Origin of the sequence: Amycolatopsis sp., assembly GCF_035276945.1 — a bacterium.
In the GTDB taxonomy this organism is placed as follows: Bacteria; Actinomycetota; Actinomycetes; order Mycobacteriales; family Pseudonocardiaceae; genus Amycolatopsis_E.
This window is the reverse complement of sequence record NZ_DATELF010000152.1, coordinates 56312-111362: the sequence shown is the minus strand read 5'-3', so window position 1 is coordinate 111362 and position 55051 is coordinate 56312. Positions and strand designations below refer to the sequence as shown.

General features: G+C 69.8%; 57 protein-coding genes and 5 pseudogenes (2 of these 62 cut by a window edge). 41 read left to right on the top strand and 21 right to left on the bottom strand.

What is annotated here, in order from left to right; translation table 11 throughout:
• Window positions 1-9: the final stretch of a tRNA (N6-isopentenyl adenosine(37)-C2)-methylthiotransferase MiaB gene (miaB, locus tag VJT49_RS26980; RefSeq protein ID WP_324167722.1), read on the top strand. It extends 1473 nt beyond the left edge of the window; the window shows 9 of its 1482 coding nt (coding positions 1474-1482); its start codon lies beyond the left edge, outside the window; its stop codon occupies window positions 7-9.
• Window positions 6-473: a hypothetical protein gene (locus tag VJT49_RS26975; protein WP_324167721.1), complete on the top strand. Its 468-nt coding sequence runs from the start codon at window positions 6-8 to the stop codon at window positions 471-473. The genes miaB and VJT49_RS26975 overlap by 4 nt, the downstream gene beginning before the upstream one ends.
• Here VJT49_RS26975 and VJT49_RS26970 read toward each other — a convergent pair.
• A complete protein-coding gene (locus tag VJT49_RS26970) occupies window positions 462-1523 on the bottom strand; it encodes a pentapeptide repeat-containing protein (protein ID WP_414636097.1) in 1062 nt (353 codons plus the stop codon). The genes VJT49_RS26975 and VJT49_RS26970 overlap by 12 nt on opposite strands.
• Window positions 1524-1645: 122 nt before the next feature.
• Between VJT49_RS26970 and VJT49_RS26965 the strand changes: the two genes are divergently transcribed.
• The 3 genes and pseudogenes from VJT49_RS26965 to VJT49_RS35470 all read left to right on the top strand — a co-directional run.
• A complete protein-coding gene (locus VJT49_RS26965; protein WP_324167720.1) occupies window positions 1646-3196 on the top strand; it encodes a Na+/H+ antiporter in 1551 nt (516 codons plus the stop codon).
• A 61-nt stretch (window positions 3197-3257) separates the two neighbouring features.
• Window positions 3258-5150, top strand: coding sequence for an ArnT family glycosyltransferase (locus tag VJT49_RS26960; protein WP_324167719.1), 1893 nt, complete (start codon window positions 3258-3260; stop codon window positions 5148-5150).
• Between the two features lie 78 nt (window positions 5151-5228).
• Window positions 5229-5399: pseudogene (locus VJT49_RS35470) on the top strand (TetR/AcrR family transcriptional regulator); the annotation flags it as partial.
• A 216-nt stretch (window positions 5400-5615) separates the two neighbouring features.
• Here the strand turns inward: VJT49_RS35470 and VJT49_RS35465 are convergent.
• A pseudogene (locus VJT49_RS35465) lies at window positions 5616-5789 on the bottom strand (hypothetical protein); the annotation flags it as partial.
• A gap of 173 nt (window positions 5790-5962) precedes the next feature.
• Here VJT49_RS35465 and VJT49_RS26950 point away from each other — a divergent pair.
• Complete coding sequence (locus VJT49_RS26950) at window positions 5963-6130, top strand: hypothetical protein (protein ID WP_324167717.1); 168 nt, start codon at window positions 5963-5965, stop codon at window positions 6128-6130.
• A 184-nt stretch (window positions 6131-6314) separates the two neighbouring features.
• Here VJT49_RS26950 and VJT49_RS26945 read toward each other — a convergent pair whose 3' ends face one another.
• Entirely contained in the window at window positions 6315-6635 is a 321-nt protein-coding gene (locus VJT49_RS26945) for a hypothetical protein (RefSeq protein ID WP_324167716.1), read from the bottom strand.
• A gap of 148 nt (window positions 6636-6783) precedes the next feature.
• On the bottom strand, window positions 6784-8094 hold the full coding sequence (locus VJT49_RS26940) for a DUF349 domain-containing protein (protein ID WP_324167715.1): 1311 nt from the start codon (window positions 8092-8094) through the stop codon (window positions 6784-6786).
• 277 nt (window positions 8095-8371) lie between these two features.
• Here VJT49_RS26940 and VJT49_RS26935 point away from each other — a divergent pair, with 277 nt between their 5' ends.
• The 3 genes from VJT49_RS26935 to dapF are packed head-to-tail and all read left to right on the top strand — an operon-like array spanning window position 8372 to window position 10797.
• Window positions 8372-9055 carry a class III extradiol dioxygenase subunit B-like domain-containing protein gene (locus VJT49_RS26935; protein ID WP_324167714.1) on the top strand — a complete coding sequence of 228 codons (684 nt, stop codon included), beginning with the start codon at window positions 8372-8374 and terminating at the stop codon, window positions 9053-9055.
• Window positions 9052-9969 (top strand): tRNA (adenosine(37)-N6)-dimethylallyltransferase MiaA, encoded by a 918-nt coding sequence (miaA, locus tag VJT49_RS26930; protein WP_324167713.1) that lies wholly within the window; start codon window positions 9052-9054, stop codon window positions 9967-9969. The genes VJT49_RS26935 and miaA overlap by 4 nt, the downstream gene beginning before the upstream one ends.
• A 9-nt stretch (window positions 9970-9978) precedes the next feature.
• Entirely contained in the window at window positions 9979-10797 is an 819-nt protein-coding gene (dapF, locus tag VJT49_RS26925) for a diaminopimelate epimerase (RefSeq protein ID WP_324167712.1), read from the top strand.
• Between the two features lie 79 nt (window positions 10798-10876).
• Here the strand turns inward: dapF and VJT49_RS26920 are convergent, their stop codons facing one another.
• Window positions 10877-11290 carry a hypothetical protein gene (locus VJT49_RS26920; RefSeq protein WP_324167711.1) on the bottom strand — a complete coding sequence of 138 codons (414 nt, stop codon included), beginning with the start codon at window positions 11288-11290 and terminating at the stop codon, window positions 10877-10879.
• Between the two features lie 193 nt (window positions 11291-11483).
• Between VJT49_RS26920 and VJT49_RS35460 the strand changes: the two are divergent.
• Window positions 11484-11982 (top strand): annotated as a pseudogene (locus VJT49_RS35460) (ArsR family transcriptional regulator).
• Window positions 11983-12029: 47 nt separating this feature from the next.
• Window positions 12030-13460, top strand: coding sequence for a GTPase HflX (gene hflX, locus VJT49_RS26910; protein ID WP_324167709.1), 1431 nt, complete (start codon window positions 12030-12032; stop codon window positions 13458-13460).
• A gap of 157 nt (window positions 13461-13617) precedes the next feature.
• On the opposite strand, the gene lexA is transcribed toward hflX, so the two are convergent.
• Window positions 13618-14343, bottom strand: a complete 726-nt coding sequence (gene lexA / locus VJT49_RS26905; protein WP_324167708.1) for a transcriptional repressor LexA — start codon at window positions 14341-14343, stop codon at window positions 13618-13620.
• Window positions 14344-14700: 357 nt separating this feature from the next.
• Between lexA and VJT49_RS26900 the strand changes: the two genes are divergently transcribed.
• From VJT49_RS26900 to VJT49_RS26880, 5 genes are all read left to right on the top strand, one after another.
• A complete protein-coding gene (locus VJT49_RS26900) occupies window positions 14701-15168 on the top strand; it encodes a LysM peptidoglycan-binding domain-containing protein (protein WP_324167707.1) in 468 nt (155 codons plus the stop codon).
• Window positions 15169-15422: 254 nt separating this feature from the next.
• On the top strand, window positions 15423-15896 hold the full coding sequence (gene nrdR, locus VJT49_RS26895; RefSeq protein ID WP_324167706.1) for a transcriptional regulator NrdR: 474 nt from the start codon (window positions 15423-15425) through the stop codon (window positions 15894-15896).
• A gap of 27 nt (window positions 15897-15923) precedes the next feature.
• Window positions 15924-18716 (top strand): vitamin B12-dependent ribonucleotide reductase, encoded by a 2793-nt coding sequence (locus VJT49_RS26890; protein ID WP_324167705.1) that lies wholly within the window; start codon window positions 15924-15926, stop codon window positions 18714-18716.
• Between the two features lie 224 nt (window positions 18717-18940).
• Window positions 18941-19135, top strand: a complete 195-nt coding sequence (locus VJT49_RS26885) for a hypothetical protein (RefSeq protein WP_324167704.1) — start codon at window positions 18941-18943, stop codon at window positions 19133-19135.
• Window positions 19136-19218: 83 nt separating this feature from the next.
• The gene (locus VJT49_RS26880) at window positions 19219-19428 is read left to right on the top strand and encodes a hypothetical protein (RefSeq protein ID WP_324167703.1); all 210 of its coding nucleotides are present in this window, start codon (window positions 19219-19221) and stop codon (window positions 19426-19428) included.
• 214 nt (window positions 19429-19642) lie between these two features.
• Here the strand turns inward: VJT49_RS26880 and VJT49_RS26875 are convergent, their stop codons facing one another.
• On the bottom strand, window positions 19643-19894 hold the full coding sequence (locus VJT49_RS26875) for a hypothetical protein (RefSeq protein WP_324167702.1): 252 nt from the start codon (window positions 19892-19894) through the stop codon (window positions 19643-19645).
• A 6-nt stretch (window positions 19895-19900) separates the two neighbouring features.
• Here VJT49_RS26875 and VJT49_RS26870 point away from each other — a divergent pair, with 6 nt between their 5' ends.
• Both VJT49_RS26870 and VJT49_RS26865 read left to right on the top strand, forming a co-directional pair.
• Complete coding sequence (locus VJT49_RS26870; protein WP_324167701.1) at window positions 19901-20035, top strand: hypothetical protein; 135 nt, start codon at window positions 19901-19903, stop codon at window positions 20033-20035.
• A complete protein-coding gene (locus VJT49_RS26865; protein WP_324167700.1) occupies window positions 20032-20457 on the top strand; it encodes a hypothetical protein in 426 nt (141 codons plus the stop codon). The genes VJT49_RS26870 and VJT49_RS26865 overlap by 4 nt, the downstream gene beginning before the upstream one ends.
• A gap of 361 nt (window positions 20458-20818) precedes the next feature.
• Here the strand turns inward: VJT49_RS26865 and VJT49_RS26860 are convergent, their stop codons facing one another.
• On the bottom strand, window positions 20819-21172 hold the full coding sequence (locus tag VJT49_RS26860; RefSeq protein ID WP_324167699.1) for a MerR family transcriptional regulator: 354 nt from the start codon (window positions 21170-21172) through the stop codon (window positions 20819-20821).
• A gap of 95 nt (window positions 21173-21267) precedes the next feature.
• Between VJT49_RS26860 and VJT49_RS26855 the strand changes: the two genes are divergently transcribed.
• From VJT49_RS26855 to VJT49_RS26845, 3 genes are all read left to right on the top strand, one after another.
• Window positions 21268-21687, top strand: a complete 420-nt coding sequence (locus tag VJT49_RS26855) for a hypothetical protein (protein ID WP_324167698.1) — start codon at window positions 21268-21270, stop codon at window positions 21685-21687.
• 3 nt (window positions 21688-21690) lie between these two features.
• On the top strand, window positions 21691-22053 hold the full coding sequence (locus VJT49_RS26850) for an amidohydrolase family protein (protein WP_324167785.1): 363 nt from the start codon (window positions 21691-21693) through the stop codon (window positions 22051-22053).
• 141 nt (window positions 22054-22194) lie between these two features.
• Window positions 22195-22950: an SDR family oxidoreductase gene (locus VJT49_RS26845; protein ID WP_324167697.1), complete on the top strand. Its 756-nt coding sequence runs from the start codon at window positions 22195-22197 to the stop codon at window positions 22948-22950.
• On the opposite strand, the gene VJT49_RS26840 is transcribed toward VJT49_RS26845, so the two are convergent.
• Entirely contained in the window at window positions 22939-24951 is a 2013-nt protein-coding gene (locus VJT49_RS26840; RefSeq protein WP_324167696.1) for a prolyl oligopeptidase family serine peptidase, read from the bottom strand. The genes VJT49_RS26845 and VJT49_RS26840 overlap by 12 nt on opposite strands.
• A 695-nt stretch (window positions 24952-25646) precedes the next feature.
• Here VJT49_RS26840 and VJT49_RS26835 point away from each other — a divergent pair.
• Complete coding sequence (locus VJT49_RS26835; protein WP_324167695.1) at window positions 25647-26075, top strand: CBS domain-containing protein; 429 nt, start codon at window positions 25647-25649, stop codon at window positions 26073-26075.
• Here VJT49_RS26835 and VJT49_RS26830 read toward each other — a convergent pair.
• The 4 genes from VJT49_RS26830 to VJT49_RS26815 form a co-directional block, all read right to left on the bottom strand.
• Window positions 26057-26182, bottom strand: coding sequence for a hypothetical protein (locus VJT49_RS26830; protein WP_324167694.1), 126 nt, complete (start codon window positions 26180-26182; stop codon window positions 26057-26059). The two genes, VJT49_RS26835 and VJT49_RS26830, sit on opposite strands and share 19 nt — an antisense overlap.
• A 119-nt stretch (window positions 26183-26301) precedes the next feature.
• Window positions 26302-26976 carry a response regulator transcription factor gene (locus VJT49_RS26825; RefSeq protein ID WP_324167693.1) on the bottom strand — a complete coding sequence of 225 codons (675 nt, stop codon included), beginning with the start codon at window positions 26974-26976 and terminating at the stop codon, window positions 26302-26304.
• Entirely contained in the window at window positions 26946-28061 is a 1116-nt protein-coding gene (locus VJT49_RS26820; RefSeq protein ID WP_324167692.1) for a sensor histidine kinase, read from the bottom strand. Before VJT49_RS26820 ends, VJT49_RS26825 begins: the two co-directional genes overlap by 31 nt.
• Window positions 28062-28065: 4 nt before the next feature.
• On the bottom strand, window positions 28066-28575 hold the full coding sequence (locus VJT49_RS26815; protein WP_324167691.1) for a hypothetical protein: 510 nt from the start codon (window positions 28573-28575) through the stop codon (window positions 28066-28068).
• A 328-nt stretch (window positions 28576-28903) separates the two neighbouring features.
• Between VJT49_RS26815 and VJT49_RS26810 the strand changes: the two genes are divergently transcribed.
• Window positions 28904-29968, top strand: coding sequence for a DUF4192 domain-containing protein (locus VJT49_RS26810; protein WP_324167690.1), 1065 nt, complete (start codon window positions 28904-28906; stop codon window positions 29966-29968).
• 6 nt (window positions 29969-29974) lie between these two features.
• Here the strand turns inward: VJT49_RS26810 and galE are convergent, their stop codons facing one another.
• The 3 genes from galE to VJT49_RS26795 all read right to left on the bottom strand — a co-directional run bounded on the left by galE (window position 29975) and on the right by VJT49_RS26795 (window position 33060).
• On the bottom strand, window positions 29975-30970 hold the full coding sequence (gene galE / locus VJT49_RS26805) for a UDP-glucose 4-epimerase GalE (RefSeq protein WP_324167689.1): 996 nt from the start codon (window positions 30968-30970) through the stop codon (window positions 29975-29977).
• A gap of 86 nt (window positions 30971-31056) precedes the next feature.
• Window positions 31057-32280, bottom strand: a complete 1224-nt coding sequence (gene galK, locus VJT49_RS26800; protein WP_324167784.1) for a galactokinase — start codon at window positions 32278-32280, stop codon at window positions 31057-31059.
• 84 nt (window positions 32281-32364) lie between these two features.
• Complete coding sequence (locus tag VJT49_RS26795) at window positions 32365-33060, bottom strand: metal-dependent transcriptional regulator (RefSeq protein WP_324167688.1); 696 nt, start codon at window positions 33058-33060, stop codon at window positions 32365-32367.
• Between the two features lie 148 nt (window positions 33061-33208).
• Here VJT49_RS26795 and VJT49_RS26790 point away from each other — a divergent pair, with 148 nt between their 5' ends.
• Together VJT49_RS26790 and VJT49_RS26785 are read left to right on the top strand one after the other, a co-directional pair.
• Window positions 33209-34378 (top strand): acetoin utilization protein AcuC, encoded by a 1170-nt coding sequence (locus VJT49_RS26790; protein ID WP_324167687.1) that lies wholly within the window; start codon window positions 33209-33211, stop codon window positions 34376-34378.
• Between the two features lie 6 nt (window positions 34379-34384).
• The gene (locus VJT49_RS26785) at window positions 34385-37183 is read left to right on the top strand and encodes a GNAT family N-acetyltransferase (protein WP_324167686.1); all 2799 of its coding nucleotides are present in this window, start codon (window positions 34385-34387) and stop codon (window positions 37181-37183) included.
• A 128-nt stretch (window positions 37184-37311) separates the two neighbouring features.
• On the opposite strand, the pseudogene VJT49_RS26780 reads toward VJT49_RS26785, so the two are convergent.
• From VJT49_RS26780 to VJT49_RS26770, 3 genes and pseudogenes are all read right to left on the bottom strand, one after another.
• A pseudogene (locus tag VJT49_RS26780) lies at window positions 37312-38136 on the bottom strand (AMP-binding protein); the annotation flags it as partial.
• Window positions 38133-39203 carry an acyl-CoA dehydrogenase family protein gene (locus VJT49_RS26775; protein ID WP_324167685.1) on the bottom strand — a complete coding sequence of 357 codons (1071 nt, stop codon included), beginning with the start codon at window positions 39201-39203 and terminating at the stop codon, window positions 38133-38135. The pseudogene VJT49_RS26780 and the gene VJT49_RS26775, both read right to left, overlap by 4 nt.
• 9 nt (window positions 39204-39212) lie before the next feature.
• Window positions 39213-40403 carry an acyl-CoA dehydrogenase family protein gene (locus VJT49_RS26770; protein WP_324167684.1) on the bottom strand — a complete coding sequence of 397 codons (1191 nt, stop codon included), beginning with the start codon at window positions 40401-40403 and terminating at the stop codon, window positions 39213-39215.
• Between the two features lie 117 nt (window positions 40404-40520).
• Between VJT49_RS26770 and VJT49_RS26765 the strand changes: the two genes are divergently transcribed.
• The 9 genes and pseudogenes from VJT49_RS26765 to VJT49_RS26725 all read left to right on the top strand — a co-directional run bounded on the left by VJT49_RS26765 (window position 40521) and on the right by VJT49_RS26725 (window position 47435).
• Entirely contained in the window at window positions 40521-40649 is a 129-nt protein-coding gene (locus VJT49_RS26765; RefSeq protein WP_414636096.1) for a ferredoxin, read from the top strand.
• Between the two features lie 178 nt (window positions 40650-40827).
• Window positions 40828-41673: an SDR family NAD(P)-dependent oxidoreductase gene (locus tag VJT49_RS26760; RefSeq protein WP_324167783.1), complete on the top strand. Its 846-nt coding sequence runs from the start codon at window positions 40828-40830 to the stop codon at window positions 41671-41673.
• Complete coding sequence (locus VJT49_RS26755; RefSeq protein ID WP_324167683.1) at window positions 41670-43172, top strand: aldehyde dehydrogenase family protein; 1503 nt, start codon at window positions 41670-41672, stop codon at window positions 43170-43172. Before VJT49_RS26760 ends, VJT49_RS26755 begins: the two co-directional genes overlap by 4 nt.
• A 1-nt stretch (window position 43173) precedes the next feature.
• Window positions 43174-43929 carry a glucose 1-dehydrogenase gene (locus VJT49_RS26750; protein ID WP_324167682.1) on the top strand — a complete coding sequence of 252 codons (756 nt, stop codon included), beginning with the start codon at window positions 43174-43176 and terminating at the stop codon, window positions 43927-43929.
• Between the two features lie 101 nt (window positions 43930-44030).
• Window positions 44031-44484: pseudogene (locus VJT49_RS26745) on the top strand (MlaE family ABC transporter permease); the annotation flags it as partial.
• Complete coding sequence (locus tag VJT49_RS26740) at window positions 44462-44833, top strand: hypothetical protein (RefSeq protein WP_414636100.1); 372 nt, start codon at window positions 44462-44464, stop codon at window positions 44831-44833. The pseudogene VJT49_RS26745 and the gene VJT49_RS26740, both read left to right, overlap by 23 nt.
• On the top strand, window positions 44830-45429 hold the full coding sequence (locus VJT49_RS26735; protein WP_324167681.1) for a hypothetical protein: 600 nt from the start codon (window positions 44830-44832) through the stop codon (window positions 45427-45429). The genes VJT49_RS26740 and VJT49_RS26735 overlap by 4 nt, the downstream gene beginning before the upstream one ends.
• Window positions 45350-45820, top strand: a complete 471-nt coding sequence (locus VJT49_RS26730) for a hypothetical protein (RefSeq protein WP_324167680.1) — start codon at window positions 45350-45352, stop codon at window positions 45818-45820. Before VJT49_RS26735 ends, VJT49_RS26730 begins: the two co-directional genes overlap by 80 nt.
• Window positions 45821-45977: 157 nt before the next feature.
• The gene (locus VJT49_RS26725) at window positions 45978-47435 is read left to right on the top strand and encodes a hypothetical protein (RefSeq protein WP_324167679.1); all 1458 of its coding nucleotides are present in this window, start codon (window positions 45978-45980) and stop codon (window positions 47433-47435) included.
• A gap of 10 nt (window positions 47436-47445) precedes the next feature.
• Here the strand turns inward: VJT49_RS26725 and VJT49_RS26720 are convergent, their stop codons facing one another.
• Window positions 47446-49236, bottom strand: a complete 1791-nt coding sequence (locus VJT49_RS26720) for a long-chain fatty acid--CoA ligase (protein ID WP_324167678.1) — start codon at window positions 49234-49236, stop codon at window positions 47446-47448.
• 74 nt (window positions 49237-49310) lie between these two features.
• Between VJT49_RS26720 and VJT49_RS26715 the strand changes: the two genes are divergently transcribed.
• The 7 genes from VJT49_RS26715 (at window position 49311) to VJT49_RS26685 (ending at window position 54685) form a co-directional block, all read left to right on the top strand.
• Complete coding sequence (locus VJT49_RS26715) at window positions 49311-49712, top strand: polyketide cyclase / dehydrase and lipid transport (protein ID WP_324167677.1); 402 nt, start codon at window positions 49311-49313, stop codon at window positions 49710-49712.
• Between the two features lie 145 nt (window positions 49713-49857).
• Window positions 49858-50649, top strand: a complete 792-nt coding sequence (locus tag VJT49_RS26710; RefSeq protein ID WP_324167676.1) for a metallophosphoesterase family protein — start codon at window positions 49858-49860, stop codon at window positions 50647-50649.
• A 57-nt stretch (window positions 50650-50706) separates the two neighbouring features.
• On the top strand, window positions 50707-51156 hold the full coding sequence (locus VJT49_RS26705; protein ID WP_324167675.1) for an SRPBCC family protein: 450 nt from the start codon (window positions 50707-50709) through the stop codon (window positions 51154-51156).
• Between the two features lie 12 nt (window positions 51157-51168).
• Window positions 51169-52314, top strand: a complete 1146-nt coding sequence (locus VJT49_RS26700; protein WP_324167674.1) for an ArsA family ATPase — start codon at window positions 51169-51171, stop codon at window positions 52312-52314.
• The gene (locus VJT49_RS26695; protein ID WP_324167673.1) at window positions 52311-52694 is read left to right on the top strand and encodes a hypothetical protein; all 384 of its coding nucleotides are present in this window, start codon (window positions 52311-52313) and stop codon (window positions 52692-52694) included. Before VJT49_RS26700 ends, VJT49_RS26695 begins: the two co-directional genes overlap by 4 nt.
• A 31-nt stretch (window positions 52695-52725) precedes the next feature.
• Window positions 52726-53664 carry an ROK family protein gene (locus tag VJT49_RS26690; RefSeq protein WP_324167782.1) on the top strand — a complete coding sequence of 313 codons (939 nt, stop codon included), beginning with the start codon at window positions 52726-52728 and terminating at the stop codon, window positions 53662-53664.
• Between the two features lie 145 nt (window positions 53665-53809).
• Window positions 53810-54685 (top strand): NUDIX hydrolase, encoded by an 876-nt coding sequence (locus VJT49_RS26685; RefSeq protein ID WP_324167672.1) that lies wholly within the window; start codon window positions 53810-53812, stop codon window positions 54683-54685.
• A 38-nt stretch (window positions 54686-54723) separates the two neighbouring features.
• Here VJT49_RS26685 and mftR read toward each other — a convergent pair whose 3' ends face one another.
• Window positions 54724-55051, bottom strand: partial view of a mycofactocin system transcriptional regulator gene (mftR, locus tag VJT49_RS26680; RefSeq protein ID WP_324167671.1) — the 3' portion only. It continues 284 nt past the right edge of the window; only the last 328 of its 612 coding nucleotides appear in the window; the start codon falls outside the window, past its right edge; it ends in the stop codon at window positions 54724-54726.

Here is a 55051-nt window from a genome sequence, read left to right as displayed (position 1 = left end):
GCATCATGAGCGATCACGGCAATGAGCTGAACCGGCTCGCCGCCGACGTGGACGAGGCGGTGTCGAAGGCCGCCAGGACGGTCGAACTCGGCCGCCGCGGGTTCCTCATTTCGCTGGTGGTGTTCGTGCTGATCATCGGCCAGTTGCTGCCGTGGGTCGGCCGGCACACCGGGTGGCAGGTGCTGTTCGGCCAGGGCGGCGCGATCCCGCAGCTGTTCGCCGTCACCTCCACGCTGTTCGGGGTGGTGGCCTCGGTGCTCGCGCTGACCACCCGGCGCTGGTGGCTGACCTGGGTGTGCGCGATGGGCGGCTGGTTCGCCTCCGTCGACGGCCTGCTGGCGGTGTGGTCCCAGCAGTCTTCCGGCGCCAACAACGCGGCCGGGAACGGGCCCGGCATCGGCATGCTGGTCGCGCTCGCGGCCATGATCGTGCTGGCCGCCAGCTGGATGCGGACCGCCTGGTCACGCACCTGACGCAGGTTGCCCGGGTGCTGTCGCCCAGCCGCTTTCGTGTTCGTTCAGCTTGACCTGGATGCCCGCCGCGATGGACAGCGTTCCGGTCTGCTTTTTCGGGGGCTTCGCGCGCAGGTCGAGGAAGGACCCGACGGTGGCGTCCTCGAACAGCCAGGCACCGCCGGCCACCACGTTCTGCAGCGAGAGGCCGCCGTCGAAACGGGTGTTCGCGAGATTGGTGTCGCCGTGGAAGACGGCACCGGAGAACAGCGCGGGCTCGTGCACGCGCATGCCGTTGAGCCGACTCATCCCGAACAGCTTGGCCCGTCGCGCGGTGAGCGAGCCGAGCTGGCGCCCGCTGAGGTTCAGGTACTCCAGGCTCGCCTCGGTGAGATCGAGGTCGTAGCTGGCGGTGGCGCCGACATCGGGGAGTAGCTCGGCGATCAGGCGCTGGGCGGTCAGGCGGACCTGTCGTTCCCGGTCGGCGGCGGTGATCCCTTCGGGCGTCCACGGTTGGTCGGGCTCGACATCCGCTTGGTCGGGGTCGCCGGGCCGGATCTCGTAGCTGGGGTGCGTGAACGGCCGCCTCAGGTACGAGCACAGCACGTCGATCGTGGTCCGCGCGTATTCGGGGCGGCTTCGGGCGAGACCGGCCAGCGCGTACAGCGCACCGACCCGAACCTGGTCGGCGTCGTTCCCGAGCAGTTCGATCGCCTTCGCGAACCGCTCGTCGGAGACCCGTTCGCGGTCCTGGCGCACCCGGGTCAGCTCGATCTCCTGACGCATCTCGTCGCTCCGTCGGCGCCGGTCGTTGAGCCACAGCGCGTAGAGGGCGATGATCGCGCCACCCGCCAGGCCGCCGGTCTTCAGCGCGTCCGCCGTGGACACGCGGGAATCGGTCAGCAACCAGCCGGTGACGAGCAACAACGCGCTCGCCGACCCCAGCAGGCTGGCCACCAGAAGCCACCGGTACTCCGCCATCAGCGGACGCCCGGCGAACCCCGGCAGCGCGAGCCCGGTCGCCACCAGTGCGATCACCGCCCCCGGAACCACCAACCACAGCACGCTCACGACCGGTGATTCTGCCCGGAGGACACCCGTTCCCGGAACGCGCGTTCCCTCGCGGGTAGCCTGGTTCCTGGCGCGCCGGGAAGTCTGGTCGGCACTTCGAACTCGAGGAGGGACGACCAGGCATGCGGAGCGTGGAGATCGTACTGGTGCTGGTGGTGCTCGCCACGGTCGTGGCGGCGTTCGCACGCCGGCTGCGCATGCCCGCGCCGTCGCTGCTGGTCGTCGCGGGTGTCGTGGCCGGTCTGCTGCCCGGGGTGCCCGATATCCGGGTGAGTCCCGACATCGTCAGCCTCATCGTGCTGCCGCCGCTGTTGTTCGCCGCCGGCGAGGAACTCCCGTCGCGGGATCTGCGCGCGGTGTGGCGGCCCGTCGCCGTGCTCGCGTTCGGGCTGGTCATGGCCTCGGCCGCCGCGGTCGCCGGGGTCGCCGTGGCGGTGACCCCGCTACCGCTCGGGATGGCGTTCGTACTCGGCGCGGTACTGGCGAGCACCGACCCGGTGGCCGTGGCGGCGCTGGGCAGGCGGCTTTCGCTGCCGCCACGCATCCAGGCGCTCGTTCAGGCGGAAAGCCTGTTCAACGACGCCACCAGCCTGCTGCTGTTCCGTGTCGCGGTGCTCGTGGGAATCAGCGCCGGTTCGGTGTCCTGGGGACACACGGCCGCGGAGTTCGGCGCGCTCGTGGGCGGCGGGCTGCTGATGGGCGTGCTGGTCGCGGCCGGGGCGTACGTCGTCCGCAGGCGTACCGAGGATCCGGTGCTGGAAACGGTGCTTTCACTCGTGACGCCGTACGCGGCCTACGTGCTCGCCGAGTCGGTCCACGGATCCGGGGTGACGGCCGTCGTGGTGGCCGGCGTCATCCTCGGCACTCAAGCGACCCGCCTGACCACGGCGCGCATCCGGCTCCAGCTGGGCGCGGTGTCCGGAACGGTCGTGTTCCTGCTGGAAAGTGTGGTTTTCGCGCTGATCGGACTGCAACTGCCCGAACTGGTGCGGGAACTGTCCACCGCGACCCCGTGGCCGCTACAGGCCGTGGTGATCGCGGTGACCCTGCTGGCGGTGCGGGTGCTGTGGGTGTTCCCGCTGTCCGCGATCCAGCAGCGGCGCCGAGGCCAGACGCCGCTCACCTGGGAGGTGCCGGCGGTGGTGTCCTGGGCGGGGGCCAGGGGAGTGGTGCCGCTCGCGGCCGCGCTGTCGATTCCGCTGACCGCCCCGGCCGAATACCGGGACCTGGTGCTCCTGCTGACCACCGCCGTCATCGTGATCACCTTGGTGGTGCAGGGATTCACGCTCGCCCCGCTGGTGCGCCGGACGGGTATCGCGGTGACCTCCGAGGACGTTCGCCGGGAACACGTTTCCGCGCGCCGGCAACTGACCGAAGCCGCGCTCGCGCACCTGGAACAGCTCGCGGAAACCGAAGCCGCCCCGGGATTCCTCGTCGAGCAACTGCGTGACAGCTGGAATGCGCGGATGACCCGCGTCGCCGACAACGAGACCGAAGAGCCGGTCCCGGGCGCGGAATCGTACCGGCGCCTGCGCCGCGAACTGCTGGCCATCGAAGGCGCCGAACTGGACCGCCTCTACCGGATGGGGGAAATCTCCGACCACACCCGCCGCCGCATTCAGCGCATCCTCGACCTGGAACACGCCGGGCTCGGTGAGGACGACGGAGTTTAGGCTCTCTTTTCTCTTTGTTGACCAACGCCGGTCACACTCGGCTTTCGCCACGATAGGTGCCGTGATCACCACTGTGGAGACGGCCGTGCGAATCCCCTGCCCCCAGGTTTTCCGAGCGAACGGGAAAAAGCTCGCCTTCGTGGCGATTCTGGTGCTCGCGACGGTGCTCTACGGCTGGAGACTGTGGTCGGCCGACTGGGGAAACACCTATTACACGGCCGCGATCAAAGCGATGTCGCACGACTGGAAGGCATTCCTGTTCGGTTCGTTCGATCCGGACAACGTGGTCACCGTGGACAAGCCTCCCGCGTCGCTGTGGCCCCAGGTCTTCTCGGTGTGGATTTTCGGGTATCACCCGTGGTCGATCATGCTGCCCGAGGCGGTCGAAGGTGTGCTGACCGTTTTCTTCCTTCATCGCGCGGTGCGGGCGTGGGCGGGGGAGAACGTCGCACTGGTCGCCGCACTGCTGCTGGCCTTCGTGCCGATCACGGCGGCTTCGGTGCGGGACAACAACACCGACCCGATGCTCGTGCTGTTCGTGGTCGCCGCCGCCTGCACGCTGGCAAGGGCGGTCGTGCCCGGTGTGGCGCCGAAGAGTGCCACGAAATGGTTGCTGCTCTGCGCTTTCCTGCTCGGCTGGGGTTTTCTCAGCAAGATGATGGCCGCCTGGATGCCCGTCCCGGCCTTCGCGTGCGCGTACCTCGCCGGCGCCCGCGTCTCTCTCGGACGCCGGGTCGTCGACCTGCTCGGCGCGGGCGCGGTGCTGGTGGTCAGTTCACTGTGGTGGGTCGCGCTGCACGACTTCTGGCCCGGCGGTGCGGTTCCGTACATGGGTAGCAGTTCCAATGGGTCCACAATGGACCTCGTGCTCGGGTACAACGGGCTCGGCCGCATCCTGGGCCAGGGTTCCCCCGGCACCGGCACGGTCAGCGGCGGCTCGGGCAGCCTGACGCGGATGTTCGGGCGTGACTGGGGTGGGCAGATAAGCTGGCTTCTGCCGCTGTCGCTGCTCATTCTCGTGGCGGTCGGCGTGGCCGCGATGCGGCACTGGCGCGCGAGGCTCCCCCCTCGGCACGTCCACCGGGCCGGCTGGCTCCTCTGGGGTGGCTGGCTGCTGGTGGTCGGCCTGCTGCTGAGCCTCGGCGAGGGCATCGCCCACTCGTACTACACCGTGCTGATCGCGCCGCCGATCGCCGCGGTCTGCGCGGCCGGGTTGGCGCAACTCCGGCGAGTGCCGTTCCTGCTGCCGGCGGGCATCGTGCTCACCGCTGTCTGGGCGTGGGTGCTGATCTCCCGCGACCCGGCCTGGCATGGCTGGCTCCGGTATGCCGTGGCCGTGCTCGCCGTGCTCGCGGTGGTGCTGCTTGTCGCGCGCACCCCGCGGGCGGGTGTGGTACTGGGACTGGTCGCGATCGTGCTGGCGCCCGCCGTATGGTCGGCGGACGTCGCCTTCGCCTCCTCGCCGGGCAGCGGCGGCGGCTCGCCGGCCGCCGGTCCCCGGACCCGCGGCTACCCGGGCCCGCAACGTCGTTCCGCGACCATGGTGGCCCGCCGTACCGGGGGCTTCGGCGGCAACGGCAAGCTCACCGCGGCCGAGCGGCGGATCCTTGCCTACGTGACGGCCAACGACGGCGGCGCGAAGATCCAGCTCGCGATCGAGGGCGGCGCACGGATCGCCGGCGACTTCCTTGTCGCCACGGACGCCAACGTCATCGGCATGGGCGGGTTCAGCGGCCGCGACGCCGTGCCGTCGCCGACTCAGCTCACGCGGTGGGTCTCGGCCGGCGAACTCAAGTTCGTCCTCGCCGACGCGGGTGGCCGCGGGGTTCGGGGTGGCAGCGCGGTGGTGTCCCGCGCGCGCTGGATCAGCCAGCACTGCACCGTGGTCCCACCCGCCGGCTACGGTGTCAAGGCTCCCGCCCCGGGCCAGACCCTCTATGCCTGTCACGCCTGAGCACGCTCATCTTGCCGTCGCGCCGGAGGCGGGCGTACATTAATAAACCGTCTGACGGTCTGTTAATGGGGGAAGTGGATGGCGCGAATCGTCGACGAAGCGGAGCATCGCGCGAAACGGGAAGCCATCCTCGACTTCGCCGCCGAATTGGTCCGCACCAAGGGCTACGAAAGGATGACCGTCCAGGACGTCCTGGACGGCATCGGCATCTCCCGTGGAGCCTTCTACCACTACTTCGACTCGAAGGAGTCGTTGCTCGATGGGCTGGTCGGCCGGATGGGGTCGGACGCCGTCGAGACGCTCCTGCCGATCGTCCGGGACCCGCGGCTGACCGCGCTGCAGAAGTTTCACCGGCACGTCGAGGCGTCCTCCCGGCTCAAGGCCAGCCGGCCGGAGCTGATCATCGGCGTGCTCCGCACGTGGTACAGCGACGAGAACATTCTCCTGCGCCGCAAGCTGACGGACGCGGTGCTGAACTACACCGCGCCGCTGATCCTCGAGCCGATCATCCGGCAGGGCATCGCCGAAAAGACCTTTGACACCCCATACCCGCAACTTGCCGCGCGCATCATCGTCGGAATCTCCCTGAGTATGGTCGACAGCACGGTGGGCCTGCTGTTCTCCGACGACCCGGACCAGTCAGTGGCTCAACGGGTGCGGGAGGTCATGGACGCCTACACGGACAGCACGGAGCGGATCCTTGGCGCGCCGCCCGGCTCGCTGCGCAACGAGCAGGTCGACCAACTCCTCTCGGTCAGTCTGCGCACCCGAGTGGCACAACTGGCCCGGCAAGGGCGCACGGACGACACGCGATGAGCGCGCCCGGCTACCCGAGGCCGGCGGCGACGCTGGTGCCCCAGCGGGCGCGCAGGGTGGCGACGTGGGCGGCGAACTCCCTGACCAACTTGGCTGGCTACAGGCAGGGTAACGCGGATGTCGCCGAGTCCGCGGGCGATCAGCACCGTGCCGCCCGGCGGTAGTGGCCGCCACGAGCCGCGCCCGCTGGGCCTCCGCTGGGGGCAACCCCCCCGGGCCCCCTTCCCCACCCGCTGCGCGCGCCGGTCGCAGGTGACTTCCCCTTGGGCGCTCGCCCCGGGTTCGAGTTCCACCGCGGCCCACCCGGCCAGCCGCACCGGCTCGCCGGGATCTTCCAATACACACCGATTACCGTCGTCCGATCGACACGTTCAACACAACCATTCGGGCGTAATCGCTCGACACTCCCACGCCATGGCGTGAATAACCCTCCACGGTGAGTCGTTCGCGCTGACCGGCCCGGAGCCGATCAGTTTCCGCGAGCAAACCCGCATTCTCGGCGAGGTTCTGGGACGACCTGTCGCCTTTGACGAGTTGAGTCCCGACGCGGTGCGGGACACCTGGCTCGTCCCGGAACATTTCCGCGCCGATCATGGATGTGATACTGCGGGCGTGGGCCAGGGCAGTCGAGACGCCGGTGCCGGTGACCGGAACGGTCCAGGCCGTCACCGGTGCCGCGCCCCGTAGTTCCCGTCGGTGGGCGATCACCGTGGTGATTTCAGGTGAGCGCGTGCGAGTTCGGCCGCCGGTGACGGTTGTTTCGCTACTCGAGCCGGGCCCGTCGTGACGGTGGGCCTTCACGACGGGACGTTCGGCGTCAGCGGTCGGCGACGGCCCGTTCCGCTGCGCGCATCCACTCACGCCATTGCGCGGCCTGCTCGTCGGCCTTGCGGGCACGGCGCTCGTCGCCCGCCGCGCGAGCCTTGACCGCCTGCGACTCGAACTGCGCCACCCGTTCGCGGAACTGGTCGACCCGCGCTTGCGCCTCCGGGTCGGTGCGCCGCCACCGGCTGTCCTCGACCTCACGGATCCGGTCCTGGACCGCCTTGAGCCGCCCGTCGAGCTCCCGAATGCGTTCGCGCGGAACCTTGCCGATCTCGTCCCACTGCTCCTGGAGCCGGCGAAGGTGGGCCTTCGCCGCGTCCAGGTTGGTCGCCGGATCGAGCTTCTCCGCCTCGGCGAGCAGTTCCTCCTTGCGGGCGGCGTTGGCCGCGAACTCGTTGTCACGCTCGGCGAACACCGTGGAACGGCGGGCGAAGAACTTGTCCTGCGCGGTGCGGAACCGCTGCCAAAGCGCGTCGTCGGTCTCCTTCGGCGCACGCCCGGCCGCCTTCCACTCGGCCATCAGCTCCTTGTACCGGCCCGCGGTCGGACCCCACTCGGAGGAATCCACCAGCGCCTCGGCTTCGGCGATCAGTTCCTCTTTGCGCGCCTTCGCGGCCGCTCGCTGCTTGTCGAGCTCGGCGAAGTGCGAACCCCGGCGCCGGTTGAACGACTCCCGCGCCTTCGAAAACCGCTTCCACAGCTCGTCGTCGGTCTTGCGGTCGACGCCCTTGATGGTCTTCCACTCGTCGAGAATCGAGCGCAGCCGGTCACCGGCCGACTTCCACTGGGTGGATTCGGCGGCGATGTTCTCGGCCTCTTCGACCAGCGACCGCTTGCGCGCGATCGCGGCCGAGCGCGCTTCCTCGCGTTCCTGTTTGGCGACGACCAGCGCGCTCTCCGCGTGTGCGATGACCTGGTCGAGACGGGCGCCGAGCGCCTCGAGGTCGCCGACCACGGCCGCGTCGGCGAGGCCGTTGCGCAGCTGGGTGGCGCTGGCGAGGGCGTGTTTCGGATCGCCCGCACCCGAAACAAGCCGCGTCTCCAGCAGCTCGACCTCGGTGCGCAGGTCGTCGAACCGCCGCGCGAAGTGCACCAGGCCCTCGTCGGGAGTGCCGGCCTGCCAGACGCCGATGGCGCGCTCACCGTCCGGGGTCCGCACGTAGACGTTGCCTTCGTCGTCCACCCGGCCCCACCGGGAGGGATGCGCCTCGGCCGGCGGCACCGGCCGCGCCCCCTGGCCTGCCGTCGTCGAGTGGGGGACGGGGTGAGGCGCCGGAGCGCCGGTCTCTGTCTCGTCGGCCATCGCAGGCTCCTTATCGCCTGTCGGCCCGCCCCTCGGGCGGGCGCCCCACCGGGGTGGGGCCGGGTCATGCGGGTGTCGACTCTTGGGGTGTGTTTTCGACCCCTCGCCGCATTCAAGCAGTTCAACACGGCTTGTGGTATTCGGCGAGGGCTCTGGAGCGGGTGATTCTACTGCTGAAACGGTTGAACAGCCGTGTGGTGCCACCTACCGTGACCAGGGCCGCGCGGACAGCCACAGGTGCCGGAGCCGGTCATTGATGCCGGTAGTCTCGGTGGGTGTGATTTCGCGCGTCGCCGTGGTGCCACATCCTCCCCTGCTGGTGCCCGAACTCTCCCCGGGGTCCGCCGGGCCGCTGCGGGAGGCCTGCCTCGCCGCGGTTTCGCGGCTCGGTGACCGGTGGCTCGCGGTCGGCGGACACGACGAGGACCTCACCATTGAACCGCAGTCGGCGGGTTCCTTCGGTGGCTACGGCGTGGACGTGCCGGTCAGCCTGTCTCGTGACCGCATCGGGCCGAGTGACCTGCCGCTGCCCGCGCTGGTGGCCGGCTGGTTGCGGGAGCGGGCCGGGGCGGCCTCGGTCCGGGTGCGGCTGATCGAACGGAGGACCGAGCCGGCCGACTGTGCGCGCCTGGGGAAGCAGCTCGCCGATGCGGACGAGACGGGGTTGCTTGTCCTGGCCGACGGCTCGAACCGGCATGGTCCGCGTGCGCCGGGTAGCGAGGACGGCCGCGCGCCCGGGTTCGACCGGGCCGTCGCCGAGGCGCTGGCGAACGCCGACGCGGAGGCCTTGCTGGCGTTGGATCCCCGGCTTGCCGAGGACCTCGGTGCCGGCGGCCGCGCGCCCTGGCAGGCTCTTGCCGGCCTCGGGCCCGGCTGGCGGGCCGAACTGCTGTACTCGGCGGCGCCCTTCGGCGTCGGCTATCACGTCGCGGTGTGGGAGAGGGAGCACCAGTCCAAGTGAGTCCGGTACCGGTCGCCAGACCGATCGCAGTTGTGGGCCCGACCGCGACCGGCAAGTCCGAGCTCGCCATCACCCTGGCGCGGGAACTCGGCGGCGAGGTGATCAACGCCGACGCGATGCAGCTCTACCGGGGCATGGACATCGGGACCGCCAAGATCGCTCCGGAAGAGCAGCGCGGTGTCCCGCACCACCTGCTCGACGTCCTCGACGTCACCGAAACCGCCTCCGTCGCGGCCTACCAGCGGGACGCCAGAGCCGTCATGGAACGGCTCATCGACGCGGGGAAGGTGCCGGTGCTCGTCGGCGGCTCGGGACTGTACGTCCAGGCGGTCCTCGACGACCTCCGTTTTCCGGGAACCGACCCCGCGGTTCGGGCGCGGCTGGAAGCGGAGGCCGCCCAGGCCGGTACCGCCGCCCTGTACGCCAGGCTGGGGGAACGCGACCCCGAAGCCGCGGCGGCGATCCTGCCGACCAACACGCGCCGGATCGTCCGGGCCCTGGAGGTCATCGAAATCAGCGGGCAGCCCTTCTCCGCGACCATGCCCAAACCCGGACCACCACGCTACGGCACGATCCTGCTCGGAATCGATCGAGATCCGCATCAGCTCGACGACCGGGTCGACCTGCGTGTGGACCGCATGTTCGAGGCGGGACTTCTCGACGAAGTGCGGCTTCTTGCCGGAAAAGGCTTGCGGGAAGGGAAGACCGCGTCGCGCGCACTCGGCTATCAACAGGTGCTGGCCGAACTCGACGCCGGCCACGACTTCGCCGCGGCGGCCGCCGCGACCAAACAGGCGACGCGCCGTTTCGTTCGCAGGCAACGATCCTGGTTCCGGCGCGACGCCCGGATCCAGTGGTTCGACGGAGGAGACCAGGACGTGGCCGAGCGGATGCTGTCCGTGGTCGCCAAGTAGTCTGATCGGGTGGCAATCGAGTTCCTCAAAGGGCATGGCACACAGAACGACTTCGTGCTGCTGCCCGATCCGTCCGGCCTCCTCGAGTTGACGCCGGGCCGGGTCGCCGCACTGTGCGACCGGCAGCGCGGGCTCGGTGCCGACGGAGTGTTGCGGGTGGTCCGCGCCGAGGCGCTGGGCGTGGAGTCCGTGGGCGAGTGGTTCATGGACTACCGCAACGCGGACGGGTCGCTGGCCGAGATGTGCGGCAACGGAATGCGTGTATTCGCAAAGTATCTGGTCGACGCCGGACTGGTGACGGGCCCGGAGTTCGTCGTGGGCAGCCGCGGCGGGGACCGGCCGGTCGTGGTGCACCCGGACGGTTCGGTGACCGTGCACATGGGGCAGGCGACCATCACCGGCGCCTCGGTCGCGATCGTGGCCAACCGGAACTTCTCCGGGGTGGCGGTCGACGTCGGCAACCCACACCTGGTGTCCATTGTGGAAGACGACGTGGCCGAGCTTGACCTGCGCTTCCAACCGCGGTACGACACGGACTTCTTTCCCGATGGGGTGAACCTCGAGTTCGTGAACCCCGTCGGTGAAGGCGCGCTGCGGATGCGCGTCTACGAACGCGGGGTGGGGGAGACGCGCTCCTGCGGCACGGGCACCGTCGCCGCGGTGGCCGCGGCACTGCACCTGGCCGGGACGGACACAGGGGAGTCCACTGTGGATATTCCGGGCGGTCGCGTCACGGTCGCCCTCGACCGCGGTCAGGCGACGTTGACCGGGCCCGCCGAGTTCGTCGCACGCGGCGAGCTGTACGGCGACTGGTGGGCCCGGATCTGAGGTCACGTCGTCTCGACGGGCTGACGCGGGATGTCGCCCATGGTCCGCAGCGGTGACAGGAGCAGCGGCACGATCGCCGTCAGCTGGCCCAAAGGCTCACCCAGACCGTGCCGCGGATCCCGATCCACTCGCCCAGCGCTCCGCCTGCCAGCCCGCCGAGCGGAGTAATCCCCCACACCACGAAGCGGGTGCTCGCGTTCACCCGTTTCGCCCACTCCGGGTAGATCGCCTGCCGGTAGCTGACCTGCGCGACATCGCAGACGACCATGGATGGCCCTGGAACACCAGGCCGATCGGTACCAGTGCGACCAGCCGGCTCGCCGAGCGTCAGCCTGCCCACCCACCACGCGATGGGCACCGTCGCCGGCAATGCCGCCCGGGCGAGGTCCGTGCGCGGCATCACCGGACGGCGCCGCATCCGATCCACCCACACCCCGGCGGGCTGCCCGATCAGCAGGAAGGCGGCGTTTCCCGTGGCCGTGAGCACCCCCATTTGGAACGGGGTCGCTGCCAGCAGGTCGCCGCCTGCAGCGGCATGGCCGTCCTTCCGACGGAGCTGCCGAACTGGCTGACCGTGTCGCCCATGCAGAGCCGGCGGAAGTCGGGGTGGAACCAGTGGGACTGCACAGGGGCATGGGGCCGAGTGATTGCAAAGCGTCAATCATTTGGCTCTCCAAGCTGGGCGGGTGGAACGACGGAAGGCCACCGAGGCGGAGGCGCGCGCTCGCCTCCGGAATTAGGCTGCGCATCATTCGGTTGACCAGGAGTGAGGCGCTGACCAACAAGCAATGGCCGAGCACCTCGGCCGGGATCCGGCGACGACTCTCCACCATGTGCGCAAAATCGTGGAAACCGGTTCCCGGAGCCACAGCAGCCCCGTGCCGGGAAGCGCGGGGCCAAGGAATCCCGTATCTGAGCACCGGGTTGTCCTGGACGCTCTTGGCCAAAGGCACGGGCTACCAGCGGGACATCGCCCAAGCCCTTCTGGAGGCATACCTGGCCGAGATTGCGGAGCTCGGCGTCGGAGAGCTGCGGCAGCGACGGCTGATGACGCACCTGGACCCGGAGGAACGCGAGGAGTTCGAACGCCGGGTAGGGCGGCTGCTCGACGAGTTCGAGACCAAGCGGGCACGCCCGGGCGCGGAGAACATCGTGGTGTACATCGCGACCTACCCGAGTCGCTGACTAATTGACTCCGCTCTTCGCGCAAAACGTGGGACCATGGAAGGACGATGACAGAACTCAGCTACCCAGCCCCGGCCGGCGAAGTGTCCACCGGCGAACTGGAACTGGAAGACCGCGCCTCCCTGCGCCGCGTCGCCGGGTTGTCCACCGAGCTGTCGGACATCACCGAGGTCGAGTACCGGCAGCTTCGCCTTGAACGCGTGGTGCTGGTCGGCGTGTGGACCGAAGGCACCGCGGCACAGTCCGAGGCCTCGCTCGCCGAGCTGGCCCGGCTTGCCGAGACCGCGGGTTCCGAGGTCCTCGAAGGCGTCGTGCAGCGCCGTACCAAGGCCGACCCGGCCACCTACATCGGCTCCGGCAAGGTCCGCGAGCTGTTCGACGTCGTGGTGGCCACCGAGGCCGACACGGTGGTCTGCGATGGTGAACTTTCTCCTGGTCAGTTGCGCCAGCTGGAGGCCAGGCTCAAGGTCAAGGTGATCGACCGGACAGCCCTGATCCTGGACATCTTCGCCCAGCATGCCCGCTCTAAGGAGGGCAAGGCGCAGGTCGAGCTTGCCCAGCTGCAGTACCTCATCCCGCGGCTGCGGGGCTGGGGCGAGTCCCTGTCCCGGCAGGCCGGTGGTCGTGCGGGTGGCGCGAACGGCGGCGTGGGCCTGCGTGGTCCTGGTGAGACCAAACTCGAGACCGACCGCCGGCGGATCAACAAGCGGGTGGCGAAACTGCGCCGCGAGATCGCCGGGATGGACACCATCCGTATCACCAAGCGGGGCCGCAGGGTTGCCAACGAGGTGCCCAGCGTCGCGATCGTCGGCTACACCAACGCCGGCAAGTCGAGCCTCCTCAACGCGATCACCGGAGCGGGCGTGCTCGTCGAGAACGCACTGTTCGCGACCCTCGACCCGACCACGAGGCGCTCCACCACGCCCGATGGCCGGACCTACACGCTGACCGACACCGTTGGGTTCGTGCGTCACCTCCCGCACCAGTTGGTCGACGCGTTCCGGTCCACCCTCGACGAGGCGGCCGACGCCGACCTGCTGCTGCACGTTGTGGACGGGGCCGACCCGGCGCCCGAGGAGCAGGTCGCGGCCGTGCGCGAGGTGCTTGCCGAGATCGGCCGACACCGCTCGAGCGCGCTGCCGCCCGAGTTGATCGTGATCAACAAGGCGGACGCGGCCGACGAGTTGTCCCTGGTCCGGCTGCGGCACCTGCTGCCGGACGCGGTGGTGGTCTCCGCCCGGACCGGCGAAGGCGTCGGCGAACTCCTCGAGACGATCGCCGACCGGCTGCCGCGGCCCGAGGTGACCGTCGAGGCCGTTGTGCCGTACACCCGCGGCGAACTGGTCGCACGGGTGCACTCGGACGGTGAGGTCCTCACCGAGGAGCACCTGCCGGAGGGCACTCGGCTGTGCGCGCGGGTGCGCCCCGACCTGGCGTCGGCTCTCCAGGCTTACGCGACGAACCCTTCGCCGGCTTGAGGTCGGGAGCCTGGCCGGGTGACGTGGGTCAGCGATGGCCGGAAGAACCCGCACATGGCGTCCCGGTGGCGGCATTGAGCGCGCGGCGCTCCCCGGAACCTTCCGCTTTCGTGGGCAAGTGCCCTGGCCATGGACAGTTGCCCACGAAAGCGGCTCGCTACAGCCGCCGCAGTACCGCCACCACCTTGCCGAGGATCGTCGCGTCGTCGCCGGGGATGGGCTCGTAGGCGTCGTTGTGCGGGATCAGCCAGACGTGGCCGCCCTTGCGTTTGAACGTCTTGACCGTCGCCTCACCTTCGATCATCGCCGCCACGATCTCGCCGTTGTTCGCCGTCGGCTGCTGGCGCACCACGACCCAGTCGCCGTCGGTGATCGCGGCGTCGATCATCGAGTCACCGGTGACCTTGAGCAGGAACACGTCCCCCTCGCCGACGATGTCCTTGGGCAGCGGGAACACGTCCTCGATGGACTGCTCGGCCAGCACCGGGCCGCCCGCGGCGATCCGTCCCACCACCGGCACGTAGGCGGGCTGGGGCATATCGCTTTCCGTGCGGCCGATCCGCGCCGCCTTCTCGGCCGCGGCGGTGAGCACGCCGACCGCGCGAGGGCGGTTCGCGTCCCGGCGCAGGTAACCCTTGCGCTGCAGGGTGCGGAGCTGGTGGGACACCGAGGACGTGGAGGTGAGTCCCACGGCCTCGCCGATCTCACGCACGCTGGGCGGGTAGCCGAACCGGTCCACCCAGGCTCGGATCACCTCGAGTACCTGCTGCTGCCGCGGGCTGAGCCCCTCCTCGACGTCCTCGGGATCGGGTAGCGGATGCACGTCGCCGAACCGGCCTCCTGGCCGACGCGGGATCTCGGCGGCTTCGTCTGTGTCGGTCATGATGTTCCCTCCTGCTGTCGGTGGTCTCGCTGGTCTCGCTGGTCTCGCTGGTCTCGCTGGTCACTGTCGGTCGTGTGCACGCGAGGCGGCGGCCCGGGCATCCTGCGTGCGGGGTCTGGGGCGCTTGCCCCCGGGCGGGGCCTGCGGCCGCGTCCCAGATGCATCGTCTTCCTCTGGTCACCCACAGTAGTCCACCGGGGCCGGAACATCAAACAACTGTTCGAGCGACACGCCGGGCGGGTCTCGATTTTGTCGGACCCTGGTGGTACACATTCGCTCTGAGATTCGATAGAACGAATGTTCGACCTGGCGGCCCGCCCGCTTGCTGGGTCGGTGAGACCGCGAGGAGGTCCCGCGATGTCGCTTCTGGTGGAAGAAGGCCAGGTCAAAGGGTATGTCCCGGCCGGTGCGCGGCTGCCTGCGCGGTCTCGGCGCCGGGCCGGTGAGCCGCGGCGCCCCCCGACGAGGGGGCGGGTGGTGGCGGGCCGCGGAAGGGGTTTCGCGCCGGACTGCGCCCCGCGGCGCGTGCCGCCACGCTGGCCGTGGCTGGCCGCCGCGGCGGTCGCGGTGGGTCTGATAATCACCGGATTGGGTGTATTTGCGGACGGCATGTCGCGCGCGGTGCCGGAGCGGACCGCCACGGCGTCGGTCGGCCAGGGGCAGACCCTGTGGGATCTCGCCCGGCAGTACGCGCCGGACAGTGATCCGGCCGCCGTCGTGGCCCGCATCCGGCAGCTCAACGGCCTTGGGGACGCGGCGGTGGTGCCCGGGCAGCCGCTCACGGTGCCGGCCGGTTCCCGGGCCGGAGGTCCCGGCCAACCCTGACCTCCCGCGCGACACGCCGCTTCCCCGCTCGGCCGGCTTGCGTGCCGACCCTCGGCGCTCTAAGGTCCACCGCTATATCTAGTAGTTACACGGCTGTAGTTGGTCCACAGGTTGGGGTAGACTCGACGGCGAGTTGTCCACAGCTGGTCGGTGTTCACCCACCGGATATCCACAGATTGATCACCAGGCACCGTGGTGTGGCGGTGCGTGGCCAGGTATCCGTGGGGGCCGGCGGGAAGGGAAGGTGTTCGGCGATGCGGTGTCCGTTCTGCCGTCATGCCGACTCCCGGGTCGTCGACTCCCGTGAGGTGGACGAGGGGCAGGCGATCCGCCGTCGCAGGTCGTGCTCGGCCTGCGGGCGCCGGTTCACCACCTCGGAGACGATGGTGCTGGCCGTCGTCAAGCGGTCCGGGGTCACCGAGCAGTTCAGCAGGGACAAGGTGGTCCGGGGTGTGCGCCGGGCGTGCCAGGGCAGGCCGGTCGACGACGACGCCCTGCAGCAACTCGCCCAGCGGGTGGAGGAGTCGATCCGCTCGACCGGCGTGGCGGAGATCCCGAGTCACGAAGTGGGGCTGGCCATCCTCGGCCCGCTCCGTGAACTCGACAAGGTCGCCTACCTCCGGTTCGCCAGCGTGTACCGCTCCTTCTCCTCGGTCGAGGACTTCGAGAAGGAGATCGCGGACCTTCGCAAAGCCGTGGCGGAATCGGCAGCGTCGCAGGGCGAGTGAGCTCGTCCTGGCGGGAGAGGGAGATCCATGACGGAGACCGTGGCGGCAGGCGGTAAAAGCACCAGGAAGGGCAAGCGAGGCCTCACGGTCGAGCGCGTGTTCACCACCGCGGGAGTGCACCCGTACGACGAGGTGACCTGGGAAAAGCGCGACGTGGTGATGACCAACTGGCGGGACGGTTCGGTCAACTTCGAGCAGCGCGGTGTGGAGTTCCCCCAGTTCTGGTCGGTCAACGCCACCAACATCGTCACCAGCAAGTACTTCCGCGGTGCGCTGGGGAGCCCGCAGCGCGAGCGCAGCCTCAGGCAGTTGATCGACCGGGTCGTGAAGACCTACGTCAAGGCCGGCACCGACCATGGCTACTTCGCCACGGCGGCCGACGCCGAGGTCTTCGAGCACGAGCTGACCTGGATGCTGCTGCACCAGGTGTTCAGCTTCAACTCCCCGGTCTGGTTCAACGTCGGCACCCCGTCGAAGCAGCAGGTCTCGGCCTGCTTCATCCTGGCGGTCGACGACAACATGGAGTCGATCCTCAACTGGTACAAGGAAGAGGGCCTGATCTTCAAGGGCGGCTCCGGCGCGGGCCTCAACCTGTCCAGGATCCGCTCGTCCAAGGAACTGCTGTCCTCCGGTGGCACGGCCTCCGGCCCGGTGTCGTTCATGCGGGGCGCGGACGCCTCCGCCGGCACGATCAAGTCCGGCGGTGCCACCCGGCGCGCGGCCAAGATGGTCGTGCTCGACGTCGACCACCCGGACATCGAGGAGTTCATCCAGACCAAGGCACGCGAGGAACAGAAGATCAAGGTCCTGCGCGACGCCGGGTTCGACATGGACCTTTCCGGTGCCGACATCCACTCGGTGCAGTACCAGAACGCGAACAACTCCGTGCGGGTCAGCGACGAGTTCATGCGCTCGGTCGAATCCCGCGGCGACTTCGGCCTCCGCGCCCGGCTGACCGGCGAGGTGCTCGAGCGGGTCGACGCGAAGAAGCTCTTCCACTTGATGGCGCAGGCGGCGTGGGAGTGCGCCGACCCGGGCCTGCAGTACGACGACACGATCAACGACTGGCACACCTGCCCCGAGTCGGGCCGGATCACCGCGTCCAATCCTTGTTCCGAGTACCTGCACCTGGACAACTCCAGCTGCAACCTGGCCTCGCTGAACCTGTTGAAGTTCCTCACCGGGGACGGCCGGTTCGACGCGGCCTTGTTCGTCAAGGCGGTCGAGTTCGTCATCACCGCCATGGACATCTCGATCTGCTTCGCGGACTTCCCGACCGAGGCGATCGGTGACACCACGCGGAAGTTCCGGCAGCTCGGCATCGGCTACGCCAATCTCGGCGCGCTGCTGATGGCTACCGGACACGCCTACGACTCCGACGGCGGCCGGGCACTGGCCGCGGCGATCACCTCACTGATGACCGGCACCGCATACCGCCGCTCGGCCGAGTTGGCCGGGGTCGTCGGCGCCTACGACGGCTACGCCCGCAACGCCGAAGCGCACCAGCGTGTGATGCGCAAGCACGCCGCGGCGAACGACGCCATCCGCACCTACCACGCCAACGACGTCGCCGTGCGGGACTTCGCGACCAAGGAATGGCAGCGCGGCATCGAGATCGGCGCCCGGCACGGCTGGCGGAACGCGCAGGCCAGCGTGCTCGCGCCGACCGGGACCATCGGGTTCATGATGGACTGCGACACGACCGGCATCGAACCCGACTTCTCGCTGGTGAAGTTCAAGAAGCTGGTCGGCGGCGGGTCGATGCAGATCGTCAACCAGACGGTGCCGCGGGCACTCGGCGCGCTCGGGTACCCGGAGGAGCAGGTCGAGGCGATCGTCGAGTACATCGCCCAGCACGGGCACGTGGTCGGCGCGCCGGGGCTGCGGCCGGAACACTACGAGGTCTTCGACTGCGCTGTCGGCGAGCGTCCCATCGCGCCGATGGGACACGTGCGGATGATGGCCGCGGTACAGCCGTTCATCTCCGGCGCCATCTCCAAGACGGTCAACATGCCGGAGTCGGCGACCGTCGAAGAGGTCGAAGAGATCTACTTCCAGGGCTGGAAGTTCGGGTTGAAGGCGCTCGCGATCTACCGCGACAACTGCAAGGTCGGCCAGCCGCTGTCGACGGCGAAGAAGAACAAGGAAGCCGAGAAGGTCGTCGAGTACAAGCCGGTGCGCAAGCGCCTGCCGAAGAAGCGCCCGAGCCAGACCCTGTCGTTCACGGTCGGCGGCGCGGAGGGCTACCTGCATGCCGGGTCGTACCCGGACGACGGGCTGGGCGAGATCTTCGTCAAGCTGGGCAAGCAGGGGTCGACGCTGGCCGGCGTGATGGACGCGTTCTCCATGTCGATCTCGGTGGGTCTGCAGTACGGCATCCCGCTCGAGTTCTACGTGTCGAAGTTCGCCAACCTGCGGTTCGAGCCCGCCGGGATGACCGACGACCCGGACGTCAGGATCGCCACCAGCGTGCTGGACTACCTGTTCCGCAGGCTCGCCCTGGACTACCTGCCGTACGAAAAGCGTGCCCAGCTCGGCATCTTCACCGCCGAGGAACGCACGGCGCAGGTCGAAGCAGGCTACGGCACGGGGCCCACGGAGAACCTGGACCTGGAGGCCCTGCGCAGCACGGTCGACGCCACCGTTGAGCGCCCGGCTGAGGACAAGCCGAGGACGGCGCACAGCACGGCCGAGCTGATGGACCTGCACCTCGGCAAGGCCGCCGACGCGCCGCTGTGCATGACCTGTGGCACGAAGATGCGTCCGGCGGGATCCTGCTACGCCTGCGAGGGCTGCGGCGCCACGTCTGGTTGCAGCTGAGGACGGGCGGAATTGCGTTTGACGCAACATTCGGACCGTTCGAATAATGGCTGCTAGGAGGCGCTGAGACTGCGAGTGGCCCGGACCGTTTCTAGCGGTCCGGGCCACTAATGGATCGGAACGTGCCGATCGTTGCTACAGCGATCGGGCGGTGTATGCCTGACGTACAGGAGTTAGGTCATGCGCGCGGCCGAAGGCGCCTCTTGCAGCGTTGAGGGACCTGCATGAGATCACCTTTCGCGCCGCAGATCAAGCACTGCGGGAAGGAGGTGATGGTCATAGCGAAGAACACTCGGCAGACTGGCAGCAAGGCCGCGTCGAACGCCGGCAAGACGCTGGCGAACCCGAAGGCGACTCCGGCGGAGAAGTCGGCGGCCGCGAGTGCGTTGTCGCAGACGCCGCCGCGCAAGAAGAAGTGAGCGGCCTGCCCTGGGCCTGTAACCAGGGCAGTGCGCGAGAGGCTCTTGACCGTAAGCATCAATGTTGTGTTAGATGCAACGCCATGGCGAGGGCTGTCGATCTTCCTGGTGCTGCGCATCTGGTGTTGGCCGAGGGTGTGGTGCACCTGGATCCGGCGTCGGCGGTGTTTGAGGCGATGTTGGAGGGTTGGGCGACTCAGCAGCGTGCTCGGTTCCTGAAGGGGGTGAGCACGATCAAGCCGCGGTTGGACCTCGTGCGTCGGTTCGCCGAGCACACCAACCAGTACCCGTAAGAGTGGGAGCCGGCTGAGGTCGCGAGCACGCCGCCGAAGCCGAGTCGCGCCTCACGGTGGGCGTAGGCACCTCCCCGGTGTTCACTTCGACCACGAGCCTCGACTACGCGGAACTGTCCCCGAACGTGCTGGTGCGGCCGGGACGACCCGCGAGTCCGGCTTTCGCGACAGGCGAGTCGGGCTTTCGCGACCCACGAGTTCCCCTCGGTGTGGCTTATGTTCGGTCTCCTTGGCATGCGCGCAGGCCTGGGCACCAGCCGGACCGGGTGGTGCCCAGGCGACGGCGACCGGGCGGGGGCAGGAGATGCCCGTGGATGCGGCCGTCCTGGCCCCAGTGCAGGAACTCCTCTTCCCGCGGCCGGTCCAGCAGTAGCCGTCGCTCGGTCAGTTCGGTTTGCTGGGTAAGGAAATCACGAAGTAGTGCCAGCAACCGGCTCAGTCCTGAATGGACGGTTGACGTGCTCACACCGTCATGCTGCGGCCGCCGCGCCGCCACCAAAAGCGGCAGCACGCCCTGGTCGGCGCCGGCTCGGTGGTCACCCGCGACATCCCCGCCCACGCCCTGGCCTACGGCTGCCCCGCCCGGGTCCACGGGGAGGCACAGTGAGCGAGGCGATCACCACCTGGCTCGACCCGTTGCGGTCCGTCCTCGATCCCACCCGGTCTCTGGACTGGCCACGGTTGCACGAGCTCGCCGTGGCCCTGGACACGGCGTTGAGCGCGCATCCGGTCGGCTCCGGCCTGCCGCCGGCAGCCAAACGCAGCCGCCGGCTCCTTGCCATCCGTGCGGCGCTCGCCGAGCAGGGTCACCTCGACACCACCGGCCAGGATCCGCTGTGCCAGCTGTTCGTGCAGTTCGTGTGCGGCTACCGCGACCTCGACCTGCGCGACGCCAGCGGTCTCGGTCACGGCCGGCTCATCGCCCGCCATGGCACCCCGACCGCCTGCCACCGCTGGATTCCCCGTCTGCAGGCTGGGGACCTGGCCGGAATCGCGGTGACCGATCGTGGCGTCACCCATCCACGATGAGCACGGCCGACACGACTGCTACCGGCGCGAATGCGCCCGCCTCCAACAGGTCTGGCAAGACGAGATCGCCTCGCTGTCGGCGCACGCGCGAATATGCCCAAGCACGTACGGGTGAGCATGCCTAACTGGTGAGGCGTCCAGAAGACGGGGGGTTGTGCGGAAACGTGGGTCACCGACCGCGCGCTATGCGGCATGAACAGGCGTTTTCGTCGTTCGGTGGCGGTAACGGATCGATGCCGGTTGGCGACGCATAGGTGAAGTTGGACGGCGTGATCACATTGTGTCGACACCCTGTCTGCCGTGTCTGGGCGAGCTGGCCGTTGCGTTCAACGCAACACATGCGCTGTCACGCTGGCCTTGGCTACTCGGCTTGTTCGGCTACCGTGATGGCCTGTCGTAAGGTCTGGCGGGCACGCGTCAACTCGTCCGAACGCTGATCGAGGCGGGCGAGCTGGGTGCGTAGCTTCTCCAGCACGCCTGGACACGGGCGCAGCGAGCCATCCGCGACGGCACAGGGCAGTACTTGCCGGATCAGGTTGGTCGACAGTCCGGCCGCCAGCAGCGCGCGGATCTGCCTGACCGTCTGCGCCGCGGCATCGTCGTAGTCGCGGTATCCGTTGGATTGGCGGCTTGAGGCCAGCAGCCCGGCGCGTTCGTAGTAGCGGAGTAGCCGCTCGCTTGTCCCGGTGAGTTTGGCCAACTGCCCGATCAACATCGCCCCTCCGTTGAGCTTGACCTTGCCACGGTGTCAACGTTCAACACTGGGGCCAGCGGCCGCCCGCCGCCATCGGCCATCACCAGGAAAATTCGTTGATCATCGACGCGCACAGCCATGTCCACGATCCCGTGCACAGCCACATCGCCCTGCTGGACGACGCCGGAGTCGATCGCGCCGTGCTCTTCGGCACCCGGCCGCATCCTGAGCGGGCCACCGATCTGGCCTCGTTCCGGCGTGAGATGAGCGTGCTGGACGAGACGATCAGCGGACGGTCCAACGGACCGGGCGACTACCGCACCGCATGGCAGGAACTCGACTCGGCGTGCGCGGCATACCCGGATCGTTTCATCGGCTTCGGCAAGGTTCGCCTGGACCTCCCGGCACCGCAGATCGCGGCGGACATCGAGCGGGAGGTCGTCGGCCGGGGCTTTCGGGGCATCGGGGAGCTCACACCGTCACCGGATGGGGCCGGCCAGATCGAGCCGGTTCTGCGAGCAGCCGCCGATCACTGAGGGCTGCCGGTCGTCGTGCACGGGTTCGCGCCTACCACGGTGGGCGACTTGGCGACGCTGGCCGGTCTCGCGCGCCGTCATCCGAGGGTTCCGCTGGTGATCAGTCAACTCGGCGGACTGAACTGGTTGACGGCTATCGAGCTGGCCCCGGAAACCCCGAACCTCTACCTGGAGCTGTCGACAGCGAACATCATCTTCGCGGTGCGACTGGCCATCAACGAGGTACCCGACCGCACACTCTTCGGTTCCGACGCCCCCTATGGCGACCCGGTGCTCGCCCGCACCACCGTCGAGCGCGTGACTCGGCCAGGTGCGTTGCGGGATCGCGTCCTCGGCGGCACGCTGGCGGAGCTGCTCGATCTCTGACCGCACGCACAGCTTCGACACAACGTTGAGGCCTCGGATATCTCGTCGCGGGGCCTGCGAAACTGGCCCCGCGACGAGCGAGCACATGCTGATGGGTGTGTGTCGTCGTCACATCTGGCTGGGCTGCCTCGTCCTGGGACCATGAACATTCTCGTAACCGGTGGGACCGGAACGCTCGGCCGTGTCGTGGCGGAGCGGCTTTTGGCCACAGGACAGCGTGTGCGCGTGCTCAGTCGCCGTCCCGCGCCCACGGGAACACCCTATGGCTGGTGCACGGGCAACCTTCGTAGTGGAGCCGGGATCGACCAGGCCGTGGCCGGGGTGGACGTCATCGTCCACGCCGCGACGACCTTGGGCCGGGGCGACGTCGAGGCGACCAGGAAGCTTGTCGCGGCCGCACGGCGGGCCGGTTCGCCGCGACTGGTGTACATCTCGATCGTGGGCGTCGACCAGGTGCCGCTCTTCTACTACCGGGCCAAGCTCTCGGCCGAGCGCGTCGTCGAGGCGTCGGGGTTGCCGTGGACGATCCTGCGCGCCACCCAGTTCCACGACCTGATCGCGGCTATGTCGCGCGTGCAGCGCCGGCTGCCGGTCACGTTCACGCTCGCGAAGGTCCGCTTCCAGCCGATCGACGTGGGTGAGGTGGCCGAGCGGCTTGCCGAACTGGCTGTGGACGAGCCCCGGGGACGGGTTTCCGACATCGGCGGCCCCGAGGTACGCGAGGCTGTTGATCTGGCGCGCACGTATCTGCGGGCCGTGGGCCGGCGCCGTCGCGTCGTGCCGCTCTGGCTTCCGGGCAAGACCGGTCGTGGTTACCGGCGCGGAGGCCATCTCGCGCCGGACCACGCCGTCGGAAGGATCACCTTCGAGGAGTTCCTCCGGAGGTCAAGGCCGTGAAAGCGTACGCCAGAGGAACTCGAACACCAGCGCCCACTTGTAGGCGATCTGCTCGTTGTCGGCGGCCGCGCCGTGCCCGCCTTCGATGTTCTCGTGGTAGCGCACGTCGTAGCCCTGTTCGAGCATTCTGGCCACCATCTTGCGCGCGTGCCCGGGATGGACCCGGTCGTCCCGGGTCGAGGTGAGGAACAGCGAGGGTGGATATGGGCGTCCACTATGGACGTTATGGTACGGGGAGTACTTCGAAAGGTAGGCCCACTCCGTGGGATCGTCGGGGTCGCCGTACTCGGCCATCCATGACGCGCCGGCCAGCAGCAGGTGGTAGCGGCGCATGTCCAGCAGCGGGACCTGGCTGACCACGGCGCCGAACAGCTCGGGACAGCGGGTGAGCATGACACCCATCAGCAGGCCGCCGTTGCTGCCGCCCTGGATGCCGAGCCGGCCGGCGGTCGTGATCCCGCGCTCGACGAGGTCCGCCGCGACCGCGGCGAAGTCGTCGAACACGAGGTGCCGGTTCTCCTTGATCGCCTGGGTGTGCCAGCTCGGGCCGTATTCACCGCCGCCACGGATGTTCGCGACCACGTAGGTGCCGCCACGGGCGAGCCAGCCCCGCCCGATCACGCTGCTGTAGGCGGGCAGCCGGGACACCTCGAACCCGCCGTAGCCGGTGAGCAGGGTCGGTCCTTGCGGATCACGCGGCCGGACCACGAAGTACGGGATCTTCGTGCCGTCAGTCGAGGTCGCGAAGAACTGGTCGACCGACATGCCTTCGCTGTCGAACCGGGCGGGCGCCTGTCTGAGGACTTCCGTACCGTCCCCGACGTGGCCGTAGATGAGCGTGGCCGGCTCGGTGAAGCCGCTCGTGTCGAGCAGGTACTCGTTGCTGGTGTCCGGGTCGGTGTCCAGGACCTGCCCGGTGCTCAGCGTGGGCACGCCGGCCAAAGGTTCGGAGTGCCAGCCGTCTTCGCCCGGGGTGAGCACGCGCAGCTCGGTGCGCACGTCGGACAGCGTGGTCAGCAGCAGGTGGTCATGGGTCCAGTCGTAGGAATCCAGCGACGTGTGCGGGTCCGGCTCGAACAGCACGGTCAGCTCACGCTCGCCGGCGAGGTAGGCGTCGAACTTCGCGGCGAGCAGGGTGCCGGGCGCGTACACGACCCCGGCCACCTCCCATGGTGAGCGGGTGCGGATGAGCATCCAGTCGCGGTAGACCGATGTCGGGGCGTCTTCGGGCACGTCGATGGGCACCAGCCGGCCGGGGGTGCGGAGGAACTTCTCCGAGCGGTAGAAGTCCATCGAGCGGCCCACGAAGTCACGTTCGTAGCCCGGCGTCGGGTCGTGGTAACCGAACGCCGACACGTCGTCGGGCTTGGCCTCGAACACCGTGGTGGCCTCCGGCAACGGGGTACCGCGCCGCCATTCCTTGATCACCCTCGGGTAGCCCGAGCTGGTCAGCGACCCTTCCCCGAAGTCCGTGCCGACGAAGATCCGGTCGCGGTCGATCCAGCTGACCCGGCTCTTGGCCTCGGGTAGCTGGAAACCGTCCTCGACGAAGGCACGCCGGTTTAGGTCGAATTCGCGGATCACGCTCGCGTCCGCCCCGCCGCGCGACAGCTCGACGAGGCCGAGGCGGTAGTCCGGCCGCAGCACCACGGCGCCCTGCCAGACCCAGTTCTCGCCCTCGGCTTCGGCGAGCGCGTCCACGTCGAGCAGGATTTCCCACTCGGGCCGATCCTTGCGGTACTCCGCCAGCGTGGTTCGGCGCCAGAGACCGCGGGGATGCGTGGCATCCTGCCAGAAGTTGTAGAAGTACTCGCCGCGCCTGCGGATGTAGGGGATGCGGTCGTCGGCGTCGAGCGCGTCCAGCATTTGCGCGCGCAGTTCCTCGAACCGCTCACCCCGGGTGAGCTCGTCGACGGTCGCGGCGTTGCGGGCGCGGACCCAGTCGAGTGCCGTTTCGCCGGTGACGTCCTCGAGCCACAGGTACGGGTCTTCGTCTGCCATGCCCGCCAGTCTGCCAGGTCACGGCGCGTTCGGTGCCCGGCCGGGCAGGGTGAGGAACCTGTCCATTCGGACGCGGTGCCGCCGCGCCGCGCCGCGGCGAGGGGCAGGCCGCGCGCTCTACATTGGATCGTTCTCGGAGGTGCTGCCCGCCCCGTGGCTCGGTTTCCGGGTCGCGCCACCGGGTTCGCGCCCGGCTCTGGAGCCTCACCGACCTGAATTCGGCGAGCGTCGAACAGGCGGCACTCGTGCGGTTCACAACGGAGGGTGGATTCGCCCGGCACGTGCGGAAGATGCGCCGCGCGTACCTGGCCGGCGGGAGGCGGTGATCCGGATTCTGCGGCGGGACCTGCCGACCTTGGCGCCGTCCTCGGCCCGGCTGGACGTAAGCGCTTGCAGCCGGGGAGTCACCGGGCCGCTCGTGCGTGCCGCCCCGGCGGGCGGGGGTGGCTGTGCTCGCTCGGCGACTTCACCCAGCGGCGGGATCCGATCGGGGTCTGATGTTCGGCCACGACGCCATTCCGCTCGAGGTCGCCAAGCCGGGTCTACACCGGTTGCGGACCGCTTTTCTGGCGGGAACCGGTTCAGCGACCTGAGCGCAGCGAGTGGGGAGTACCTTTCGCCCGGGCTGCGACTTTCGCCGAGGCGCGGTTGGCCCTAACCTGATGTGAACTGGATCACTAGCACCGGAGGCATCGATGCGGATCGCGGACGTGTTGCGGAACAAGGGCTCGGCGGTGGCGACGGTCACCCCGGAGACGACGGTCACCGAACTGCTCGCCGGGCTCGCCGAGCACAACATCGGCGCGATGGTGGTGGTCGGGCCGGACGGGCTGGCGGGCATCGTTTCGGAGCGCGACGTCGTCCGGAAGCTCCACGAGCGCGGCGCGGGCCTGCTCACGCGGCGGGTCTCGGAGATCATGACGACCGTGGTCGCGACCTGCACCCCGCGTGACTCCGTCGACGACCTCAGCGTCCTGATGACCCAGCGCCGCGTGCGGCATATCCCGGTGCTCGACGGCGGGCAGCTGGCCGGCATCGTCAGCATCGGTGACGTGGTGAAGACCCGGATGGAGGAGTTGGAGGCCCACCAGGAGCAGTTGCAGGCCTACATCTCGCGCGGCTGACGTTCCCGGCGGTCGATCTCGTCGTGGATCCGGTCCCGGGCCTCCTCGCGTGGGACGCCGGACGTCTGCAGCGAGTCGTAGCGGGTACCCGGCCGCTGGCCCCGCATCCCGCCCGCTCGGCGATGCCCTGTGCGCGGGGGGCGACGTAGTGCTGCCTGGCCAAGTCCGCTTCGGCCTCGGCGGGGACCGGCGCGGGGGCTTGTCTATGGGCGCGGGCAGTTCAGTCCTAATGGGTGACCAGGCCGGTGCGGTAGGCGAACGCGACGGCCTGGGCCCGGTCCCGTAGCCCGGCCTTGGCGAACAGATGGTTAACGTGGGTCTTCACCGTGGCTTCGCTGACCACCAGCTCGCGGGCGATCTCCGTGTTGGACAGCCCTTCCGCGATCAGCCGCAGCACGTCGACCTCGCGGGCGGTGAGCCCCTCGATCTCCCGCGGCGGTGCCGGAGCGCGGGACCGGCTCGCCGCCGCCACCAGCCGCCGCTGCAGCTCGCTATCCACAGTGGACAGTCCACTCGCGGCGGAGCGCAGGGCACGCACGATGGTGTCCGCGTCGGCGTCCTTGGTGAGGAAGCCCCGCGCGCCGGCCTGGAGTGCGCTGAGGAGCGACTCGTCGTCGGCGTACGTGGTGAGCACCACGACCTCGGTGTCGGGATGCTCGGCGCGAACGCGCCTGGTGGCCTCGACCCCGTCGCAGTGGGGCATCCGCAGGTCGACCAGCAGCACGTCCGGCCGGTGCTCGGCCACCAAGGCGACCGCCTCGGCGCCGTCCGCGGCCGCGCCGGCCACTTCGATGCCCGGTAACAAGCCGAGCAGGGTGACCAGGCCTTCCCGGACCACCGCCTGATCGTCGGCGAGCACCACCCGCAGCTTCACGCCGGAACCGTCAGCTGAACCCGCCATCCATCCTCCCCCGGACCCGTCGTGAGCCGGCCGCCGAGCAGTTCGGCCCGCTCACGCATGCCCTTCAAACCGTAGCCCGGCGGTCCGTCCTTGGGCGGCCGGGCCTGATGATCGAGCACGGTCACCTCGAGCAGGCCGGGGACGAACGAGAGCGTGACGTCCACGGCCGAGTCCGGCGCGTGTTTCCGTGTGTTGGTCAATGCTTCCTGGACCGTCCGGAGCACCGCCGAACCGGTCGCGACGCCGATCTCCCGCGACTCGCCCAGCACGGCCAGTTCGGCTCGTGCGCCGGTATCCAGCCGGTATGCGGCCAGCTGGTCCGCGATGGCGCGGTCGAGGAACACCGGATCGTCGCGCAGCGCGGCGACCGCCTTGCGCGCTTCCGCGAGCCCGTCGGCGGCCAGGCGCCGCGCCCGTTCGATCTGCGCGATCACCTCTTCGCCGGCGCCGTCGCGCATCAGCATCAGCCGCGCGCCCTGCAGGTTCAGCGCGAGACCCGACAGCGAGTGAGCCAGCACGTCGTGGAGTTCGCGGGCGATTCGCGCGCGCTCGGCCAGCGCGGCGGCGACGGCGCGTTCCTCGACAGCCGCCTGCGCTCGGGCCAGTGCCAGCTCGGTCTGTTCGATCCGGGCCAGGCGATCCCGCCGGCTGATGCCGAGCAGCACGACCGCGGCCAGGAGTGCGAGGTTGAGCAGGCTTGAAGTCAGCGGTTCCTCGGAGCGGAGGAACTGCGCCACGAACGTCGATACCACCACCGACGCCGCGACGACGGCCTGTGTGCGGGACAGGAATCGTACGGCGTAGAACGTGGCCGTGAAGACGATCACCGAGGCAAGGCCGCGCGGTATGAGCACCGACAGCGCGCAGCCTGAAACCTCCAGGATGAGGAGCCCGGCGGGCAGGGTCCAGCGAGGCCTGGCGGGCAGCCACAGCATCGGGACCGACCCGGCCAGCGCCAGCACCTCCAGCGGCCAGGTCATCGCGGTCAGCCTGGGCACCATGCTGGCCAGCGGCACCGCCACGAATATCCAGCGCAGCGAGTCCAGGCCGAGCGAAAAGCGGTGCCGGCGAACCTCGTAGGTCATGGAGTCAGGGTCGCACGGCGGGCGCGCGCGGGGTGGTGGCGATGCGGAACCCGAGCCGGCGAGCCCGGGCGTAGATGAGGGCGTTCTGTGTCCCGATGCTCAGCCCGATGGACAGCAGGAGCGAAGCCGAAGTCAGCGCGCCCGCCACGTTGAGCCGGACACCGAGCATGCTCAAACCCACGCGAGTCGCGACAGTGGCCAGCCACAGGAACAGGGTGAGGGTTGTGCCCTTCTGGAAGGCGTAGCCGTCGCGGCTGGTCAGGCTGGTGCTGGCGGACCGGGCTGCGCCGAAGGCGACCAGCAGTACCAGGTCGACGCCCAGGAAGGCGAGCTCTCCGCCGGACGCGCCGGGCAGCGCGTGTACGCAGTTGGCGACGCCGAGAACGACGAGTATGCCCGGGATCAGCGCCAGGCCCCGCACGGTCAGCGTGCTGCCCCGCAACTGCCGGATGACCACCCGCCAGACCACCAGCGCGGCGATCGCGAGATAGAGCAGGATTTCGTTGCCTGACATCGAGTTCGCTCCTGAAGTGGACGTCCCTGACGGGGTCAGGATCGTCCGGTGGGGCCCGCTCGCGCGTCGGCGCGTGGATGGCTCCCGGGTGGATCGGTTTCTCCACCCGCGGGTGGAGAAACCGGGCATCCTAGCGGAGGTCTCCGACGGAAAACGGGTCGCGAAGATCCAAAAGGCCGATTTGTCCACAGTGGCCCGGGTTGTCCACAGTTTTCGGATTCTTCCCCCCACGCGGCCATCGTCTCCCGCACGCTGGTGGCAGACACCCCTTCCGCCAAGCCGCGCCAGGCAAGGCGGCCACTGTTTCCCAACTCGCGAAGGAGCAAGCATGACCACCACGAGTGCCCGGCCGGACAGCGGGATGCTGGTCCGCGTTTCGGACCCGGCCCAGTTGATCGCCGCGGTTCCCCATCTGCTCGGGTTCCGGCCCGCGGATTCGGTCGTCGTGCTCGGCCTCGGCGGAGCCAGCGGGCAGCGGATCGACCCGGTGCTGCGGGCCGATCTTCCTTCCTGCCCCGGGGAAGAAGGCGCGGCCGAGCGGCTGGCGGCTGTTTTCGCCCAGCATTCCGGCAGGGCGGTCGTGATCGTGATCGTCGGCCGCGGTCCCGGCGATCCGCCCGGTCCCGGATGCCTGCCGTACGAAGAATTCGTAAGCGGACTTGGCGCCGCCCTCCGAAGGCGGGGAAGACCGGTCGACCGTGCATTGTGGACGCCGGAGATCCAGGCCGGTGCGCCCTGGGCATCCTATGGCGAGCCGGGACGAGCGGGAGTCGTTCCGGACAACTCGTCGTCCCAGGTGGCCGCGGCGGCGGCCAGTATGGGATTCGTGACCTTCGAGAGCCGTGCGGCGCTGGAAGGGCAGCTCGATCCCGATGACCCGGCCGCCCTGGCCCGGCGGGAGCGGCTCCTGGAGGCCGAGATGGACACGCTTGCCGCTCGTGTCGTTCGCGACCCCGGATGCGCCGAATCCTTCCAAGAGTTGCGGATGGCCCTCGACCAGGCCCGGTATGGCCCTCCGAAGCTTTCGGACGAGCAGATGGTGCGCCTTGGGCTCGCGCTGTTCGAGGGCCCGGTCCGCGACACATGCCTGGCGGCGGCCCTGCCGGCCGGCAGCGAGCGAAGCATGCGGGCCGAGGCGCTGTGGCTGGCGCTGGTCCGGGGTCTGCCCGCGCCGGAACGCGCCGAACCGGCCGCGCTGCTCGGTCATTCTGCCTACGTCAGGGGCGATGGTGTGCTCGCTCGTGCGGCTCTGGAAAACGCGTTGGCCGCCTGCCCCGCGCACACGCTCGCCGAGTTACTCATGCTCTGCCTCGAGCTGGCCTTGCCGCCCGACCGGCTTTCCCGTCTCCATCATCCCGGGGATCTGGGGAAACTGTTCGGCCCACCCACCTGAGCGGGGTCAGGGCTGCCGTGCCGTCAGCTCCCGGGTGAACCGCCAGGCGTCGGTCACGATGCCGTGCAGGTCGGCACGCTCGGGCTTCCAGCCGAGTTCTTCCCTGGCCTTGTCGCTGGCGGCGACCAAGATCGCCGGATCCCCGGCACGGCGCGGTGCCACCACGGCGGGAATGGCGTGGCCGGTGACCTCGCGACAGGTCTCGATCACCTGCCGGACGGAGAATCCGGTTCCATTGCCCAGGTTGTAGATGAGGTGCTCGCCGGGCTTGGCCCGGCCCAGCGCCAGGAGGTGGGCGTCGGCGAGATCGGTGACGTGGATGTAGTCCCGGATCGCGGTGCGGTCCTCGGTGGGGTAGTCGTCGCCGTAGATCTGTACCTGGGCGCGGTCGCCCGTGGCCACTTGCAACACGATCGGAATGAGGTGGGTTTCAGTGGCGTGCCGTTCCCCATAACGCCCGTAGGCACCCGCGACGTTGAAGTACCGCAGGCTCACCGCGGCCAGCCCGTGGGCATTGGCGTAGCTGGTGATGGCGTGGTCGATTGCCAGCTTGGTGGCGCCGTAGGTGTTGGTGGGCCGGGTCGGGGCGGTCTCCGGGATCGGGGACTTCTCCGGCTCGCCGTAGGTGGCCGCGGTCGACGAGAAGACCAGCCGGGGAGCGCCGTGCTCGCGCATCGCGTCCAGCAACCGGATCGCGGTGAACACGTTGCCGCGCCAGTACTTTCCGGGGTCCTGCATCGACTCGCCGACCAGGGACTTCGCCGCGAAGTGCAGCACACCGTCGAAAGCGCCCTTGCGCAGGGTCGCCGCGGTGGCGTCAGCGGCGTCGCCTTCGACGAGGCGGGCACCCTCGGGGACCGCGTCGGCGTGGCCGGTCGACAGGTCGTCCACCACGACGACCTCGTGCCCGGCTTCCAGCAGCCGTGCCGCGCAGACACTGCCGACATAGCCGGCGCCGCCGGTGACGATCAGTTTGAGGGCTTTTCCGGAGCTGGTAGGCATGATGTCGTCGACGCCTTTCTCATTGACGGAAGGAGGTGGTGGCGTTCGCGATTGTGGACCACGGTCCTGTGCGGCCCCGCGCAGGATCAGACGTCACGCCCCGCGCCGGGCGAGGGCACGGCCACGAAGGTCCGTGGCGCCCGCCAGCCTGCCCGCTCGTAGGCCGCGGTGACGGCCTCGTCGACGGTGTCCACAGCGGACTCGGGCACCAACGCGATGGCGGAACCGCCGAACCCGCCACCGGTCATCCGGGCGCCGAGCGCACCGGCCTCCCTGGCGGTCTCCACGGCCAGGTCGAGTTCCGCGGTCGAGACCCGGTAGTCGTCGCGAAGGCTCGTGTGTGAGCCGTCCAGTAGCGGGGCGATCTCGGCGAGCCGCCCGGCGCGCAGCAACTGCACCACGTCGAGCACCCGTTGGTTCTCCGTGACCACATGGCGCGCCAGCGGCCGCAGCTCGGCGGGGAGCCGACTCAACGCCTCGTCGAGGTCGGCGAGCGGGACGTCTCGCAGCGCTTTCAGCCCGAGGATGTCGGCGGCGCGCTCGGTGCCGCGGCGTCGCTCGCCGTAGCCCGACTCGCTGTGGGAGTGCTTGGTGCGCGTGTCGATGACCAGGATTCGCAGGCCCACCGCGGCGGTGTCGAACGGGACCTGCTCGGCCTCGCCGGACCGGACGTCGAGAAAGAGCACGTGCGACTCGGTGCACCGCAGGGAGGCGGTCTGGTCCAGCAGTCCCGTGGGCGCACCGACGAAGTCGTTCTCGACGCGCTGCACCCAGCGGGCGATCTCGGTCCTGTCCTGGGTCCGCCCAGCGGGATCGTCCAGTTCCAGTCCGGCCAGGCCCAGCAGGGCCAAGGCAACAGCGCACTCGAGCGCGTGAGAGGAGGACAGGCCCGCGCCGGTGGGAACGTCACCGGCCAGCACCAGGTCGGCGCCACCGCTGACGCCGTGGTCACGCAGCACCCAGGCCACCCCGGCCGGATACGCCGCCCATCCCTCGATCGCGCCGGGGTGCAGGTCGGGGATCCGGACGGGCTCGGCTTCCTGGAGGCGGCCGTCCGAGCCCAGCGTGGCGACCGTCAGCAGGTCGTCGTCACGAGGTGCGGCCGCGGCGGCCAAGCGGTGTGGAAGGGCGAACGGGAGGACGAAGCCGTCGTTGTAGTCGGTGTGCTCGCCGATCAGGTTCACGCGGCCCGGCGCCGACCAGACACCGGCCGGCGAACGGCCATGCACGGACCGGAATGCCTCGGCGGCTGCGAAGGCCGGTTTCGCGGGCGAGGCTCCCGCGTGCGGTGCGGACGCGGCCGGGCCCAGCGGGCTCTGCTTGTCGTTCAAACCCTCACCACTCCCTGCCGGGAGCGCCCGCTCCCACCACCGTCGAGGTTGCCGCTGCCGTGCTCACCTGGCCTGTGCCAGCACCGCGTGCAGGACCGACATCGGCACCTGCAGGGTGGACCCGTCGCCGGTCACGTCGACCGTACCGCCACCGGTCGCCCTGCCCACCTTCACGGCCCCCCCGGGCACCACCCCGGCGGCCTTGAGGTCCACCATCAGCTTCTCGTCGAGCTGGACGTGCTCGGCGATACGGCGGACCTGGACGCTGCCACCACCAGCGCGGGCGAACTCGTCGAGGCGGATCAGGTCGGCCTCGGCGGGCGGGGCGGGCAGGTCGCCTTCGCCGAGCTTGTCCAAGCCGGGGATGGGGTTGCCGTAGGGCGAGGTGGTCGGGTGGTCGAGCAGCTTGACGAGCTTGCGTTCCACCGCCTCGCTCATCACGTGCTCCCAGTGGCAGGCTTCGGTGTGCACCTGCTCCCACTCCAGCCCGATCACGTCGAGCAGCAGCCGCTCGGCCAGCCGGTGCTTGCGCATCACGGCGGTCGCCAGCTCACGACCATGCTCGGTCAGCTGCAGATGACGGTCGTCGGCCACCTTCACCAGGCCGTCCCGCTCCATACGGGCCACCGTCTGGCTGACCGTCGGCCCGCTCTGCTGCAGGCGCTCCGCGATCCGCGCACGCAGCGGCACGACACCCTCTTCTTCGAGCTCGAAGATGGTCTTCAAGTACATCTCTGTGGTGTCGATGAGATCGTTCACGATATCCCCTTCGTCCGCAGGAATCCATCGTAGTCGCTGGGCATGACAGTTATCCGAGGTGATCGGAGCCGTCCCGACACGAAGACTCACGTGGCTCCCCGCTCCGGGGTTCCACATCGGTCCCGGTGCGCGACTACCATCGGTGTCCATGCAGCCCGCCGTCGTCTGGGATCGCGCACTGCTCGGCTATGACCTCGGCGGTGACCATCCGTTCAACCCCTTGCGCCTGGAGCTGACCATCCGGCTGGCCACCGAGCTCGGTGTGCTCGACGGGGTGCCGTTGTTGGTGCCCGAGCCGGCGAGCGACAGCGAGCTACGGCGGGTGCACGCGGAGGAATACCTGGACGCGGTCAAGCAGGCGCCGCTGGCGGGCTGGGACGTCGGCCACGGGCTGGGCACGGCCGACAACCCGGTGTTCAGCGACATGCACGACTCGTCCGCGCTCGTGGTCGGCTCGACCCTGCTCGCGGTGCGCGAAATCGCTTCGGGGCGGGTGCGGCGCGCGGTGAACATCGCGGGCGGACTGCATCACGCGATGCGCGACCAGGCTTCCGGTTTCTGCGTCTACAACGATTGCGCGGTCGCCATTTCCTGGCTGCTCGAGCATGGTTTCGAGCGGGTCGCCTACATCGACACCGACGTCCACCACGGCGACGGGGTGCAGGCCGCCTTCTACGCCGACCCGCGCGTGCTGACGATTTCGTTGCACCAGCATCCGTTCACACTGTGGCCGGGCACCGGTTATTCGGCCGAGACCGGCACCGGGGAGGCCGCGGGCACCGCGGTGAACATCCCGCTGCCCCCGCGGACCCGGGATGCCGGCTGGCTGCGCGCCTTCAACGCGGTGGTGCCGTCACTCCTCGCCGGGTTCCGGCCGCAGATCCTGGTGACGCAGTGCGGGGTCGACTCGCACGAGGAGGATCCACTGGCCGACCTCTCGCTGTCGGTGGACGGCCACCGCGCGATCTACGCCACCCTGCGCGAACTAGCCGAAAAGCATGCCGGCGGCAAGTGGCTCGCCGTCGGCGGCGGTGGGTACCAGCTGATCCGGGTGGTACCGCGGTCGTGGACCCATCTGCTGGCCACCGTGCTCGACCGGGACGTCAAACCCGCCACTTCGCTGCCGCCGGACTGGGTGAACACGGTGCGTAAGGCGGCGCCGAACGCCGAACTGCCGGCCGAGATGACCGATGGCGCCGACACCGCCTACCGCCGATGGGGCGACGGCGATGCCGATCCGGTGGACAACGCGATCCGGGAAATTCGGCGGGCGGTCTTTCCGTTGCACGACCTGGATCCGGACGATCCAAGGGACTGATCGGCCATGAGCGACGCCTCGGACAGAGTGACCGGGCACCCGGCTCGGGCCGGCGATGGTCGGCCGGATCCCGCACGCGCGCCGTCCGGCGCGCCCGCGCCTGCCGGACGGGGCACGGTCCGGGACAGGCACGGCCCGCGCGACGCGTTCGACTACCCCCGTCACTGGGAAGCCGACGTGGTGCTCGCCGACGGCGGGACCGTCCACTTGCGACCCATCGTGCCCAGCGACTCGGACCGGCTCGTCGCCTTCCATGCCAAGCTGTCCGAGCGCACCCGCTACCTGCGCTACTTCGGCGCCTACCCACGGATCCCGCCGCGCGACCTGGAACGGTTCTCGGTCGTCGACCATTTCGACCGGGTGGCGTTCGTGGCGCTGCTCGGGGACGAGATCGTCGGCGTGGGCCGCTACGAGCGGCTCGAGGGCGGTCCCTCGGCGGAGGTCGCGTTCGTCGTCGACGATCAGCACCAGGGACGCGGGCTGGGTTCGATCCTGCTCGAGCATCTGGCGGCCGCCGCGTCGGAATGCGGGTTGCGGCGGTTCGTGGCCGAGGTGCTGGCGGAGAACGCGGCCATGGTGCGGGTGTTCCGCGACGCCGGGTACCAGGTCAGCCGGGCGCTCGAAGAGGGTGTGCTCCACCTGGAGTTCGACATCGACCCCACGGAGGAGTCCCTGGCCGTGGCGCGCGCCCGCGAGCAGGCCGCGGAGGCACGCAGCGTGCACAACCTGCTGCACCCGAGGTCGGTGGCGGTGATCGGCGCCTCCGCCGATCCCACCAAGGTCGGCTATGTCGCGCTGTCCAACCTGCTGTCGGCGGACTTCGCCGGTCCGGTCTACCCGGTCAACCCCGAGCATCGCTCGGTGCACGGGGTCCGCGCTTATCCGTCCGTTGTGGACATTCCGGATCCGGTGGAGCTCGCCGTCGTGGCCGTGCCGGCGGACCAGGTCGAGTCGGTGCTGGACGGCGCGCTGGCCAAGGGGGTCAAGACGCTGCTGATCGTCAGCGCCGGTTTCGCCGAGGCCGGCCCGCACGGGTTGCACGCCGAGCGGCGGCTGGTGGGCGAGGCGCGGGCGCACGGCATGCGGGTGGTGGGGCCCAACGCGCTGGGTGTGCTCAACACCGACCCGTCGGTGCGGCTCAACGCGACGCTCGCGCCCCGGCTGCCCGTCCGCGGCCGGGCCGGGTTCTTCTGCCAGTCCGGGGCGCTGGGCACGGCGATCCTGGCCGACGCCGAGGCGCGCGGCCTCGGCCTGTCGACGTTCGTCTCGGCCGGCAACCGGGCGGATGTCTCCGGCAACGACCTGCTGCAGTACTGGGAGACCGACCCGGACACCGATCTCGTCCTGCTGTACCTGGAATCCTTCGGTAACCCGCGCAAGTTCGCGAGGCTGGCGCGGCGGCTGGGCCGCACGAAACCGATCGTGGCGGTGAAGTCGGGCAGGCACGCGGTTCGACCGCAGCTGGCCGCCACCTCGGCCGAGATCGACGAGGCCAGTGTGCAGGCGTTGTTCGAGCAGGCCGGCGTGGTGCGGGTGGAAACGCTGGCGCAACTGTTCGACACCGCGCTGGTCTTCGCGCACCAGCCGCTGCCCGCCGGTCCGCGGGTGGGCATCGTCGGCAACTCCAGCGCGATCGGGCTGCTGGCCGCCGACACCGCGCGGGCGCAGGGGCTGCGGCTGGCGTTCGACCCGGTCGACGTGGGTCCGCAGGCCGGGCCCGGCGAGTTCGCCGCCGCGGTGCGCGAGGCCTTGAACTCGCCGGAGACCGACGCGCTGGTGGCGGTCTTCGTGCCGCCGCTGGCGATTCCGGGCACCGCGTACGCGCGGGCGCTGCGGGAGGCGGTGCAGGAGCTCGACCTGCGGAAGCCGATCGTCTCGACCTTCCTCGCGGCCGAGGGCGTGCCCGCCGAACTGGCCGTGAGTGGCAAGGACGGCGCGCCCGGCCAGGGGTCGATCCCGTCGTATCCGAGCCCGGAGCGGGCCGTGAGCGCGCTGGCGAAGGTGGTGCGGTACGCCGCATGGCGGCACCGCCCGCAGGGCAACGTCATCCGCCCGGCAGGCGTGCACACCGAGCGCGCGCAGCAGATCGTGCGGGAGATCCTTGACGAGGGCGACAAGAACATCATGTTGACCGACGACGACGCCGTCCGGTTGCTGGGCTGCTACGGCGTGGACGTGGTGCCGTTCCGCGTGGTGTCCACGGAGGACGGTGCGGTCGCCGCGGCCGCGGAGCTCGGCTACCCGGTCACGGTGAAGACCGTGGACGAGCGGCTGCGTGGCAGGCCCGACCTGGCCGGGGTCCGGCTCGACCTCGGGTCCGAAGACGCCGTGCGCCGCGGCTACCGGGATGTGCGCGAGGTGTCCGGCGATGACGAGGTGTACGTGCAGCGCATGGCGCCCAAGGGGATTTCGTGCTTCATCGGCCTGCAGGACGACCCGTCGTTCGGCACGCTCTTGTCGTTCGGCCTGTCCGGTCTGGTGAGCACGCTCCTCGGCGACCGCGCCTACCGGGCGGTGCCGCTGACCGACGTGGACGCCGTGACGCTGATCCGTGAGCCGAAGAGCGCGCCGCTGCTCACCGGCTACCGCGGTGACGAGCCCGCCGACCTGGCCGCCCTGCAGGACATGGTGCTGCGGGTCAACGCGCTCGCCGAGGACAACCCCGAGGTTCGTTCGCTCACCCTGGACCCCGTGATGGCCTCGCCCGAGGGCGCCTTCGTGGCCAACGCGCGTATCGTGCTCGGCCCGCCACCGGCGCGGCCTGATACCGGCCCCCGCCGCCTGCGGCCCATTCCGGCGGACTGACCGGAGCGCTGTGGCCGCGACGGCGAGAACCGGACAGAATCAGGGGAGGATCGGACCTCCTTGAAGAATGGTGTGTTACGCCCGGCGCCGGATGCGCCAGAACGCGGCGGCGACGCAGAGCGCGATCATGCCGCGAGGTCGGCTTCGGCGCCTTCGTTTCCGTAGACGATGCGCAGCGGGTTGTCCGCGTTGTCCGGTCGCGGCGGCGTTGTGAGCACATAGGACAGTGGCTTGCCGACGTAGTTGGCGTAGGTGGCGCTCGGGACATCGGGCAGGAAACCCGACGCGGAGAACCGGCGCCGTAACGCGATCTTCGCGCCCGCCGCGAGCCAGACCGCCCAGCCGTCATGATCGCGTTCGAGTGGACCATCGGCATCGACACGTAGATGGTGTCCGCACCGGACAGGGCGAAGTGGCCGGCGAGCATCCGGCCGGGAAAGGCGATCTTGCCGCGCGTGCAGCGGACCGCCTTGGGGTCACCGCTGGTGCCCGACGTGAAGATCGGCATCAGCAGGTCGTCCGGCCCGGCCGGAACGGCTTCGAGCGGGGCGGGCGGCGTGTGCAGACCGTCCGGTTCGGACAAACGGGTGTCGCCGAGGTCCAGACCGGCGAGCAGGTGCGCGTACCGCCGTTCCGCCAGCACGAGCCGGCAGTCCGCGAGCCGGACGTCGCGGGCGAGCGCTTCCTCGCGACGGGTGGGGGTTGAGGCCGACAAGCACCGTGCCGGCGAAGGCGCACGCGCCGAGCAGGAACGAGAACTCCGGGAGGTTGTCGGCGAGAACGCCCACGTGCGTCGGCTCGCCGGGCGGGAGCAGTTCCCGTAGCAGGGCCGTGTGGTTCGCGCACTCCCGCACATGCTCTGACCGGGTGTACGTTTGGTCCTCGAAGGCGAGGCCTGGCCGGTCGTCGTCGGCACGCGCGAGCAACAGTTCGGTGACGGTGGAGACGCTCATGTGGGGCCAGCGGCAAGGTGGTCACCGAGCAGCCGCAACTGCGCGGTCGCGCCGCCGAGGGTGAACTCCGTCCGCTTGGCCGCGGTGAAGTACCGGTGCAGCGGGTGGTCCAGGTCGATGCCGACCCCGCCGTGCAGGTGCACCGCGGTGTGCGCGACCCGGTGCCCCGCCTCGGCCGCCCAGTACTTGGCGGTGGCCACCTCGCCCGCCGCGGGCAGGCCCTCGGCCAGCCGCCAGGCCGCCTGCCACAAGGTCAGCCGGACCGCTTCGACGTCCACGTAGGCGTCCGCGAGCCGCTGCCGGACCGCCTGGAACCCGGCGATGGGGTGGCCGAACTGGTTGCGTTCCTTGGTGTACTCGGCGGTGCGCCGCAACGCGCTCTCCAGCACGCCGAGTTGCCGCGCGCACAACCCGACCGTGCCGCGCAGCCGCAACCACTCGTCGACGCCTGCCCCCGGTTCGCCGAGCAGCGTGCCGGGAGCCTCGGAAACGCTGACCAGAGCCGCGTCGGCGTGATCGATCGTGCTCTGCGCCCGCACTTCCGCCTCGTCGATCAGGAACACCGCGACGCCGTCGGCCGTCTCCGCGGGTACCAGGAAACCGTCCGCGAACGCCCCGAACGGCACGGCCGTCTGCGAGCCCGACACCCGCCAGCCGCCCAAGGCCGGGGAGGCGGTGAAGCCGCAGGGTGCCCCGGCGTCCGGCAGGGCCACGGTCAGGACCTTTTCCCCGCGCACGACCGGAACCGCCCAGCGTTCGAGCAGTTCGCCGCCGAATTCGGCCAGCGCGGAGGCCGCCATGGTGACCGTCGGCAGGTACGGCACGGGCGCCACCGCGCGGCCGATCTCGGTCAGCACCGCGCACTGTTCGAGCAGGCCGAACCCACCGCCGACGGGGGACGGCAGCGCGGCGTCGACGATTCCCGCGTTCGCCAGCCGCCGCCACAGCGCCTGGTCGAATCCGCCGGTGCCGTGCCGCCCCAGCGTTTCCGGGGTGACCCGGCCGGTGAGGATCCGCCGGGTCAGCGCGGCGAGCTCGGTCTGCGCCTCGGTCAGCGCGAAATCCATCGTGAGCTCCTATCGGGTTACCGGGAGGGACAGCGCGGTGGCGGCGATGAGGTCGCGCTGGATCTCGTTGGTGCCGCCGCCGAAGGTCAGGATCAGCGCCGACCGGTGGGCGCGTTCCAGCCTGCCGCGCAGCACCGCGCCGGGCGAGTTCTCCCGGACCACCGCCGCCGGGCCGACCACCTCCATCAGCAGCCGGTACGCCTCGATCGCCAGCTCCGTGCCGAAGACCTTGGTCGCCGACGCTTCGGCGGGCCCGAGTTCATGGCGGCCCGCGGCCCAGGCGATCCGCCAGTTCCGCAGCTTGAGGTACTCCGTATGGGCGTGCACGCGGGCCAGGTGCAACCGGACCCACTCGGCGTCGATCACGCGACTCCCGTCGGCCTGCTTGGTCTCCTGCGCCCACCGCCGGACCTCGGCGAGCGCGGACTGGATCGGCGCGGCGGAGGTCAGCGCGACCCGTTCGTGGTTGAGCTGGTTGGTGATCAGCGGCCAGCCCGCGTTCTCGTCGGCGACCCTGGCGGTGACCGGCACGCGAACGTCGGAGTAGTAGGTGGCGCTGGTGCCAGGTCCGGCCACGGTGTGCACCTTCGTCCGGGAGAAGCCGGGCGAGTCGGTCGGCACGATCAGGATGCTCAGCCCCTTGTGCTTCCGCGCGCCGGGATCGGTGCGGACGGCGAGCCACACGTAGTCGGCGTACTCGATCAGGCTCGTCCACATCTTCTGCCCGTTGATCACGTACTCGTCGCCGTCGCGGACCGCCCGGGTGCGCAGCGACGCCAGGTCGGTGCCGGCCTCGGGCTCGGAGTAGCCGATGGAGAAGTGGATCTGCCCGGCGGCGATCCGCGGCAGGTAGAACGCCTTCTGTTCTTCGGTGCCGAAACGCATGATCGTCGGGCCGACGGTGTTGACCGTCAGGAACGGCACGGGCACCCCGGCGACGGCCGCCTCATCGGTGAACACGAGCTGGTCGAGCATGGGCCTGGCCTGCCCGCCATACTCCGGTGGCCACCCCGGTGCGAGCCAGCCGTCCTTGCCCAGTTCGCGCACGACTTCCTTGTATGCCACGCCGTTTCCGTACTCGCCACCCTCTGTGTCATCGCTGGTCAGGGCTTCGCGGCGGTCGGGAGTCATGAGCCGGGCGAAGTAGGCGCGCAGCTCGTCGCGCAGCTGTTCCTGCTCTGGCGTGTAGCTGATACGCACCGTTGCTCCTTTTCCTCGCGGGCCGCCCGAGGCTAGCCTAGAACAGGTTCTAAAAATAGTCGCGCGCGGCGTGCCCGCCGGGGTGACGGCGGGCCGGCGGGCGGGAGGGAGGTCGTGATGAAGGTCGGCGTTGACCGGATGCTGTGCGAGGCCAACGGGGTGTGTGTTTCGTTCGCGCCCGCCGTGTTCGAGCTGGATGATGACGAGGAGCTGGTGATCCGGCAGTCCGAAGTGCCTGTCAAATAAGTAGAACGTGTTACCCAAGTTGTGCTGTCATGTCCGAGGAATGCACTGTTCATCGCGGACTGACTGAGTCTTGCTGATAACAAGAACAAATTCTAGTCTTTGTCGTGAGAGGCGGGCCAGGGGTGGCTCGCTCGCGCCAGCGTCAGGTGGTGACCATCGATTGGATCGGGTGCCGGAACTGCGGGAACGGGCCGCGATCGTCACCGGGGCCGGGGCGGGACTGGGGCGCGCCGAGGCGCTCGCCCTGGCCGCGGCCGGGGCTTCCGTGGTGGTCAACGACGTCTCCGAGGCGGCGGGCAGCGTCGTCGAGGAGATCGAGGCAGTGGGCGGGAAGGCGTTGCTGGTCGCCGGTGACGTGTCCGAGCGTGCTACCGCGGACGCTCTGGTCGCCGCGGCCCTGGATCACTTCGGCGGCCTGCACATCCTGGTCAACAACGCGGGAGTGCTCCGCGACCGGATGCTGTTCTCGATGTCCGACGAGGACTGGGACACCGTCATCCGGGTGCATCTGCGCGGACATTTCCTGCTGTCCCGCAACGCCAGTGCGCACTGGCGGGAAAAGTCCAAAACGGAGGGAAGGCCGATGTACGGGCGGGTGGTCAACACCGCGTCCGAGGCGTTCCTGTTCGGCGCGCCAGGTCAGCCGAACTATGCCGCGGCGAAGGCCGGGATCGCCGCGCTCACCGTGGCGACCGCTCGCGGCTGTGCCCGCTACGGCGTGCGCGCGAACGCGATCTGCCCAAGAGCCAGGACCGCGATGACGGCGGAGGTCTTCGGCCCGGCGCCCGGAGAGGGCGAGGACCCGCTGTCGGTCGACCATGTCGCGCCGTTCGTCGTGTTCCTGGCCGGGCCGGCGGCCGAGAAGATCAACGGGCAAGTCTTCGTGGTGCACGGCGGACGTGTCGCCCTCGTGCGCCCGCCCTCGGCGGAGCGGATCTGGAGCCTGGACCAACTCGACGCGACCGCCGCCTATTTCGACGACCACGACGAAATGTTCGCAGCCAAAGAAGGGGAACTCCTATGACCCTCACCGTGCAACCGCACCGCGAGGCGGTCGGCCTCAAGGCCGGCCGGCTCTATATCGACGGCCAGTGGACCGCGGCCAATGGCACCTGGACCCACCGCCACCCGGCGACCGGTGAGGTCATCGGCGAGTTCGCCGTGGCGACGAGGTCGGAGGTGGACGCCGCGGTCGCCGCCGCCCGTACCGCCTTCGAGTCGGGCGCCTGGTCGAACTCCCGCGCGAACACCCGGATCGCGCTGCTGCACCGGTACGCCGACCTCCTGCGCGAGCACGCCGAGGAGTTGCGTGCGTTGCAGGCGCTGGACAACTCCGTGCCGCTGTCGTTCGGCAGCATCTACGCGATCTCAGTAGGTGCGGCGGCGGACGTGTTCGACCACCACGCCGGCTGGGTGGACAAGCTCGGCGGGCAGACGCTGCCGCCGTACCAGGGCGGCGACCACCTCGCGATGACCTTCCGCGAGCCGCTCGGCGTGGTCGCGGCGATCCTGCCGTGGAACGCGCCGTTCCTGCTGTTCGCGCAGAAGGTGGCGCCCGCACTGGCGGCGGGCTGCACGATCGTGCTGAAGCCCTCGGAGTACGCGACCTTCACCGTGCTGCGCATGGTCGAACTGCTGGTGGAAGCCGGGCTTCCGGCCGGCACGCTCAACGTGGTGACCGGCCCGGGCGACCCGGTCGGCGAGGCGCTGATCACGCATCCGGACGTGGACAAGGTCAGCTTCACCGGCTCGCGGGCGGTCGGCAAGCGGATCGTCGAGGCGTCCGCGGGCACGCTCAAGCGGGTGTCGCTGGAGCTTGGCGGGAAGAGCCCGGCACTGGTCTTCGCCGACGCGCCCAACATCGGGCTGGCCGCCGCGATCGTGGTCGGCGCGGTCACCATGGGCCTGTCCGGGCAGGCCTGCGTCGCCAACACACGCGCGCTCGTACACCGCGACGTCTACGACGAGTTCCTGGGTGCCGCGCAGGGCATGGCCTCGACGATCACCTACGGCGACCCGTTCGACCCCGGCGTGCTCGCCTGCCCGCTGATCAACGAGCGGCAACTCGAGCGGGTGCTCGGCTACATCGAGAAGGGCAAGGAGGAGGGTCGCCTGGTGACAGGTGGTGAGCGGCTCGGTGGCGACCTGGCGGCAGGCAACTTCGTCGGCCCGACGATCTTCGCCGACGTGGACAACTCGGCCACCATCGCCCAGGAGGAGATCTTCGGCCCGGTGCTGGCCGTGGTCCCGTTCTCCGACGAGGAGGAGGCGGTCCGGCTGGCCAACGACACCGAGTACGGTCTCGGCGCCGGACTGTTCACCGCGGACGTGCAGCGCGCGTTCCGTGTCTCGCGTAGGCTCCGCGCGGGCACGGTCGGGATCAACGGTTTCCAGATCGAGCCACACCTGCCCTTCGGTGGCTTCAAGCAGTCGGGGCTCGGCCGCGAGGGTGGTGACTCCTCGATCGAGGCCTACACCGAACTCAAGAGCGTGTTCATGCCACTGACCGACGAGATGATGTGACATGGGCAGGCTGGACGGCAAGGCCGCGCTGATCACCGGCGCGGCCCGCGGGCAGGGCGCGGCCGCGGCGAGGCGGTTCGTCGCCGAGGGCGCGCGGGTGATGATCGCCGATGTCAACGACGACGAGGGCAAGGCGCTCGCCGGTGAGCTCGGCGCGATCTACCAGCGTCTCGACGTCTCCGAGGAGGCCGGGTGGGCGGCGGCGGTGGACCGGGCCGTCGACGAGTTCGGAACCGTCAACGTCCTGGTCAACAACGCCGGTATCCTGCATTTTTCGGAGCTGGCCAAGACCCGTCTCGAGGACTACGAGCGCGTGGTCAAAGTGAATCAGATCGGTACGTTTCTCGGGATGCGTTCGGTCGTTGAACCGATGGAACGCGCCGGTGGCGGTTCGATCGTCAATGTGTCCTCTGTGGAGGGTTTGGCCGGGATGCCGTTTCTCGTCGCCTACACCGCGAGCAAGTTCGCGATCCGGGGCATGACGAAGGTCGCCGCGCTCGAACTGGGTGCCAAGGGGATCCGGGTCAACTCGGTCCATCCGGGAATGATCGACACGAAAATGGTGCAGGATGCCGCCGGCGGTGCGGAAATCGACCTGTCGTGGGTGGGCAGGAAGGTGGCGCTGGGCCGGGTCGGGCAACCGGAGGAGATCGCGGATCTGGTCGTCTTCCTCGCCAGTGACGAAAGCTCGTACTGTACGGGCGCGGAGTTCGTCGCCGACGGGGGCGCGACGGCGACTCACGCGCTCAGGATCTAGCAGGTCCACCCGGACTCGACCACGCGTGAACACCGTTTATAGAAAGCGCTGTCACGCGGTGGAGCAGGACAAGGCGACGAAGCTTTGCCGGCGGAGGTGTCATGAGTACTCGCGAGCGGGCATTTTTTGGCGCCTCCGCGCTGGCCCAGGTCGGGCGGCTGTCGACGCTGGGCTGGGAGGTGCTGCGCGCGGTCCCGCGCCGGCCGTTCCAGTTCCGCGAATGGATCCAGCAGTGCTGGTTCATCGCGAGCGTGACCATTCTGCCCACCGCGCTGGTGGCGATCCCTTTCGGCGCGGTGATCGCGTTGCAGCTCGGCTCGCTCACCCAGCAGATCGGTGCCCAGTCGTTCACCGGTGCGGCGAGCGCGCTGGCCATCGTCCAGCAGGCGTCGCCGCTGATCACCGCGCTGCTGGTGGCCGGAGCGGGCGGAAGTGCGGTCTGTGCCGACATAGGCGCGCGCAAGATCAGGGAAGAGATTGCTCGCCGCCATGGTGGTGTCGGTCCTGCTCAACGGCCTGGTGAGCGTGGTCGGTGTGCTCGGCGGCTACTTCTTCGAACGGCGAAGGGCATCTGGGGCTGGTGCTCAACTTCTTCGATCCGCATTCCTGCACCAAGGGTTATGAGACGACACGGCAGCGCCCGGGCAGCGCGACCAGCGAGATCCCGGCGAACAGGGTGGCTTACTGCGCCGAGCCCTCGGGTAGCGCCACCGATGTGCGGGGCGCGGAGAACGCGCCTTATGCCGGGAAGCCTGTCTCTCCGGCACAGCCGCGGACTTCCCCGGCGTCTCCGGCGCCTCCGGCGGGGCGGGCCGCGGCCCAGCAGGCTCAGTTGCCCGGCCTGCTCGGGCTCGGTTCGGGCGACCCGGCGCCGGGGATCGGCCAGTTGCTGGGACTGCCGTGACCACGCGACTGCTCGGGGTACTGGCGGTGGTGGCGGTGCTCGTGGCGGGCTGGTCCGGGTCGTCGTGGTGGCGGGCCGCGCATGACGACTTCGCCACGCGGGCGCGGGACCGGGACGCCGTGCTGGCCTCGGCCTCGGACGCGCTCGTCGCGCTGAACACCATCGACTATCGCGACGCGAGGCCGTCGGTGGACCGGTGGATCCAGGTCACCACCGGCCCGTTGGGCCGGAACCTCAGCGGTGACCGGCAACTGCACCTCGACCGCGCGACCGCGAGCAGGACCGAGGCGAGCGCGACCCTCAACCAGGCGGTCGTCACCGAACTCCACGGCGACACCGCGCGGGTGATCGCCGTGCTGGACGTCCGGTCGAGCACGAACGGCGCGGCGCCTTCGTCGAGCCGCACCCGGCTCAAGGCCGAACTGACGCGCACCGCCGAGGCTGGACGGTCGACAACGTACAGGCGGCCGCATGAACTTGTCTCGCCTCGCCTCCCGTCAGGCCACCGTGCCGTCGGTGCTGACGGCGATCATTGTGCTGGCGGCCGGGTTCGCCGTGTGGGAATGGCTGGCGGCACGCGCCCTGCACACCGGTAACGTTGCCGTGGCGGACACCGCGGCCACCACGGAGGTCACCGGCCAGGTGGGCGCCGCGGTCAAACGGATCTTTTCCTACGACTACGGCAACCTCGACCGGACGGAACGCGCGGCGTCCAGCGCCCTCGTCGACGCGGCCGTTTCCCAGTACCAGGCCGGTTTCGCCGCCGCGAAGGACCAGGTCACCAGCCGGAAACTGGTCCGTACCACCACCATCGGCTCGATCGGCGTGCGCGAACTCCGCGGTGACTCCGCGCGGCTGCTCCTCTTCCTCGACCAGCAGACGGTGGACACCACGACCAACCAGCAAACCTCGTCGACCGCCGCGCTCGAGGTGAACGCCCGGAAAATCGACGGCGCCTGGAAGATCGCCAACCTGGCGGCGCTGTGAGGGGCGGCTTCTCCGCGACGCGTCAGGATTCCCGCCAACGAGTTGGTTCGGCACCGTACTCCGTCACGAACGTGCCTTTCGACTGCGGCGTGACGACCAACTTCCATTCCCCGGAGCAAGTCGGTCGCACGCCGCGCCGTTGGCTAGCCTGTCCGGCATGGCGCGGTGGACGGTTGGGGACCTGAATGAGACCGAACGCGAGTTGATTCAGGCCGTACTGACCGGTCACCGGCTGGATTTCACCGGTGCCGAGGAGATGCCCGAGATCCGTGGTGAGCTCATTCGCCGGATCATGCTCGACAGGTTCGACTGGCCAGGTGGCGGCAGCCCTGACCCGCGGGGCATCCGGCTGCGCGGGGCCCGGCTCGCCGGTGGCCTCGATCTCGCCGAAATCGAGTCGGCGTTGCCGTTGGCCCTCATCGACTGCCACATCGGCGAACCGGTCCGGCTCCGGGGCGCCAAATTGTCCACTGTGGACTTGTCTGGTCTGGTCGCACCCCGCCTGGCCGCCGAGGAGACGACCATCGAGCGGAGTCTCACCCTGCGCGACGCCCGGCTCGGTGGTGGTCCGTACCTCACCGTCCACCTCGGCGGCGCCCGGATCGGTGGGGTGGTCAACTTCAGCGGCGCGCACCTGGTGAACCCGGACGGGGCGGCGCTTCAGGCGAGCAATCTGCGCGTGGGTGGAGGCGTGTTCCTCAACCGTGGCTTCCTGGCCGAGGGCACTGGTGAACTGGGCGCGGTGCGGCTGCCCGGAGCAGTCATCGGCACGATGCTCAACCTCTCCGGCGCCACCATCCGCAACCCGGAAGGCCCCGCGCTCGTCGCCGACTACCTGCACACCGGAAGCAACGTGATGCTCGGCGACGGCTTTCGGGCCGAAGGCAGGCGAGACTCGGGCACCGTGCGCCTCATCGGCGCGCGCGTCGGCGGGCAACTGGTATGCGAAGGCGGCCAAGCGCACGCCGCCGAACCCACCGATATCGCCTTCAACCTGGCCCAGGCGCGCGTGGCCGGGGACCTGCTGCTGCCCGCGTCGTTCGCCGCGGGCATGCTCGACCTCACCGGCCTGACCTATCAGGGCGAACCCAGGGGCGCGACCCTCCCCGAATGGCTCGACATGCTCGCCCACCGGACGAGCTACTACGCGAGCCAGCCCTATTTCCAGCTCGCCGCCGCACACGCGGGCGCCGGGCACGAGCGGAACGTGCGGCGGATCCACATCGCCCGCCAGAAGGACCTTCTCCGGCGCGGCGACCTCGGCCTCTGGGGTCGCGTCTGGCACCGGATCACCGGGCTGACGGTCGGCTACGGCCATCGGCCCGGCGTCGCGCTGCTCTGGCTGATCGGCACGCTCGCCATGTCGGTCTTCCTCACCGTCTTCGCGGGCATGGCCGGGTTGCTCGGCCGGTGTTCGGTCGTCGAGCAGATCGGAACCGCTTTCAACGCGGCGACCCCGCTGGTCAAGGCCGACAACCAGCGGTGCGTGGTCGATGCCGGCCGAGGGCTGGGTCAGGCGGTCTTGGCCACGAGTTGGGTGCTGCAGGTGCTGAGCTGGGCCTTCCTCACCCTCTTCGTCGCCGGGTTCACCGGCTTGATGCGGAGGTCGTCCTGAATTACCTTAATTACTTCGCGTAGAGGTTTTCGATGGCGTCCGCGTAGTTCTTGCTCACCACGTTGCGCTTGAGCTTGAGGCTCGGCGTGATCTCCCCGTTGGCCTCGGTGAAGTCGTGACCCAGGATGACGAACTTCCTGATCGCCTCCGCGTGCGAAACCTGCTTGTTCGCTTCGTCGATCGCGGCCTGGACGTCCGCGTGCAGGTCCGGGTCCCCGGCGAGATCGGCGACGCTCGCCTCGGCCGGCTTGCCGTGCTGCGACTTCCAGGCGGGGAAGAACTCCTCGTCGATGGTGACCAGCGCGCCGATGAAGGGACGGCGGTCACCGACCACCATCGCCTGGCTGATCAGCGGGTGCGCGCGCACGGTGTCCTCGAGCCCGGACGGGGAGACGTTCTTGCCGCCCGCGGTCACGATGATCTCCTTCTTGCGGCCGGTGATCCGCAGGAACCCGTCGTCGTCGAGCTCACCGAGATCGCCGGTGTGGAACCAGCCGTCCTCCAGGGCCTCCTTGGTCGCGTCCTCGTCGTTGAAGTACGCGCCGGACACGACATCGCCCTTGAGCAGCACCTCGCCGTCCTCGGCGATGCGGACCGAGGTGCCAGCCACCGGCCTGCCGACCGTGCCGACCTTGAACGCCGACTCCGTGTTGACGTTGGCCGCCGCGGAGGTCTCGGTCAGGCCGTAGCCCTCGAACACCGGCACGCCGATCCCGCGGAAGAAATGCGCCAGCCGCGCGCCCAGCGGCGCGCCACCCGACACCGCCGCGACGCACCGGCCGCCGAGCGCGGCCCGCAACTTGCCGTAGACCAGTTTGTCGAACAGGAAGTGCTGGGCCATGAGCAACAGCCCGGCCCCACCCTTGGCCTTGGCCTCGCTGTAGGCGACGGCGGTCCGCTCGGCGAGGTCGAAGATCGCGCCCTTGCCCTCGCTGTGCGCCTTCTGCTTCGCGGTGTTGTAGACCTTTTCGAACACACGCGGCACGGCCACCACGAACGTCGGCCGGAACGTGCCGAGGTCGGCGACCAGGTTCTTCACGTCCGCGGTGTGGCCGAGGGTGACCCGGGAGGCCAGGGCGGTCAGCGCGATGGCGCGGGCCAGCACGTGGGCCAGCGGCAGGAAGCACAGCAGCGAGTTGCCCTGCTCCATCAGCCGCGGGAACGCGTCGATGTCGGCGCGGACCTCGGCGAGCAGGTTGCGGTGCGTCAGCTCCACGCCCTTGGGACGGCCGGTCGTGCCGGAGGTGTAGACGATCGTGGCCAGCGATCCCGCTTCCACCAGGCGGCGGCGCTCGTACACGGCGTCGTCGGCGAGCTTCGCGCCCAGCGCGGTCAGCTCGTCGATCGCCGCGTTTTCGATCTCCCAGGCATAGGCCAGGCCGTTCAGCCGGTCGCGCACCTCGTCCACCGCGGCGAGATGCTCACCGGTCTCCACGAACACGGCCCTGGCACCGGAGTCCGACAGGATCCAATGCGCCTGTTCGGGTGAAGAGGTCTCGTAGATCGGCACCGTGACGGCCCCGGCCGCCCAGATGGCGAAGTCGATCAGGGTCCACTCGTAGCGGGTCCTGGACATCAGGCCGACCCGGTCGCCCCGCTCGATCCCGGCCTCGATCAGGCCCTTCGCCACGGCGAGCACCTGGGCCGCGAATTCACGGGCGGTCACATCCAGCCAGGATCCGTCGACCTGCCGGCGGAAGCTGATCGCCTCACCGAACCGCTCCGCGTTCGCGAACACGATGTCGGCGAGATTCTCGTCGTCGGCGACCGGCTTTGCCGCCGGGGCGCTGTATTCGCGCACGGGAGACCTCCGTGGTGTGGTGTTACCCGCCGGTTAACATGGCGTGGCTCTCACCTTATGACATCCTGCTCACCGTGAGCATCCCCCACGGCACGCCGCCCGCGCTCGACATCGTCGACGAGACCTTCCTCGCGGTCCCGCCCAAGACGATCGCGGCCGCGTTCGCCGATCCCGCCGCCTGGCGCGAATACTGGCCTGACCTGGTGCTGGAGGTCTATACCGACCGCGGTGACGAGGGGTTGCGCTGGACCGTGCGGGGCGCACTGGTCGGCACCATGGAGGTGTGGCTCGAACCGATGCTCGACGGCACTCTCCTGCATTACTTCCTGCGCGCCACCCCGGCTGTTCCGCCGCGCCCGTCCCGGGTGCGCCGGGAATTCGATCGGCGAGCCCGTGCCGCCAAGCGGATCGCGCTCCGGCTCAAGGAGATCCTGGAGGACGGCCGCGAACCGGGGGTGCCGCCCCCTGACCACTGATCACCACCGTCAGGGACTGTTCGAAGTGGTTTGGATGGCGGGGTGGCTCCGCCGCTTTGACACACAACCCGAACCCGTCCGCCACCCGCCGCCGCCCACCGCCACCCTCGCCGGAGGCGCCGCGCGCCACAGTAGTGTTCCGATCATGCGGGTACATGTCGTCTCCGACGTGCACGGCAACGCCGAGGCGCTGGCCAGGGCGGGCGCCGACGCGGACGCCTTGATCGTGCTCGGCGACCTGCTCGATTTCGTCGACTACCAGGCGCACGACAAGGGCATCCTCGGCAGGTTGTTCGGCGCGGAGAAGGTGGGCAGGTTCGCCCGCCTGCGCCGGGAGGGCACCCGCGAAGAGTCGATCGCCTTCTCCCGCTCCTTGTGGGCGAGCCTCGAGGACCCGGCCGGGGCCGTCGAAGAGGCCATCCGTGAGCAGTACGCGGTCCTGTTCAAGGCGATGACCGCGCCGACCTTCGCCACGCCCGGGAACGTCGACACGCCGGAACTGTGGACGGAGTTCGCCGGGCACGGGGTGACGATCGTCGACGGTGGCGTGGTGGAGATCGGCGGTCTGCGGTTCGGGTTCGCCGGTGGGGTGGTGCTGCCCGACGGTGCGGTCCTGCGGCGCGCCAACCCGGTGTGGAAGCCGTACCTGCGCGCCCGCGACGAGTTCGCCGGTGCGGTCGGCAAGCTCGACGACATCGACGTGCTGTGCACACATGTGCCGCCCGCGTTCCCCGAACTCACCTACGACGTGGTCGCCCGAAGGCATGAAATGGGCTCGGACGCGTTGCGTGCGGTGATCGCCGAACAACGGCCGCGCTGGGCGCTGTTCGGCCACGTGCACCAGCCGTTGTCCGCCCGGCTACGGGCCGGCCGCACCGAATGCCGGAACGTCGGCCACTTCAAGGTCACCGAACGGCCCTATGTGCTTCGATGGTGACGGAAACCGGCACCCGTGGGCGCGTGGTGATCTCCACCGCGCGGTAGCCTCAGCCTCATGGCCGAGCAGTCCACGCAGTCCATTGAGGTCGCCGCACCGCCAGAACGCGTCATGGCGGTTATCGCGGACTTCCCGTCGTACCCGGAGTGGGCCAAGCAGGTCCGCAAGACCGAGGTGCTCGCCGAAGACGAGGCGGGGCGGGCGAAACAGGTCCGGCTGACCCTGGACGCCGGCCCGATCAAGGACGTCTACACCCTGGAGTACGACTGGGAGCCGGACGGCCGGGCGGTGAGCTGGCACCTGGTCAAGGGCCAGATGCAGAAGGCCCAGGACGGCCGGTACGAGCTCGAGCCGGTCGGCGAAGGCGGCACGAAGGTCACCTACACGCTTTCCGTGGAGCTGATGCTGCCGATGATCGGGCTGCTCCGGCGCAAGGCGGAGAAGATGGTCATGGACACCGCGCTCAAGGAGCTCAAGCGCCGGGTGGAGGAACAGGTTGCCGGCTGATCGGGAGGCCGCTTGAGCAGGCTGCGGCTGTTCACCGGCAAGGGAGGCGTCGGGAAGACGACTCTCGCGGCGGCCACGGCTGCCGGGCTCGCCGCCCGTGGGCGCAAGACCCTCGTGGTTTCCACCGACCCCGCGCACTCGCTCGGCGACACCTTCGCGCGGCGGCTGACCCCGGAGCCGACCGAAGTGGACTCGTGCCTGTCCGGCGCCCAGGTCGACTCGCGCGGGCTCGTCGACGCGACCTGGCAGGAGCTTCGCGGCAAGTTGCGGTCCGCGTTGTCCGGTGCCGGGCTCGACGCGCTGGAGGCCGAGGAGCTGACCGTCCTGCCCGGCGTGGACGAGTTGCTCGCGCTGACCGAGGTGCAGCGGCTGGCCGAGACCGGCCGCTGGGACACGGTGGTGGTCGACTGCGGCCCGACCGCGGAGACACTGCGCCTCCTGTCGCTTCCCGAGGCCGTGTCGGGGTACCTGAACCGCATGTTCGGCTGGCAGGCGAAGCTCGCCGCACGCGGCACGGTGGAGGCCGTGAAGCGCCTCGCGGCGCATCTGGAGTCGCTGCGCGCGCTGCTCACGGACGCGGAGAGGACCGCCGTCCGGCTCGTGTGCACCCCGGAACGGGTGGTCGTCGCCGAGACGCACCGCACGCTGAGCGCGCTGGCGCTGCGTGGTATCCGGGTGGACGGGGTGATCGTCAACCGGCTCCTGCCCGCGCCTCGGGGCTGGCGGGGTCCGGCGGCGTCGTGGCTGCGGGCCCGGCGCGGGCAGCAGGACGCGGTACTGGCCGAACTGGCCGGATCGGGGCTCGCCTCCTTCGCGCGGGTGGAGCACCGGGCGATCGAACCGGTCGGCCTGGACGCGCTGCGCGAGATCGCTGCCGAGCTGTACGGAGACGCCGATCCCTTGTCCGACAACGGAAGTGACCCCGTTCCGCTGCTCCAGATATCCGAAGTGGACGGTGGATACCAACTGCGGGTGGCGCTGCCGCTGGGCCGGGACGCCGAGGTGGAGCTGGCCAGGGTGGACGATGACCTGGCGATCACCGTGGACGGGTTCCGCCGCCTGGTGCCTCTCCCGGAGCAGGTGCGCGCCTGCCGGATCACCGGAGCGGAAAGCGGCCCGCGCGGCCTGGTCGTTTCATTCACGGAGGGACAGGGATGACCGAGGCCGAAACGGCGAGCCTGGCCGAGGAGATCCGGCTGCTGGTGGACATGGTGGTCGAGCGGGCGGCGCCCTGGCTCGAGGGCGTGATCGCCGCCGGGCACGGAAGCGCGCCCTCGGCGGCGGAGGACGTGTGTGGCTGGTGCCCGTTGTGCGCGGTTGTCGGGCTGGTGCGCGGTGACCGTCCGGAGTTCGCCGCACGCCTGATCGAGCACGCCACGCGGCTCGTCGCGCTGCTGCGCGCGGTGCTCGCGGACCGCTGGGAGCCCGAGGAGGGCTTGCACATGCCCGGATTCCAGCCCGCCCGTGAGTCCAAACCGGACCGGGTCCAGCACATTCCAGTGCGGTGGCGGGACAGCCGGGAAGCCACCGCGGACTGAGTGCGGGAGAAACCGGGTGCACGCGATCGGATTGGACGTCGGGGGCACGAGTGTGCGCGCCGGCGTGGTGGATGAGCACGGTTGTCTGCTGGACACCGCCAGGGTCGGCACGCCGAGCGACGAGGGCGCGCTCGAGGACGCGATCTCCGGGGTGATCGACGAGCTGCGCAACCGGCACGACGAGGTGGTCGCGGTCGGCCTCGCGGTCGCCGGGTTCGTCGCGAGCGAGCGGCGGACGGTGATGTTCGCCCCTCATCTGGCCTGGCGGGCGGCGCCGGTCGCGGACCGCATCGCCAAGCGGGTCGGGCTTCCGGTCACCCTCGAGCACGACGCGAACGCGGCGACGCTGGGGGAGCACCGGTTCGGCGCGGCGCGTGGCGCGCGGGTCGCGGCGCTCATCGCCATCGGCACCGGGATCGGCGCCGGTCTGCTGCTCGACGGCGAGATCTACCGTGGCGCGCACGGCGTCGCGCCCGAGCTCGGCCACCTGACCGTGGTGCCCGGCGGGCGTGCCTGCCCGTGCGGGAAGTACGGCTGCTGGGAGCGGTACTGCAGCGGCACCGCGCTGTCGGCGACCGCGCTGGAGCTGCTGGCCCGCTACCCTGGCCGGTCGACGGTGCTGGCGAGGGCATTCTCCCGGGATCCCGGCTCCATCACCGGCCGCAGGGTCGCCGGTGCGGCCCGTGACGGCGACCCGATCGCCCAGCGCGCGGTGGCGGAACTGGCGAAATGGCTCGGTGAAGGGCTGGCGATGGTGGCCGACGTGTTCGACCCGGAGATCGTGGTGGTCGGGGGCGGGGTGTCTGCGTCGGCGCCGCTGTTCCTGGACGAGGCTCGCGAGCACTACGTCGGCGCGATCACCGGTGCCCGGTACCGGCCGCTGGCCCGGATCCGCACCGCGCACCTCGGGGACGACGCCGCTCTCGTCGGCGCGGCCGCGATGGCCATGGAGACCTCTTCCGCGAAGTGAGCTACCGCTACGTCTGTGGGTTCCGTTGTCCGGCGTTCACGGACTTTCGGGTGGGCGGGGCCAGTACAATTGCTGCTTCACTGGCGTCTTTCGACTACTACGCCCGCTACGGTGTGGGCCGCGAGGTGGCGGATCGGAGGAATCCTTGTCGCTCTTCCGTTCTTCGGTCCGCGAGTCCGGGGACGGGTTCGTGGTGTGCTCGGCGGGGCACCGGCACTGGGGTACGAACGGCGCGGCCGGCCTGCTGCTGATCGACCCGGAGCGCGGTGTGCTGTTGCAGCACCGGGCGTCGTGGACGCATCAGGGCGGGACGTGGGCGCTGCCCGGGGGCGCGATCCAGGACGGCGAGAGCCCTCGTGCGGCGGCCATCCGGGAAGCCGGGGAAGAAGCCGACGTCGCCGAGGACGGGATCCGGGTGACTTCGGCGACCAAAGTGGACCATGGCGGCTGGAGCTACACCACCGTGCTCGCCACGGTCAGCGGCGCCGTCCGCGAGCGGGTGATGAACGCCGAAAGCGCCGAGCTGCGCTGGGTGTCGCCGGAGGAGGTGGCGGGTTTCCCGCTGCACCAGGATTTCGCGGCCGCCTGGCCCGAGCTTCATCCGGAGCTGGGCAGGCAGCTCGTGCTCGTGGTGGACGCGGCGAACGTGGTCGGCGCGCGGCCGGACGGCTGGTGGCGGGACCGGGCGGGCGCGGCGGCGCGGTTACGGGATCGGCTCGGCGGGCTGGTGCGGGCGGGGGTACGCGGCGAGGACGTGCGGCTGCCGCGCCAGTGGTGCTGGTGGCCCAGGGTGCGGCTGGTCGTGGAGGGCCAGGCGCGGCGGGTCGGGCCGGGCAGCGAGGTGGAGGTCGTCGCCGCCGAGCGGGACGGCGATTCGGCGATCGTGGAGACCGTGCGGGCTTCGCGCCCCGGCGACCATCTCGTCGTGGTGACCGCCGACCGTGAACTCCGTTCCCGCGTCGAGGCCGAAGGCGCCTCGGTGGTCGGACCCTCCACTTTGCTCAGCCTGCTGGGATCGTGACCGCCTTCGCGAGTCCTGCATTCCCGTCGTGTTCTACGTCAAGAATGGCCGACTTCCGCGTTCGGGGCGGTCAGTGACAGGTGGCCGAGTTCGTCCACCCCGGCGGCCAGAAGCTCGCCGAGGTCGGCGTCCGGGGTGCGCAGCCACTGCTCGTACGCGGCGAGCGCGACGCCGAGGGTCGCGTAGGCGATCGCCTGGGGGGTAAGGGAATCCGGTGCGACGCCCAGGCGCTCGGCGACGAAATCGGCGAGCACCTGCCGCCAGGCCGCGTATCGCAGCGCGGAATGCGCTTGCAGCGCGGGCGTGGTGAGGATCAGTTCCATCCGCCTCCGGTGCCAGGGCGCCTCGTCGGGGCCGATCCGGTTG

Excerpts from the sequence above, each read along its gene's own strand:
- VJT49_RS26880 (WP_324167703.1), top strand. The coding sequence starts at position 19,219 with ATGGCGAGGGCTGTCGATCTTCCTGGTGCTGCGCATCTGGTGTTGGCC.
- VJT49_RS26820 (WP_324167692.1), bottom strand. The coding sequence starts at position 28,061 with ATGACCTACGAGGTTCGCCGGCACCGCTTTTCGCTCGGCCTGGACTCG.
- lexA (WP_324167708.1), bottom strand. The coding sequence starts at position 14,343 with ATGACCGACACAGACGAAGCCGCCGAGATCCCGCGTCGGCCAGGAGGC.
- VJT49_RS26725 (WP_324167679.1), top strand. The coding sequence starts at position 45,978 with ATGGCGCGGTGGACGGTTGGGGACCTGAATGAGACCGAACGCGAGTTG.
- VJT49_RS26705 (WP_324167675.1), top strand. The coding sequence starts at position 50,707 with ATGGCCGAGCAGTCCACGCAGTCCATTGAGGTCGCCGCACCGCCAGAA.
- VJT49_RS26765 (WP_414636096.1), top strand. The coding sequence starts at position 40,521 with ATGAAGGTCGGCGTTGACCGGATGCTGTGCGAGGCCAACGGGGTGTGT.
- VJT49_RS26900 (WP_324167707.1), top strand. The coding sequence starts at position 14,701 with ATGTCGCTTCTGGTGGAAGAAGGCCAGGTCAAAGGGTATGTCCCGGCC.
- VJT49_RS26755 (WP_324167683.1), top strand. The coding sequence starts at position 41,670 with ATGACCCTCACCGTGCAACCGCACCGCGAGGCGGTCGGCCTCAAGGCC.
- VJT49_RS26965 (WP_324167720.1), top strand. The coding sequence starts at position 1,646 with ATGCGGAGCGTGGAGATCGTACTGGTGCTGGTGGTGCTCGCCACGGTC.
- VJT49_RS26950 (WP_324167717.1), top strand. The coding sequence starts at position 5,963 with ATGAGCGCGCCCGGCTACCCGAGGCCGGCGGCGACGCTGGTGCCCCAG.
- galE (WP_324167689.1), bottom strand. The coding sequence starts at position 30,970 with ATGCCTACCAGCTCCGGAAAAGCCCTCAAACTGATCGTCACCGGCGGC.
- VJT49_RS26870 (WP_324167701.1), top strand. The coding sequence starts at position 19,901 with ATGCTGCGGCCGCCGCGCCGCCACCAAAAGCGGCAGCACGCCCTGGTC.
- VJT49_RS26890 (WP_324167705.1), top strand. The coding sequence starts at position 15,924 with ATGACGGAGACCGTGGCGGCAGGCGGTAAAAGCACCAGGAAGGGCAAG.
- VJT49_RS26835 (WP_324167695.1), top strand. The coding sequence starts at position 25,647 with ATGCGGATCGCGGACGTGTTGCGGAACAAGGGCTCGGCGGTGGCGACG.
- VJT49_RS26695 (WP_324167673.1), top strand. The coding sequence starts at position 52,311 with ATGACCGAGGCCGAAACGGCGAGCCTGGCCGAGGAGATCCGGCTGCTG.
- VJT49_RS26975 (WP_324167721.1), top strand. The coding sequence starts at position 6 with ATGAGCGATCACGGCAATGAGCTGAACCGGCTCGCCGCCGACGTGGAC.
- VJT49_RS26920 (WP_324167711.1), bottom strand. The coding sequence starts at position 11,290 with ATGGGGGTGCTCACGGCCACGGGAAACGCCGCCTTCCTGCTGATCGGG.
- VJT49_RS26825 (WP_324167693.1), bottom strand. The coding sequence starts at position 26,976 with ATGGCGGGTTCAGCTGACGGTTCCGGCGTGAAGCTGCGGGTGGTGCTC.
- VJT49_RS26815 (WP_324167691.1), bottom strand. The coding sequence starts at position 28,575 with ATGTCAGGCAACGAAATCCTGCTCTATCTCGCGATCGCCGCGCTGGTG.
- VJT49_RS26885 (WP_324167704.1), top strand. The coding sequence starts at position 18,941 with ATGAGATCACCTTTCGCGCCGCAGATCAAGCACTGCGGGAAGGAGGTG.
- VJT49_RS26790 (WP_324167687.1), top strand. The coding sequence starts at position 33,209 with ATGCAGCCCGCCGTCGTCTGGGATCGCGCACTGCTCGGCTATGACCTC.
- VJT49_RS26830 (WP_324167694.1), bottom strand. The coding sequence starts at position 26,182 with ATGCGGGGCCAGCGGCCGGGTACCCGCTACGACTCGCTGCAGACGTCC.
- VJT49_RS26840 (WP_324167696.1), bottom strand. The coding sequence starts at position 24,951 with ATGGCAGACGAAGACCCGTACCTGTGGCTCGAGGACGTCACCGGCGAA.
- VJT49_RS26775 (WP_324167685.1), bottom strand. The coding sequence starts at position 39,203 with ATGGATTTCGCGCTGACCGAGGCGCAGACCGAGCTCGCCGCGCTGACC.
- VJT49_RS26940 (WP_324167715.1), bottom strand. The coding sequence starts at position 8,094 with ATGGCCGACGAGACAGAGACCGGCGCTCCGGCGCCTCACCCCGTCCCC.
- hflX (WP_324167709.1), top strand. The coding sequence starts at position 12,030 with ATGACAGAACTCAGCTACCCAGCCCCGGCCGGCGAAGTGTCCACCGGC.
- VJT49_RS26750 (WP_324167682.1), top strand. The coding sequence starts at position 43,174 with ATGGGCAGGCTGGACGGCAAGGCCGCGCTGATCACCGGCGCGGCCCGC.
- VJT49_RS26860 (WP_324167699.1), bottom strand. The coding sequence starts at position 21,172 with ATGTTGATCGGGCAGTTGGCCAAACTCACCGGGACAAGCGAGCGGCTA.
- VJT49_RS26845 (WP_324167697.1), top strand. The coding sequence starts at position 22,195 with ATGAACATTCTCGTAACCGGTGGGACCGGAACGCTCGGCCGTGTCGTG.
- VJT49_RS26810 (WP_324167690.1), top strand. The coding sequence starts at position 28,904 with ATGACCACCACGAGTGCCCGGCCGGACAGCGGGATGCTGGTCCGCGTT.
- VJT49_RS26710 (WP_324167676.1), top strand. The coding sequence starts at position 49,858 with ATGCGGGTACATGTCGTCTCCGACGTGCACGGCAACGCCGAGGCGCTG.
- VJT49_RS26785 (WP_324167686.1), top strand. The coding sequence starts at position 34,385 with ATGAGCGACGCCTCGGACAGAGTGACCGGGCACCCGGCTCGGGCCGGC.
- nrdR (WP_324167706.1), top strand. The coding sequence starts at position 15,423 with ATGCGGTGTCCGTTCTGCCGTCATGCCGACTCCCGGGTCGTCGACTCC.